This window comes from Streptomyces albicerus, assembly GCF_008905045.1.
Taxonomy (GTDB): domain Bacteria; phylum Actinomycetota; class Actinomycetes; order Streptomycetales; family Streptomycetaceae; genus Streptomyces; species Streptomyces albicerus.
The window spans coordinates 16,790-74,460 of sequence record NZ_VWMY01000037.1; the positions used below are offsets into that span (position 1 = coordinate 16,790).

Annotated in this window: 43 protein-coding genes and 2 pseudogenes (1 of these 45 cut by a window edge); 22 read left to right on the forward strand and 23 right to left on the reverse strand. The window is 71.2% G+C overall.

Annotated elements, in window-relative coordinates; genetic code table 11:
• Positions 1-39: 39 nt before the first annotated feature.
• Positions 40-1,467, forward strand: a complete 1,428-nt coding sequence (locus GAS53_RS31030) for a bifunctional transcriptional activator/DNA repair enzyme AdaA (RefSeq protein WP_151481129.1) — start codon at positions 40-42, stop codon at positions 1,465-1,467.
• A 2-nt stretch (positions 1,468-1,469) separates the two neighbouring features.
• Positions 1,470-1,952 (forward strand): methylated-DNA--[protein]-cysteine S-methyltransferase, encoded by a 483-nt coding sequence (locus GAS53_RS31035; protein WP_151481055.1) that lies wholly within the window; start codon positions 1,470-1,472, stop codon positions 1,950-1,952.
• Here GAS53_RS31035 and GAS53_RS31040 read toward each other — a convergent pair.
• A complete protein-coding gene (locus GAS53_RS31040) occupies positions 1,891-4,470 on the reverse strand; it encodes a hypothetical protein (RefSeq protein WP_151481056.1) in 2,580 nt (859 codons plus the stop codon). The genes GAS53_RS31035 and GAS53_RS31040 overlap by 62 nt on opposite strands.
• An 81-nt stretch (positions 4,471-4,551) precedes the next feature.
• Positions 4,552-4,920, reverse strand: coding sequence for a PPOX class F420-dependent oxidoreductase (locus tag GAS53_RS31045; protein WP_151481057.1), 369 nt, complete (start codon positions 4,918-4,920; stop codon positions 4,552-4,554).
• A 100-nt stretch (positions 4,921-5,020) separates the two neighbouring features.
• Here GAS53_RS31045 and GAS53_RS31050 point away from each other — a divergent pair, with 100 nt between their 5' ends.
• Entirely contained in the window at positions 5,021-6,274 is a 1,254-nt protein-coding gene (locus GAS53_RS31050) for an SGNH/GDSL hydrolase family protein (RefSeq protein ID WP_151481058.1), read from the forward strand.
• A gap of 1 nt (position 6,275) precedes the next feature.
• On the opposite strand, the gene GAS53_RS31055 is transcribed toward GAS53_RS31050, so the two are convergent.
• The 3 genes from GAS53_RS31055 to GAS53_RS31065 all read right to left on the reverse strand — a co-directional run bounded on the left by GAS53_RS31055 (position 6,276) and on the right by GAS53_RS31065 (position 10,403).
• A complete protein-coding gene (locus GAS53_RS31055; protein WP_151481059.1) occupies positions 6,276-8,618 on the reverse strand; it encodes a glycosyl hydrolase family 95 catalytic domain-containing protein in 2,343 nt (780 codons plus the stop codon).
• A gap of 221 nt (positions 8,619-8,839) precedes the next feature.
• Positions 8,840-9,325, reverse strand: coding sequence for a DUF456 domain-containing protein (locus GAS53_RS31060; RefSeq protein WP_151481060.1), 486 nt, complete (start codon positions 9,323-9,325; stop codon positions 8,840-8,842).
• Positions 9,326-9,395: 70 nt separating this feature from the next.
• Positions 9,396-10,403 carry a helix-turn-helix transcriptional regulator gene (locus GAS53_RS31065; RefSeq protein ID WP_151481061.1) on the reverse strand — a complete coding sequence of 336 codons (1,008 nt, stop codon included), beginning with the start codon at positions 10,401-10,403 and terminating at the stop codon, positions 9,396-9,398.
• A gap of 1,664 nt (positions 10,404-12,067) precedes the next feature.
• On the opposite strand from GAS53_RS31065, the gene GAS53_RS31080 reads away from it, so the two are divergent.
• Both GAS53_RS31080 and GAS53_RS31085 read left to right on the forward strand, forming a co-directional pair.
• Positions 12,068-13,639, forward strand: coding sequence for a protein phosphatase 2C domain-containing protein (locus GAS53_RS31080; RefSeq protein WP_225859188.1), 1,572 nt, complete (start codon positions 12,068-12,070; stop codon positions 13,637-13,639).
• An 85-nt stretch (positions 13,640-13,724) separates the two neighbouring features.
• Complete coding sequence (locus tag GAS53_RS31085) at positions 13,725-15,467, forward strand: pyruvate dehydrogenase (RefSeq protein WP_151481063.1); 1,743 nt, start codon at positions 13,725-13,727, stop codon at positions 15,465-15,467.
• 20 nt (positions 15,468-15,487) lie between these two features.
• On the opposite strand, the gene GAS53_RS31090 is transcribed toward GAS53_RS31085, so the two are convergent.
• Entirely contained in the window at positions 15,488-16,912 is a 1,425-nt protein-coding gene (locus GAS53_RS31090; protein WP_225859189.1) for a helix-turn-helix domain-containing protein, read from the reverse strand.
• 349 nt (positions 16,913-17,261) lie between these two features.
• Here GAS53_RS31090 and GAS53_RS31095 point away from each other — a divergent pair, with 349 nt between their 5' ends.
• Both GAS53_RS31095 and GAS53_RS31100 read left to right on the forward strand, forming a co-directional pair.
• Positions 17,262-17,927, forward strand: coding sequence for a hypothetical protein (locus tag GAS53_RS31095; RefSeq protein WP_151481065.1), 666 nt, complete (start codon positions 17,262-17,264; stop codon positions 17,925-17,927).
• Between the two features lie 448 nt (positions 17,928-18,375).
• Positions 18,376-18,798, forward strand: coding sequence for an ATP-binding protein (locus GAS53_RS31100; RefSeq protein WP_151481131.1), 423 nt, complete (start codon positions 18,376-18,378; stop codon positions 18,796-18,798).
• 59 nt (positions 18,799-18,857) lie between these two features.
• Here the strand turns inward: GAS53_RS31100 and GAS53_RS31105 are convergent, their stop codons facing one another.
• Positions 18,858-19,889 carry a DUF2637 domain-containing protein gene (locus tag GAS53_RS31105; protein ID WP_151481066.1) on the reverse strand — a complete coding sequence of 344 codons (1,032 nt, stop codon included), beginning with the start codon at positions 19,887-19,889 and terminating at the stop codon, positions 18,858-18,860.
• Between the two features lie 305 nt (positions 19,890-20,194).
• The gene (locus GAS53_RS31110; protein WP_404829310.1) at positions 20,195-21,001 is read right to left on the reverse strand and encodes a (2Fe-2S)-binding protein; all 807 of its coding nucleotides are present in this window, start codon (positions 20,999-21,001) and stop codon (positions 20,195-20,197) included.
• 567 nt (positions 21,002-21,568) lie between these two features.
• On the opposite strand from GAS53_RS31110, the gene GAS53_RS31115 reads away from it, so the two are divergent.
• Positions 21,569-22,402 (forward strand): GntR family transcriptional regulator, encoded by an 834-nt coding sequence (locus GAS53_RS31115; protein ID WP_225859198.1) that lies wholly within the window; start codon positions 21,569-21,571, stop codon positions 22,400-22,402.
• A gap of 219 nt (positions 22,403-22,621) precedes the next feature.
• On the forward strand, positions 22,622-22,831 hold the full coding sequence (locus GAS53_RS31120; RefSeq protein WP_151481068.1) for a hypothetical protein: 210 nt from the start codon (positions 22,622-22,624) through the stop codon (positions 22,829-22,831).
• A 15-nt stretch (positions 22,832-22,846) separates the two neighbouring features.
• Here the strand turns inward: GAS53_RS31120 and GAS53_RS31125 are convergent, their stop codons facing one another.
• Both GAS53_RS31125 and GAS53_RS31130 read right to left on the reverse strand, forming a co-directional pair.
• Entirely contained in the window at positions 22,847-23,620 is a 774-nt protein-coding gene (locus tag GAS53_RS31125; protein ID WP_151481069.1) for a hypothetical protein, read from the reverse strand.
• 152 nt (positions 23,621-23,772) lie between these two features.
• Positions 23,773-25,446: a PucR family transcriptional regulator gene (locus GAS53_RS31130; protein ID WP_151481070.1), complete on the reverse strand. Its 1,674-nt coding sequence runs from the start codon at positions 25,444-25,446 to the stop codon at positions 23,773-23,775.
• Between the two features lie 419 nt (positions 25,447-25,865).
• Between GAS53_RS31130 and GAS53_RS31135 the strand changes: the two genes are divergently transcribed.
• The 5 genes from GAS53_RS31135 to GAS53_RS31155 all read left to right on the forward strand — a co-directional run bounded on the left by GAS53_RS31135 (position 25,866) and on the right by GAS53_RS31155 (position 32,719).
• A complete protein-coding gene (locus GAS53_RS31135; protein WP_151481071.1) occupies positions 25,866-26,756 on the forward strand; it encodes an FAD binding domain-containing protein in 891 nt (296 codons plus the stop codon).
• Complete coding sequence (locus GAS53_RS31140) at positions 26,756-27,340, forward strand: (2Fe-2S)-binding protein (RefSeq protein WP_151481072.1); 585 nt, start codon at positions 26,756-26,758, stop codon at positions 27,338-27,340. The genes GAS53_RS31135 and GAS53_RS31140 overlap by 1 nt, the downstream gene beginning before the upstream one ends.
• 2 nt (positions 27,341-27,342) lie before the next feature.
• Entirely contained in the window at positions 27,343-29,742 is a 2,400-nt protein-coding gene (locus tag GAS53_RS31145) for a xanthine dehydrogenase family protein molybdopterin-binding subunit (protein WP_151481073.1), read from the forward strand.
• Between the two features lie 231 nt (positions 29,743-29,973).
• On the forward strand, positions 29,974-31,431 hold the full coding sequence (locus GAS53_RS31150; RefSeq protein ID WP_151481074.1) for an NCS2 family permease: 1,458 nt from the start codon (positions 29,974-29,976) through the stop codon (positions 31,429-31,431).
• A 130-nt stretch (positions 31,432-31,561) separates the two neighbouring features.
• Entirely contained in the window at positions 31,562-32,719 is a 1,158-nt protein-coding gene (locus GAS53_RS31155; protein ID WP_151481075.1) for an XdhC family protein, read from the forward strand.
• A gap of 95 nt (positions 32,720-32,814) precedes the next feature.
• Here GAS53_RS31155 and GAS53_RS31160 read toward each other — a convergent pair whose 3' ends face one another.
• The 3 genes from GAS53_RS31160 to GAS53_RS31170 form a co-directional block, all read right to left on the reverse strand.
• The gene (locus GAS53_RS31160) at positions 32,815-33,474 is read right to left on the reverse strand and encodes an ATP-dependent endonuclease (protein ID WP_151481076.1); all 660 of its coding nucleotides are present in this window, start codon (positions 33,472-33,474) and stop codon (positions 32,815-32,817) included.
• Positions 33,475-33,681: 207 nt separating this feature from the next.
• Entirely contained in the window at positions 33,682-34,134 is a 453-nt protein-coding gene (locus tag GAS53_RS56645) for an SRPBCC family protein (protein ID WP_151481077.1), read from the reverse strand.
• A 226-nt stretch (positions 34,135-34,360) separates the two neighbouring features.
• A complete protein-coding gene (locus tag GAS53_RS31170) occupies positions 34,361-35,719 on the reverse strand; it encodes a Gfo/Idh/MocA family protein (protein ID WP_225859190.1) in 1,359 nt (452 codons plus the stop codon).
• 214 nt (positions 35,720-35,933) lie between these two features.
• Here GAS53_RS31170 and GAS53_RS31175 point away from each other — a divergent pair, with 214 nt between their 5' ends.
• From GAS53_RS31175 to GAS53_RS31200, 6 genes are all read left to right on the forward strand, one after another.
• Positions 35,934-37,274 (forward strand): ABC transporter substrate-binding protein, encoded by a 1,341-nt coding sequence (locus GAS53_RS31175; RefSeq protein ID WP_151481079.1) that lies wholly within the window; start codon positions 35,934-35,936, stop codon positions 37,272-37,274.
• Positions 37,271-38,206, forward strand: a complete 936-nt coding sequence (locus GAS53_RS31180; RefSeq protein WP_151481080.1) for a carbohydrate ABC transporter permease — start codon at positions 37,271-37,273, stop codon at positions 38,204-38,206. The genes GAS53_RS31175 and GAS53_RS31180 overlap by 4 nt, the downstream gene beginning before the upstream one ends.
• Positions 38,203-39,075: a carbohydrate ABC transporter permease gene (locus GAS53_RS31185; RefSeq protein WP_151481081.1), complete on the forward strand. Its 873-nt coding sequence runs from the start codon at positions 38,203-38,205 to the stop codon at positions 39,073-39,075. Before GAS53_RS31180 ends, GAS53_RS31185 begins: the two co-directional genes overlap by 4 nt.
• Positions 39,072-39,683 carry a hypothetical protein gene (locus GAS53_RS31190; RefSeq protein WP_151481082.1) on the forward strand — a complete coding sequence of 204 codons (612 nt, stop codon included), beginning with the start codon at positions 39,072-39,074 and terminating at the stop codon, positions 39,681-39,683. Before GAS53_RS31185 ends, GAS53_RS31190 begins: the two co-directional genes overlap by 4 nt.
• Positions 39,680-41,533, forward strand: a complete 1,854-nt coding sequence (locus tag GAS53_RS31195) for a hypothetical protein (RefSeq protein WP_192583351.1) — start codon at positions 39,680-39,682, stop codon at positions 41,531-41,533. Before GAS53_RS31190 ends, GAS53_RS31195 begins: the two co-directional genes overlap by 4 nt.
• 129 nt (positions 41,534-41,662) lie before the next feature.
• Entirely contained in the window at positions 41,663-43,030 is a 1,368-nt protein-coding gene (locus GAS53_RS31200) for a dihydrolipoyl dehydrogenase family protein (RefSeq protein WP_151481083.1), read from the forward strand.
• Between the two features lie 269 nt (positions 43,031-43,299).
• On the opposite strand, the gene GAS53_RS31205 is transcribed toward GAS53_RS31200, so the two are convergent.
• Together GAS53_RS31205 and GAS53_RS31210 are read right to left on the reverse strand one after the other, a co-directional pair.
• Positions 43,300-44,016, reverse strand: a complete 717-nt coding sequence (locus GAS53_RS31205; protein ID WP_151481084.1) for an alpha/beta fold hydrolase — start codon at positions 44,014-44,016, stop codon at positions 43,300-43,302.
• A gap of 41 nt (positions 44,017-44,057) precedes the next feature.
• Complete coding sequence (locus tag GAS53_RS31210) at positions 44,058-45,029, reverse strand: alpha/beta hydrolase (RefSeq protein ID WP_151481085.1); 972 nt, start codon at positions 45,027-45,029, stop codon at positions 44,058-44,060.
• Positions 45,030-45,347: 318 nt separating this feature from the next.
• On the opposite strand from GAS53_RS31210, the pseudogene GAS53_RS56650 reads away from it, so the two are divergent.
• A pseudogene (locus GAS53_RS56650) lies at positions 45,348-45,629 on the forward strand (amidohydrolase); the annotation flags it as partial.
• A 119-nt stretch (positions 45,630-45,748) separates the two neighbouring features.
• Here the strand turns inward: GAS53_RS56650 and GAS53_RS31220 are convergent.
• The 7 genes and pseudogenes from GAS53_RS31220 to GAS53_RS31250 all read right to left on the reverse strand — a co-directional run.
• Positions 45,749-46,660 (reverse strand): helix-turn-helix domain-containing protein, encoded by a 912-nt coding sequence (locus GAS53_RS31220; RefSeq protein WP_151481086.1) that lies wholly within the window; start codon positions 46,658-46,660, stop codon positions 45,749-45,751.
• Between the two features lie 113 nt (positions 46,661-46,773).
• Entirely contained in the window at positions 46,774-48,675 is a 1,902-nt protein-coding gene (locus tag GAS53_RS31225) for an AfsR/SARP family transcriptional regulator (RefSeq protein WP_151481087.1), read from the reverse strand.
• Between the two features lie 76 nt (positions 48,676-48,751).
• Complete coding sequence (locus GAS53_RS31230; protein WP_225859191.1) at positions 48,752-49,663, reverse strand: helix-turn-helix domain-containing protein; 912 nt, start codon at positions 49,661-49,663, stop codon at positions 48,752-48,754.
• Positions 49,660-50,502, reverse strand: coding sequence for an alpha/beta fold hydrolase (locus GAS53_RS31235; RefSeq protein ID WP_151481088.1), 843 nt, complete (start codon positions 50,500-50,502; stop codon positions 49,660-49,662). The genes GAS53_RS31230 and GAS53_RS31235 overlap by 4 nt, the downstream gene beginning before the upstream one ends.
• Positions 50,503-50,673: 171 nt before the next feature.
• Positions 50,674-51,930, reverse strand: coding sequence for a PucR family transcriptional regulator (locus GAS53_RS31240; protein WP_151481089.1), 1,257 nt, complete (start codon positions 51,928-51,930; stop codon positions 50,674-50,676).
• 146 nt (positions 51,931-52,076) lie between these two features.
• Positions 52,077-54,953 (reverse strand): AfsR/SARP family transcriptional regulator, encoded by a 2,877-nt coding sequence (locus GAS53_RS31245; protein WP_151481090.1) that lies wholly within the window; start codon positions 54,951-54,953, stop codon positions 52,077-52,079.
• 128 nt (positions 54,954-55,081) lie between these two features.
• A pseudogene (locus tag GAS53_RS31250) lies at positions 55,082-55,462 on the reverse strand (helix-turn-helix transcriptional regulator); the annotation flags it as partial.
• 35 nt (positions 55,463-55,497) lie between these two features.
• Here GAS53_RS31250 and GAS53_RS31255 point away from each other — a divergent pair.
• Entirely contained in the window at positions 55,498-56,205 is a 708-nt protein-coding gene (locus GAS53_RS31255) for an AfsR/SARP family transcriptional regulator (protein ID WP_192583352.1), read from the forward strand.
• A 90-nt stretch (positions 56,206-56,295) separates the two neighbouring features.
• On the opposite strand, the gene GAS53_RS31260 is transcribed toward GAS53_RS31255, so the two are convergent.
• On the reverse strand, positions 56,296-57,671 hold the 3' portion of the coding sequence (locus tag GAS53_RS31260) for a protein kinase domain-containing protein (protein ID WP_151481093.1). It continues 787 nt past the right edge of the window; the window shows 1,376 of its 2,163 coding nt (coding positions 788-2,163); its start codon lies beyond the right edge, outside the window — the gene reads right to left on this strand; it ends in the stop codon at positions 56,296-56,298.

The window sequence follows — 57,671 nt, forward strand, 5'->3', positions numbered from 1 at the left end:
CCAGCCCAGCGGCCGGCGCCGACGCAGACTGGGAGTGTGATTGACGAAGAGACCAGGTATGGAGCCGTGCGAAGCAGGGACGCCCGGTTCGACGGGGAGTTCTTCTTCGCTGTGGAGACGACGGGAATCTACTGCCGCCCGAGCTGCCCGGCGGTGACGCCGAAGCGGGAGAACGTGCGGTACTACGCGACGGCGGCGGCCGCGCAGAGTTCCGGGTTCCGGGCCTGCCGTCGCTGCCGCCCGGACGCCGTACCGGGATCCGCCGAGTGGAACGTACGCGCGGACGTCGTCGGACGCGCGATGCGGATGATCGGCGACGGCGTCGTCGACCGCGAGGGCGTCGCCGGGCTCGCCGGGCGGCTCGGCTACAGCGCCCGGCAGGTGCAGCGGCAGCTCACCGCGGAGGTGGGCGCGGGCCCGGTGGCCCTGGCCCGGGCCCAGCGGGCCCACACCGCGAGGGTGCTGCTGCAGACCACGGCGCTTCCGATCACGGAGATCGCCTTCGCGGCCGGCTTCGCGAGTGTGCGCCAGTTCAACGACACGATCCGGACGGTGTACGCGTCGACGCCGACCGAACTGCGCGCCGCCGCCCCCCGCCGGAGTGCCAGCCACCGGCGGAGCGCCACCCCGCCCCGTACGGCCACCCCCTCCGCGGGGATCCCGCTCCGCCTCGCCCACCGCGGCCCGTACCAGGCCACCGCCGTCTTCGACCTGCTGGCGGCCGAAGCCGTCCCGGGCATCGAGGAGGTGACCGGCACCCCGGGCACCCGTACCTACCGCCGGACCCTGCGCCTGCCGTACGGCACCGGCATAGTCGCCGTCGGCGAGCGTCTCTCGGGGGCCTCGGCCCACACCAGCGGCTGGCTCGACGCGAGGCTGCACCTCACCGACCTGCGCGACCTCACCACCGCCGTCCAGCGCCTGCGGCGGCTCTTCGACCTCGACGCCGATCCGTACGCCGTGGACGAGTGGCTGGGCGCCGACACACGGCTGGCTCCCCTGGTGGCGGCAAGGCCGGGACTGCGTTCGCCCGGCGCCGCCGACCCGGAAGAGCTGGCGGTACGCGCACTCGTCGGACGGGACGAGGCCGAACGGCTCGTGCGGTCGTACGGGAAGCTGCTGGACGCGCCGTGCGGGACGCTCACCCACGTGTTCCCCGAGCCGGCCGTTCTCGCGGAGACCGGCGGCACACTGGGCGTCCTCGCCACCGCTCTCGCCGACGGCACCCTGCGTCTCGACCCGGGAGCCGATCGCGACGAGGCCCAGAAGGCTCTGCTCGCTCTGCCCGGTATGGATCCACGTGTCGTGGCCGCCATCCGTACCCGCGTTCTCGGCGACCCCGACGTGGCACCACCGGACGAGGACATCCCCGACGCCTGGCGCCCCTGGCGCTCCTACGCCCTGCAGCACCTGAAGGCGGCCGCCCGGACGGGCCCCGTGACCACGAGCGAGCCGAAAGAGCACTGATCATGACGACCACGTACTTCACGACCCTCGACAGCCCGGTCGGCCAACTCCTGTTCACCGCCGACGAGTTCGGAGCACTGACCTCCCTCTCCGTTCCCGGTCAGAAGGGCGGACGCACCGTTCAGCCCGACTGGCGGCGCGCGCCGGAGCTCTTCCGGGACGCCGAGCAGCAGCTCGCCGCCTACTTCGCCGGTGAACTCAAGGAGTTCCAACTGCAGTTGAGGGCGAGCGGCACCGCGTTCAGGGAGAAGGTCTGGGACGCCCTCGACTCCGTTCCCTACGGGGCGACGACCACGTACGGGGAGATCGCCGCCCGGATCGGCGCGTCGCGCGCCGCCGTACGGGCGGTAGGCGGCGCGATCGGAGCCAATCCGCTGCTGATCGTCAGGCCGTGCCACCGCGTGATCGGCGCCGACGGCTCCCTCACCGGTTACGCGGGCGGACTGGAGCGGAAGCTTCAACTCCTCGCTCTGGAAGGCCGATAGCGTCCGCCAGCTCCTGCACCACGACGTCGTACGCGGGGTCGGCGTAGTACGAGCTGTGGGCGAGCAGGGGAGACGCCGGATGACCGTCGCGGGCGTTGACGTTGTGCGGGTCGCGGAGTTGGTACTCGGGGCCCATCCTGCGCAGCCAGACCCCGTCGGTCGCGCCGCCATTCGTGCCGCCGGTCGCACTGCTGGTCGCACTGCCGGTCGTGCCGCCGGCCGGAACGGAGCCGGCCGACGTGCCGTCGATGGCCGTCCAAGCGGTGTCGATGGGGGCGGGGTCCAGCCGGTCCGAGGCCGGACGGGCCAGGACCGGCCCGCCGAGGTAGTCGCTCCAGCGGTGCAAGTTCCGCCAGCGGCCCGGAAGTTGGGCGTACAGGGCGTTGAGGGCCTCGTAACCCACGTACGTAGGGAAGAGGCGCGCGTACGCCCACATCAGCTGCGAACCGTGGGTGACGAGGGCGAGCCGCTCGCGGGCGCCCGAGGCCACGGTGAGGGCCGCGGCCACGCAGACCAGGCTGCCCTGGCTGTGGCCCGACAGGACGACCTTTCCGCCGTCGACGGTCTTGTCCTCGACGCGCTGGGCGAGCGCAAGGACCGCGCGGCCGCCGTACGGGGGCGGGACGATCGGGTGGGTCAGGCGGGGCCAGAAGGCGAGCAGATCCCAGAGCACGCCCACGCTGCGGCGCCAGGCGGGGCTGCGGAACGCGCGTACGCCGAGGAAGGCGAGGCCGGCGGCGATCCCCGTGAGGACCCAGGTGCCGAGCACCTCGTCGCAGAAGGAGAAGAAGGTCTCGCGGCCACCGTCGCCGTACACGTTCCGGCGGAGCCAGCCGGGGCCGGGGTCCTTGCCCGGGAGGACGGCGAAGCCGGCGAGGAGGCCCTGCACGAGCGAGGCGACCGCGCCCACGCCGCCCAACCACGCCAGCCAGCGAGGCAGTTGGTACTTGAGCCTGCCGCGTCGCCAGGCCGCGCCGATGGCCTTGACCGTGCGTGGACGCACGTCCTCCCCGGGGTAGTCGTCCTTGATTCTGGCGTGGAGATCCATGCCCCCGGGCAGCCGGGGCCAGAGGTAGCGGCAGATGAGGAAGACGGCGGCCACCAGGATCAGCGGGACCACCAGCAGTCCCCACAGCAGGGCCGTCACATGGAACAGCTCCGGCAGCTCCAGTGGCTGCCTGGTCTTCGCGACCTCGTCCGGATGCCCGAGGAGCCGCGCTGTCTGGAGGGCGAGCCCGGAGGTGAAGCCCGTCGCCAGGAGCACCGCGAAGCCCGTGAGGACCGTGCACGCCATGCCGGACCACATGCGCCGGTAAGGGGTGGGTACCGGAGCGGAGAACCGGCGGGACAGCGCGAAGTTGGCCCCGGCGAGGACGAGCAGCAGCAGCGCCGCGGACGCGTAGTGAGCCTGGAACGCCCAGTCGAAGCCGGTCAGGCGGGCCGGGCGAGAGCCCGACGTCCGCACGGAACTGCCTCCCCAGCAGGCTGCGATCACCGCGACACCGGCCAGGACTGCCCAGGAGGCCTTGTTGAGCCATCGGTAGGCGGCGGGAACGGCACTCGGATCGACGGCGGCATCCGCGTCCTCGGTGCCCAGCGCACGGCCGGCCGCCGTGACCACGACGCACCAGACGGCGATCGCGGCGGCGGCCCAGAAGAGCGTCCACAGCACGGTGTGGGACCAGCCGCCTGCCGGGACGAAGCCGCGCACCTTGTGCGTCGACAGGTGGGAGACGACCATCGCGACGACCGCGAGCGCGGTGGTCAGATGGAGCAGGCGCAGCAATGCCGTACGTGGTGCGGGGGACCAGAACTCCCGCTGGTCCAGGGCGCCTACGGGATCGGGCTCGGCTTCGGCCTTGGCTGCGGCCTCGACCTTGGTCGGTGAAGCCAGGCGGGCAGGGTGGAGGTACACCTTGGTGCTGAGGGAGCCGAGCAGCCAGACCAGGGCCGCGGGCACCGCCGCACCGAAGGCCAGTCGCCAGGACCAGCCGAAGTCGCGACTGCCGATGAGGGGGACTTGCCTCGCACACGCCCGGTTGCCGCCGCACTGCCACGCCACGAGGTCGATCGAGACGAAGGCGACGGTGGTCACCAGGAGCACCGTCAGGACCAGGCCGAGCAGACGGAGCGAGCCGTCGGCGACCTGCCGCGCCCGCTTGCCCCTGCCTTCCGTCCCGAGCTCCCGTCCAGCCCCGGACTCTCCTCCAGCCCCGGACTCCCCTCCAGCCCGGGACTTCCTCCCCGTCCGGGACTCCATCGGCAGCGTGTACCGCGCCAGGTTGATCACTCCGAACGGAGCCATCAGCAGCCACAGCGCCTTGGAGATCGAACCGGAGGTCATCGTCCCCCAGTGGAACGCCTCGCACCGCGTCCCGGACGCCGGAGGCGCCGGTGAGTGGCGGAAGAACCGTGCCGTGTCGTCGCCGTCGACCTGCCGGATGCTCTCGATCTCCAGAAGGCTCTGCGGAGGCGTCCCGCTGACCCCGTGGACACGAATCTCCACCGTCTCTGCCATGACCACAGCATTTCCGCGCCGGCGGGCGGGGTCCATCGCGCAGAAGGGTGAGGTTTCGGGCCGGGGGAGCGGGCTTTCGGGTTACTCCTCCAGGCCCCAGCTGTGGATCCGTCGTGGATGGACGCGGATCAGCTCCTCGCTGAAGTGCGGGCCCAACTCGTGCGGGCCGGTGAGGAGTTCGGCCTCACCCCGGATGTCGACGCCGCGGACCTTCCAGGGGCGGAGGCTGACGATGTCGTCGACGACGAGGGCGACCTTCGGGTTCTTCTGCAGGTTTCGCCATTTCTTGGTGGTCCCCATGGCGTAGCCGCCGATCAGGATCGTCCCGTCGTCCTGCGGATAGAAGCCCACGGGGTTGGCCTGCGGCTGCCCGTGCTGGTCGACGGTGGCCAGGCGGCCCAGCCGCTGGGACTTCAGGTACGTCCGTTCGGCTTCACTGAATACGGTCATGTCCGCAGCCAAACACGGTATTCGCCTCATGCGCATCGGATCCTTGCCCTAGGTCCGGAGACCTGCACCGGTCAGGCTCCGTCGGAGAAGGCAGGAACGCATGGTCGGACGGACGCTGATTGCCGTGGCCGGAGCGCTGGCGCTCGCGCTGACGGGTGCGACGGTCGCCCATGCGAGCCCTGGTCGAGACGCGGCCGTCCACGCGATTCCGGAGCCCGTCCCCCGAGCCGCCCCCGCCCACTGGACCGGCACCTGGGAAGCCGCCGCCTCCGGTACCACTGCCGCCCTGCCCGGCGCCTCGATCCGTAACGTCGTCCACACGAGCGTGGGTGGCACGGCCGTCCGCGTACGGATCTCCAACCGTCTCGGCACCCTGCCGCTCGCCCTCGGCGGAGCCACCCTCGCCAGACAGGAACCGAATGCCCCGAAGAGCCCGGCCGCCCTCCCGGGCACGATGCGCACGCTCACCTTCGGCGGCCGGAAGAAGATCACCGTGCCGACGGGTACGGACGTCATCAGCGATCCCGTCACGCTGCGCGTCCCCGCCGCCGCCAATCTCCTCGTCACCCTCCACACCCCCGGCGACCCGGGCCCGGCGACCTACCACCGCTCGGCACTGCAGACCAACTTCCTTGCGCTGAAAGGCAATCGCGTCGCGGACGTGAGCGGCGCGGCGTACACGGCCACCACCGGCTCCTGGTACTACGTGACCGGTGTCGACGTACGCCGTGCGGACGCGGCGTGGAGCGTGGTGGCGCTCGGCGACTCCCTCACCGACGGCTCCGGTTCGACACCGAGCGCCAACCGCCGCTGGCCGGACCGGCTCGCCGAGCGACTCCGCGCCCTGCCGCCGGGCCGCCAACAGGGCGTTCTGAACGCGGGAGTTGCCGGGAACCGCCTGCTGCTCGACGGCCGGGGGCCGAGCGCGCTGGCCCGGTTCGACGCCGATGTCCTCTCCCGCACCGGGGTGCGCACGCTGATCGTGATGGAGGGCATCAACGACATCAAGACCGTGCCGAACCAGACCGATCCGGCCGCCCTCGGAGCCGCGTACCGCGAGATCGTGTGGCGCGCCCACGCCCGCGGCATCCGTGTCGTCGGGGCCACACTCACTCCGTTCGGCGGCCACGGCGCCTACACGGAGGACCGCGAGCGCGTACGCCAGGCGGTCAACCAACTCATCCGCACGAGCGGCCTGTTCGACGGGGTCGCGGACTTCGACGCCGTCGTCCGCGACTCGTCCCGGCCGCACCGCATGCTGGCCGCCTACGACCCCGGCGACCACCTCCACTTCAACGACGCGGGCATGCGGGCCCTGGCCGACAGCATCGACCTCGCGGCCCTGACCGGATGACTCACGGTGTGGGCAGTCCCCAACGCGGGGCTTCCTCGTTCGGTTCGACGGGCGTGATCCGCAGGTCCGGCCGGTCACCCTTGGCGGTGATGAGCGCCGACTCGCCCTTGCGCAGGGCGACTTGGATCGCTCCGTCGCCCGCGTCCTCGTACCGCAGCGGCCGCCCGCGCCCGTCCCGTACGTCGATCGCTCCCGCTATGCCATGCCGTACGACACAGGGGGCGCCCGCCTCGCTGACCAGCCGCACCCAGCGGGTCACCCCGCCCTTCCGTACCGCGCTGAGCAGAAACGCGCCCTGCGTACGGAAGTCGTGCACCGTCAGGTCCGCCCAGGCGGCGGGCAGCGCGGGGAAGACGCGGATGACACCGCCCCAGGACTGGCAGACCATGTCGTGGAGCGACTGGGCGGCGGAGAGCGGGGTCTCGATGACGGGGCCCGACTCCTTGTACATCGTGTTGGGCTGGATGAAGCGGGACATGAGCTGGCCGAGGTAGGTGAGTGCGTCCTCGCCCTTGCCGAGCAGCGCAGACATCGAGGCCGCGCCCGTGAACGTATAGCCCTGGAGGGCACCCTCGAAGCCGACCCAGTGGGCCAACGACCTCTCGATCAGGGCCCGTTCGTCCGCGGTGCGGCCCGTCAGCTCGTACAGCGGATAGACGGCCAGGAGATGTGAGTAGTGGCGGTGGGACTTGGCGAAGGGGATGTCCGCGCCGATCATGAAGCCGTTCGCGTCCGTCGGGTACGCGGCCCGCCGGTCCAGGACCTCGCGCCAGCGCGGCGCCGACTCGTCGTCGATGCCCAGGAGTTCGGCGGACACCAGCAGGGTGCGGCAGCCCCAGGTCAGCAGCATCAGGTCGTAGTTGCAGTCCCGTGAGTTGCCGCCGTACTCGGGTGAGAAGGTCGCCGGAAGATGCAGCTTGCCGTCCGCGCCCGGCTCCAGGAAGTGCAGGTAGTAGTTGATCGCCTTGCGGAGGAGCGGGAAGAGGACGTCCCGGAGGATCGACTCGTCCATGGTGTGGCGGTAGCTGAGCCAGACGTTGTGCAGGGCCCAGGTGAGGTTGCCGACCTCGGGAGTCGGCGGGTCCTGGCCGGGGATGCCGACGCCGTATCCCTCGGCGTTGCTCGTCGCGCCGCCGTTGACCAGATATGCGTCCGTCGTGCGCGGGACGCCCAGCGAGTCGGCGCGGTACGCCGGTGCCATCTCGGCCGTGAGGTGGTCACGGAATTCGCTCAACGCCCTTGTGACGGCGTCCAGTTCGAGGTGGTTGGAGCCGTGGATCAGCCAGTACTCCAACTGCACGTTCAGGTTCCACCAGGTCGCCGGCCACGGCGTGGACTCCAGCCAGGGTCCGCTCGTCGCCATCACGGGAGCGTCGCGACGGGCCGCGGACGCCGTCTTGTAGAGCTGGATCCAGTAGAAGCGCTGAACGCGCGCGTCGGGGAGGGACAGGAAACTCTTGCGGTAGAAGGCGTGCCACCAGACGCGATGCGTCAACGCCAGTCCGTCGTACGGCAGTTGAGAGGTGCCGCGGATGACGGCGAGCGCCCGGCCCAGTGCCGTCGACTTCGGGTACGAGTGCGCGACATGGACGTACAGGGTCCGCCGGGAACCCCGTGCCCGCTCCCGCCACGCGGTGACGTGCTGGCCGCCGGACAGCAGCGGTTGCACGGCCGCGGAGATGCCGTCGTGCTGCTCGATCTCGGCGGGCGGGTTGCCCGCGTATCCCTCCGGCAGCGGGCGGAACGCGGCGCGCGGGCTGATCGCCTCCGCCGGATGGAACACCCACCGGAAGTCGCGCTCGCCCTCGCTCGGTGTCACCTCGACGGCGAGCACGGAGTGGGAGGTGTGCACCAGGGCGCGGATCGTGAGGGTGCCGCGGTCCGTGGTGAGCGTGCCGGTCAGCTCGGCGTCGCGCAGGCCGAGCCGCCAGTCCGGACCGGTGATCGTGCCCACCGGCTCCAGCGTGAAGTGGCCGATCGGCAGCCGCGCGAGACCGAAGAGCGAGCCGAACCGCGGGCGGTGATCCTGCACCTCGGAGTGCTGGACGTTGAAGCGAACGGCCGCGGTCTCCCTGCCCGGTTCGGCGTAGATGCCGGAGCCGAGGAAGCCGTTGCCCAGGTACGGGCCCTCGTACCAGGTCTTCGGCATCCGCTGCCAGACGAGGTCGGCGTCGTCGAGAACGGTGCGCCAGGGATCGGAATCGCCGACGGCGTCGATCCCGGCTCCGGTCCCCATCCCGGCTCCGGCCTCGGCTCTCGCCTGGGCGGGCAGCGCGCCCGCGAGCAGCGTCCCGCCGAGGGCGGATCCAGTGGCGAGCACGGTACGTCTGGACGGGCTGGGCATGCTGCCTCCTGGCGGCTCGTTCTGCTGCGTGCACATGGAGATTCATCGGAGCTATCCCAGGGCGCAACGTAGAGAAGGTGCGGGAGGTCGTCAATATGAAGGGAGAGATCCGATGTGTGAAGGGCTCCAGTCCCAGTTCACGGCCAACCGGATCAGGGCCATCTGGATCAGGGCCATCTGGATCAGGGCCATCCGGATCACGGACCCCGTGGCGGACCGGATCAAGCCCCCCAGATCACGGCACCGAGCCACGCCCCCGTGATCAGCAGGCATGTGAACAGCTCCACCAGCACGCTGGTCCCACCCCCTCGCATCGCCGAGCGGACCGACGCCTTCGCCGCCCGGTGACTGCCGAGCCGCAGCCGTTCGGCGAGGTAGGCGCCGCCGAGGAAGCCGGGAATCGCGCCGAGCACCGGCAGGAGGACGAAGCCGAGCAGCGCGCCGACGCCCGCGTACACCGCCATGCGGGGGGTGGCGCCGCTCGTACGCAGCCGGCGTGGCGGCAGGTGCCAGCGGATCACCTGGGAGAGGAACAGGACGGCGGTGGCGCCCACGAGCACGTACCACGAGAGCTCCTGGGGATCCTCGAACGCCCACCACAGGACCGCGGCCCACACGAGCCACGACCCGGGTGCGCCGGGCACCAGCACTCCGCTCAGACCGAGCAGTATCACCAGGCCGACCAGCAGGAGTTCCCACGCTCCCATCTGTCCAGAGTGCCGGAGTACGGGCGGAACCGCAGGTCAGAGTCTGTCGGCAGGTGGGCGAATCCGCAGGTCAGCCCTGCCGTTCCCGGGCCACCCAGCCCTTCTCGTACACGTGCCAGCCCAGCTGCAGCCGGGTCGTCACGCCCGTCAGTTCCATCAGCCGCTTCACTCGGCGCTGCACGGTCCGCAGACCGAGGTCGAGCTGTTTGGCCACGCTCGCGTCGGTGAGCCCCGCGAGGAGCAGGGAGAGGATCTCCAGGTCGGTGCCGTCCGGTCCGTCCGGGTCCTCCTCGGTGACCGTGCCGGTCGCGCCGAGACGCAGCGGCAGGGCGTCCCGCCACACCGCCTCGAACAGGCCCGACAGCGACTCGAGCAGCCCGCTCGCGTGGACGACGAGCGCGGCGGGCTCCAGGGTCTGCGAGGTCAGCGGCACCATGGCGAGGGTCCGGTCGGCGATCACCAGCTTGGTCGGCACCGTGTCCACGACCCGTACCTGCTCGTCGCGGCCGAGTGCGGCGGACAGTTCGGTGAGGCCGCCCGGCAGGTGCAGTACCGACCGCTCGACGACCACGCGGTAGCGGACGCCGCGGTCGGCGGCCTGCTCCTCCGCGTCGTTGTCCGTCCCCGAGACGACGACGGGATTCCCTGTGACGAGCGCGCACACCTCCTCGCTCGCGCCGAGCTGGAGCTGAAGAAAGCGCTGCGCGACGGCGGCCGCGCCGGTCACCACCTCGACCAGGTCGTGCGCGGCGGGCTCGGCGGCCTGCGCGCGGTACTCCTCGGCGAGCAGCGCGGCCGCCAGTTCCGCCTGGTCCAGCTCGTGGCGCCGCTGGGTGAGCAGGGCGCCGAGCGCGACACCGGGTGGCGCCGCGACCCAGCGTCCCGGCCGGGCCGACGACTGGGCCGCGAGACCGTGCCGCTCCAGCCTGCGCAGCGCGCGCTCGGTGTCGTACTCGCCGAGCGTGAGCCGGCGCGCGAGATCGGGCACGTCGGCGGCGCCCACGCACACCAGTGCGCGGTACGCCGATTCGTGCGTCTCGTCCAGCCCTATCGCTGCCAGCCCTGTCGCTCCCAGCATGCGGCGACGCCCCTCCCCGAAGACCGGCCGTGGCGGAAAACGGCCACGGCGTAAATCCGCCTCGGCACATCATCGCCGTACCGTCCGCCTCTCTGCCAAGGTGGCGCCACCGCGGCACGATGCGCGGCCCGTAATGCCTGCCTTGGGCCTTATTGGCCTGCGCGAACAGAGGGGGCGATCTTGAGGAGGGGGACACTTCGACACGGTCCTGGGGGCGGCCGCGCCACCGTCGTGGCCGTCGCGACGGCCGACCCCGTTCGGGGTGGCCACCGACGAGGACCGGCCACGAAGCCACGGCTCGCCCTCAGGGAAACAGGTCACACTCAGGGCCGAACTGAGCGACTCCCATGGGAATTAGGGGGCACTCGGTCATCGAGACGGTGACTCGGGCTTCGCGAGACGGTGATTCTTCGGGCTTCGCGAGACGGTGACTCGGGTCTGTCGAGACGGTGACCGGGGCCTGCGGCGTGCGTGCGCCAGGCCCTGGTCACACCGGCGCCGCCGGGCGGTTCTCCCGTGGGGGGTGGGACCGCCCGGCGGTTTCGCATCGCCGTTCTACGCCCAACCCACTGGCCGGTTTTTCCGGATGCACCGTTTTCATCCGGCCGCCGCGGTGGACAATTGGGGGCATGAGCCAGCAGGGGGAGAAGCCCACCGGTCATGAGGACGACTGGTGGGGGCAGCTGTACGACGACTCCACAGGAGACACGGGGCCCGCGCCCGCGCCAGACTCCCTCGACGACCGCTTCGCCTCGGCGGCGGACACCCTGGGATCACCCGACGACATGCCTCCGGCCCCGCCCGCCGCGGGGCCCGGCATCCCACCTCCCCGCACCCGAACTCCTGCAGATCGGCGCCGCCTTGGGGGTGGGGTGGAATCCGGGCCCCCGGGGAGCGGCACATCCGTCGGCGCCGGGCCCGACACGGAAAGGCCTGCGGCCGAGGGGACAAGCGCCAAGGGCTCTGAGGCCGGATGGCCGGCCGCCGGGGTGCAGGCAGACACGCCAGGCGTGCCCGGATCCGGAGGGCCTGTGCCCGGCGGGTCGGCGGTGGGCGGACTTGGTGCCGGGGGGCCTGTGGCGGGGAGCGAGTACAGCGGGGCGCAGGCAGAGGCGCTTGGTGCGCCTGGATCCGGTGTGCCTGGATCCGGTGCGCCTGGATCCGAAGGGCCTGCGCCTGCGCGGGAACCGAGCGGACCGGAGGCGGTAGCGCCGCGCGGGCCTGCAGCCGACGGGGCAGCGGTCAGTGGTGCCGGGATCGGCGGAGCCGACGCCAGTTGGCCTGCGGTTGGCTGGGAGCCCCGCGGGCGGTCGGCAGACGTGCCGGGTGCGCCTGGGACCGGAAGGCCCGCGGCCGGCGGACCGGCTGACGGCGGGCTCGAGGACACGGGGTCCGCGGCCGGATGGGCAGCCCACGGGCCCTGGGCCGGTGCCCCGCGTGAGCCCGCCCCCGGTGAACCCGGCGCTGACGGAGGCGAACTCCGGACCGGTGGGCCGGAGGCCGACGCGCTCAGGCGCAGCGGGCTTCAGCGGCAGCGGGCTCCCTGGGAGGCCCCGCCCGCCGAACCTCCGGGGCCGACTTCCTTCCCGCCAGGCCCCAAGCCGCCGGGGTTCCACGCTGCGGGGCCCCGCAGCGGTACGTCGACAGAGGTGCCCGGGGCGGGGATGCCCGCCGATTCGTCGCCGCCGCCCGCAGGCCCCGCCGACCCGTCGCCGCCGCCCCCAGGACCCGCCGACCTGTTGCCGCCCGCAAGCCCCTCCGATCCGGCTCCACCTTCCGGAGCCGCCGCACCTCCGTGGCCCCAGCCACCGAGCGGCCCGCCCGGGGACTCGTCAGACGCCGACAGCCGGTCTGCGGGGCGAACCGATACCCCGACCGGGCGCCTGTTCGCCGGGCGGCCGGCGGACCGGCGCGACAACTCCTCCGGCGGACCGGCGGACGCTCTCGCCGACAAGCGGTCCGACGTTCCGGCCGATCGCCCGCCTGGCGTTGGAGGCGACAGCCGGGCCGCGGGGCAGGCCGAGGCCCCCGCCGACAGCCCGTTCCCGGGGCAGGCCGGTGCTCCCGCGGACGGCTCCTCCGCCGGGCAGGCCGATGCCTCGGTCCGTAGCTCGTCCAACCCCTCCAACCCGTCCACCTCGCCCAACTCGTCCACCCCGTCCGCCGGAACGCCCGCGGACGCCCCGTACACCCCACCCGCCAACCTCATCGACGCCCCGTCGGACACCCCCTCCGACCAACCCCCCGTACAAGCCCTGAACACCCCCACCCCGGTCGGCTACGTGGGCTCCGGCCCGCCCACCTACGACGCCGAACCCACCGCCCTGCCCCCCGCCGACCCGGACGACCTCGACGACCTCGTGGCGGACACGGTGCTGGACGGGGCGTCGTACGGGATGTGCACGTTGCGGGCCGTGTCCGTGCGAGGGGACTCGGCGCGGTTCAGGGGGGAGCCGCGGCGCGACTCCCTGCTCACCGCGCGCTTCGGTGTCGGCGACGGCGCGCTCGTGCTCGTCGCCATGGCGACCGGAGCCCGCGCGACGCCCGGCGCGCACCGGGCCGCCGCGGAGGTGTGTCAGTGGATCGGGCGGGCCGTGGGCCGCAGCCATGTCCGTCTGGCCGAGGACATCAGGGCCGCCCGGCGCGGCGACCTGAAGTCGGGACTGCACCGGCTCACCGACCGCAGCCTCGGCAAACTGCGGGCCAGCGCCGCCGAACAGGGCATCGCCCCCGAGGAGTACACCGCAGGACTGCGCTGCCTCCTCCTCCCCGCCGACCCCGAATGCCGTACGCGCGTCTTCTTCGGCGTCGGAGCGGGCGGCCTCTTCCGGCTGCGCGACGGCGAATGGCAGGACATCGAGCCGCACGTCGCCGACACCACCGGCGAGGCCGTCGTCGGCTTCGGATCGCTGCCCCACGAGACCCCCGAGGGCGACCGGCTCACCATGGACCTCGGCATCACCACACCCCCGAGCCCGTACGAACCCGCCCCCGAGCCGCCGCCCCGCGACCCCTTCCGCTTCCGTGCCTCCGTCGCCCGCCCGGGCGACACCCTGCTCCTGTGCACCAGCGGCCTCGCCGAACCCCTGCGCGGCGAACCCCGCCTGGTCGAACACCTCACCTCCCGCTGGTCCGGCGGCGATCCGCCCGGCCTCGCCGAGTTCCTCGCCGACACCCTGGTCCGGGTCAAGGGGTACGCCGACGACCGCACGGCCGCGGCCGTTTGGGAGGCGTAACCGCGCTCGCTGTGAATTCATGGGACCTGAAAGCAATCCCGTGACAGCGAACGACAGCGGAACACAGCTAAGGGGCGCGTGACTCATGGCCAAGCAGAACGTCGCCGAGCAGTTCGTCGACATCCTCGTCCGTGCCGGCGTGAAACGCCTGTACGGAGTCGTCGGCGACAGCCTCAACCCGGTCGTCGACGCCATCCGACGCAACTCCGCCATCGACTGGATCCACGTCCGGCACGAGGAGACGGCTGCCTTCGCGGCAGGCGCCGAGGCCCAGATCACCGGCAAGCTCGCCGCCTGCGCCGGTTCCTGCGGCCCGGGCAATCTCCACCTCATCAACGGCCTTTACGACGCCCACCGTTCCATGGCGCCGGTCCTCGCCCTCGCCTCGCACATCCCCTCCAGCGAGATCGGCCTCGGGTACTTCCAGGAGACCCACCCCGACCAGCTGTTCCGCGAGTGCAGCCATTACAGCGAGATGATCTCCAACCCGAAGCAGATGCCCCGGCTGCTCCAGACCGCCATCCAGCACGCGGTCGGGCAGAGCGGTGTGAGTGTCGTGTCGCTGCCGGGCGACATCGCGGACCGGCCGGCCCCGGAGAAGGCCGCCGAGAGCGCCCTCGTCACCTCCCGCCCCAGCGTGCGTCCCGGCGACGCCGAGATCGACAGACTCGCCGCGATGATCGACGAGGCCGACAAGATCACCCTCTTCTGCGGCAGCGGCACGGCGGGAGCGCACGCCGAGGTCATGCAGTTCGCCGAGAAGATCAAGTCCCCGGTGGGGCACGCCCTGCGCGGGAAGGAATGGATCCAGTACGACAACCCGTACGACGTCGGCATGAGCGGACTCCTCGGGTACGGCGCCGCCTACGAAGCCACCCACGAGTGCGACCTGCTGATCCTGCTGGGCACCGACTTCCCGTACAACGCCTTCCTGCCCGACGACGTGAAGATCGCCCAGATCGACGTACGGCCCGAACACCTCGGCCGCCGCTCGAAGTTGGACCTCGCGGTGTGGGGCGACGTGAAGGAGACCCTGCGCTGTCTCACCCCGAGGGTGAGCCCCAAGACCAACCGCCGCTTCCTCGACAGGATGCTGAAGAAGCACGCCGACGCGCTCGAAGGCGTCGTCAAGGCGTATACGCGGAAGGTCGAGAAGCACGTCCCGATCCACCCGGAGTATGTCGCCTCCGTCCTTGACGAACTCGCCGACGAGGACGCCGTGTTCACCGTCGACACCGGTATGTGCAACGTCTGGGCGGCCCGCTACATCTCGCCCAACGGCCGCCGCCGCATCATCGGCTCCTTCTCGCACGGCTCGATGGCGAACGCGCTGCCGCAGGCCATCGGCGCCCAGTTCATCGACCGTGAGCGGCAGGTCGTCTCGATGTCCGGCGACGGCGGATTCTCCATGCTGATGGGCGACTTCCTCACCCTCGTCCAGTACGACCTGCCGGTGAAGGTCGTCCTCTTCAACAACTCCTCCCTGGGCATGGTCGAGTTGGAGATGCTGGTCGCCGGACTCCCCTCGTACGGGACCACCAACAAGAACCCCGACTTCGCCGCCGTCGCCCAGGCGTGCGGTGCCTACGGCGTACGTGTCGAGAAACCCAAGCAGCTCGCGGGCGCCCTGAAGGACGCCTTCAAGCACAAGGGCCCCGCGCTCGTCGACGTCGTCACCGACCCGAACGCCCTCTCCATCCCGCCGAAGATCAGCGCGGAGATGGTCACGGGCTTCGCGCTGTCGGCGTCGAAGATCGTGCTCGACGGGGGAGTCGGCCGCATGGTGCAGATGGCCCGCGCGAATCTCCGCAATATGCCCCGGCCTTAGGCCTGTCCGCCCGGCATGCCTTAGATGTACGGCCCCCACTGGCGCGCGGAGGTGTCGTACCCGTAGCGCGGAAGGCCCTTGATGCTGGTCGTGCGGAACGGGCGACCGTGGTCGTCGATGCGGACCGTGCCGGTGCGGCCCTGGGAGGACCAGTCCAGCTCCAGGTACCAGCCGCAGTCGCAGGTCTCGGTCCGGGCGGTGACCAGCAGCACCTCGGGGTCCTCGGCGGACACGCGGTAGGGCATCTGCACGGCCGGGATGGGGCCCTCGCTGTCACCGCCGGGCAGCGAGCGGGCGATGGGCCGGTCGGCATCCAGGTTGACGGAGAAGAAGCGGGGGGTGAGCGCTCCGCCGCAGCCCTGGTCCATGGAGTAGGCGTTGCCCTGGACCGGGGTTGCGCGCGCGACGACGCGGACCCGGAGCGCCTCCAGGACGACGGCCGTGGAGTTCCGCCCCTGCACCGAGATCTGCACATTGGTCTCGCGGCCGTGCAGGGCGCCCTGCGTCGCCGCCCATGGTCCGGCATCCTGCGCGGCCGGGGGCGGCGGGACCTGCGCCGGCGGCTTGTCGATGACGTAGTCGTGGCCGCAACCCTGCGCCCAGACCTGTGAGTTCGCGGTCCAGGTGAGCGGTACGGCGGAGGATGCGGTGCCTTTCTCTTTCCCCTTCTCCGACGGTTCGCTGTTCCTGCCGGGGGATTCGGAGGCCTTCCGAGAGCTGTCGGCCGAGGGTGACGGCGACGGTGACAGCCGGGTGGTCTCGGGGGATGGGCTCGCGGACTGGCGGTCACGTGAGCCGGGTGCCGTCGTCGGGGTCGGGGTCGGGCCGACGGCTCGGGACGGGGCGTCGGAGGACCGGTCGGACGACAGGGCCGCCAGGCTGCCCAGCGTGGCGAGCAGCGCGGACGCCACGGCGGCGGTAACGGTGATCCGCCGCCGGTACCAGGCCCGCCGGGGGCGCGGACCGGAGACGGGGGCCTTCGGCCTACGCGCCATGGGTTCGCCCGGCGTGCTCGGGACGGAGCCGCTGGGTGTGCCTGAGGGTCCGGTGCCGGGTGCGCTCGGGGAGGAGTCGCCTCCTGCACTCGGGAAGGAATCGCCTCCCGCGCTCGGGGAGGAGTCGCCTCCCGCACTCGAAGGGCTCGACTCCGGCTCGCCCGTCCCCTCGGGCGAACCGGCGGAACGCGGCCGCTGCCGGGCCGCCACCGCCCCGATCCAGAGGCGGTGCAGTTCGAGCCGTTCGGCCGGCGTCGCCTCGCACAGCGCGGCGAACCGTTCCACGGGCGCGAAGTCGAGCGGTACGGCGTCACCGGCGCAGTAGCGGTGCAGCGTCGAGGTGTTCATGTTCACCCGGCGCGCCAGGGCACCGTAACTGCGGTCCGTACGCGCCTTCAGACGCCTCAGCAGTGCCGCGAACTCCTCGACGTCGTCGTCCCGAGTCGACACCGTTCCCCCGTACTCGTCGTGGCCCCCGGTCGAAGGGGCGCGTGCCGTCCCGGGAGGGCATCCCAGGCAGTCCATATACCTGCACGTCAGATGGCCTGGGATGGTTCCACCGTGGCGGATCCGGCGCTGCCTGTTGCGCAGAAACCGAGTGACGGCTGATGCTCTTGGTGTCGCACCGACCGCCGCCGGACCGACCAGCCGGCGGCAGCCCACGACGGGTCTCGCGGCGATACCGGACACCGACGCACGCGGCTGACCTCTGCCTGCGTCGCGTTTTCCGTCCCACGTCACTCACGCCCACGTCACTCACGAACGCAGATCCGCCATGCACTCAGACACAGGGGGACCCATGCCCAAGCACACCCGAGCCGCCGTGCTCACCGCACTCGCCGCCGCGAGTGTCGCCCTCGGGGCGGTGCTCGCCGGCCCGGCCGGCGCCGCCGCGAAGGACACGAGCGCCTCGACGCACGCATCAACGAGCACCTCCGCGAAGGCGAAGGCGTGGCCGAAGTTCCTGTCGGCCAGGGAACTGCCGCCGCACCCCACGTCTTCCTGGCGGGCGGGCAAGGTCACGGACGGCGTGCCCGACGAGATGCGGTTCTGCATCCAGAAGGCTCTGCCGGGATACGACTCCCGGTACCGCGACTTCCGCACCGACCTCGAGACCAACGCCCAGCAGCTCACCTTCGTCGTCGGCAGCAACGCCAAGGCCAAGGCCCTGGCCGCGCGGCTGAACAAGGAGATCAGGTCGTGCGCGGCCCGGATCGAGCGGGCCGACCCGGATATCGACGCCAGGTCGAAGGACTACGGGAAGCTGGCGGTCGAGGAGGGCGCCCACGTCCACGGCCTGCAGACCAACGCCTCCTGGGGCGCCATGGACGTCCACCTCCTCTCGGTCGGCCGGGACGGCCGGGCCGTCACCGTCGTGATCTGGGGACAGATGGGTGACCTCGCCCACGCGCCGGTGAAGGCGTTCAAGAAGACGACGACCACGGCGGTCGACAAGCTCTACTGACCCGATCGAAAAGAGCCCGATCGAAAAGAGCCCGACCGAAAAGAGCCCGACCGAAAAGAGCCGGAGCCGCCCTCCCGTCACGGGGGTCGAGAGGGCGGCTCCTCGCACATCGCCGCCCCAAGCCTCCGACAACACCTCCACGTCGAGTACCAGTCGAGTACCAACTGCCGTACGTCCTCGTCGAGTACGGCCAGTTCGTCTGCCGCCTCTCAAGCAACAGACGCACCGGTCGGCCTCCCCTCGCCCGCACCCATGGGCGTACGACAGGTGGTTGACGATTCGACATGACTGTCACGTTCAGGGCGGGGCATGCATTCCGTGAACGTGTTCGAGCAGGAGGGGAACCGACAGCGGCGTGCGGGCGGGGGTCATGAAGAGGCATGCACGAGGAGGCGGTCCCGTGGTATCCGGGGCCTTCTCGGCGAAGACGGTGAAGATGACCAAGACGATGGAGGACTCGGCGAACGGGGCGACCGACCAGCACGGTTTCGCGCAGCTCAGGCGAAGGCTCGGGCGCTGCGATCTGCGGGCGGTGCCCGAGGTCCGCAGAGCGCTTCGGGACCTGCTCGCCCACTGGGGGAGGCCCGGCAGATCCGAGATAGCGGAACTACTGACCAGCGAACTCGTCACCAACGCGCTCATCCACACCGACCACGACGCGCTGCTGACAGCCACCGTCGGCCCACGCGGCCTGCGGGTGGAGGTACGGGACTTCGTGGGACGCAGGCCCAGACTGCGCGTACCGAACGCCGACGACGGTACGCACGGCAGAGGCCTGGTCCTGGTGCAGTCCCTGGCGGACGCGTGGGGCGTACGAGTGCATGGGGTGGGGAAGGTGGTCTGGTTCGAACTCGACGGGGGCACGGCATGAGATGCCGTGCCCCCGTCCGGAGTTGAGGCCGCCAAGGGCCTGGGTCCTGCTGGCTGTGCTCAGCCGAACTGCTGCTCCAGGTCCTTCAGCTTGCGCTCAAGGGAGTCGAGTCGCGGCAGGGCCATTGTGTCGTCCTCCGCGGTGAGGTCGACCGTGACCGACTCACTGCCGCGCCGGACGGGCTGGAGCGATGGCCGGGCGCGTACGGGCAGTTCCGGCGTCGATATGGCAGGCTCCGCGGCGACCTGGGCGGCCGCGGTGGCCGACTGGAGTTCCACCTGTCGGCCGCCGCGTCCGGCTAGCCCGCGGTGGCCGCGGGTGATCGCCTTGATACGGGCGCGGTCCAGCTTCTCCTGGTCGCGCCGACGCTGCCGGTTCTGCTCCTTCTCCCGCTTGTCCTCACGCACTTCCTCGACCGCCTCGTCCAGGCTGCGCACACCCTCCAGGAGCATCAGCGACCAGGCGCCGTAGGTCTCACGAGGGGCCCGCAGCCACCGTACGATCCGGATCTGCGGCAGCGGCCGGGGCACCAGGCCCTGCTCGCGCAGGGCGGCACGGCGGGTCTGCTTCAGCGCGCGGTCGAAGAGGACGGCGGCCGACAGGGACATGCCGGCGAAGAAGTGCGGGGCGCCCGCGTGGCCGAGACCCCTGGGGGCGTGCACCCAGTTGAACCAGGCGGCCGCGGCGGCGAACGTCCACACAAGTATCCGGGAGCCGAGCGCCGCGTCACCGTGGCTGGCCTCGCGCACCGCGAGCACGGAGCAGAACATGGCCGCGCCGTCCAGGCCGAACGGAACCAGGTACTGCCAGCCGCCGGAGAGATTCAGGTTCTGCTCGCCGAAGCCGACCAGGCCGTGGAAGGAGAGCGCGGCGGCGACCGCGGCGCAGCAGAAGAGCAGTACGTAGGAGGCGGTGCCGTAGACGGCCTCCTTGCGTCTGCGGCGCTCCTCGCTGCGCTCCCACGAATCGTCGGTGCTCGTCTTCTCCCCGGCGCGCTTGCCGCGCGCGAGCACCGCAACCGCCGCCAGCAAGCCCAGGAGCAGCACGGCGCCCGGAAGCAGCCAGTTCAGCGATATGTCGGTCAGTCTCATCTGGGGTCCCTTGCATTGGGATAGGGCGTAACGCCCGCCATAGTGGCCCAATCCCGCGTGTCCTCAGGGGGTTTCGGGGCAAGAGGCCGCCAACGGAGTGCAAGGGGGTGCGCGAGGGCGACATTCTGCTCGAACTGCCGCTTGAGGAGCGGGAGTTGAGTTCGAGTTAGATTACCCGTACGGGTGGTTCCACGGTAAGTTCTTGCGCCAAGTGAGGATTCTGTGAAGCGACTGTAACCAAGGCGCCCGGTTCCGGGGGTCAAGACACCTGGTTCCACGCGGAGTTGATCATAGGTGACGCGGACTCAGCCTGCCGCCGCCGCTTCGGCCGCTTCGGCCGTCAGCTTCGCGATGCGGACCGCCTCGGAGTTGCGCGGGCAGTTGGCGCAGGTGTCCTCGGCGTCGAGGGTGTAGTAGAAGCAGCAGCTGGCCCGGTCCCGGGTGGGCAGGCACTCGCCGTTCGGACCGGTCACCTCGCGGAAGGCTGCCGAGCCGACGTACGGCCGGGTCGTGCCGGGAAACAGCCGCTCCAGTTCGTCCGTCGCGCGCTGCCGCTCGCCGAGGAGTCCGGCGACGTACCAGAGGCTCTCGACCACCTCGTCCGTCGCCATGCCCCACAGGGCGCGGCCCCGGCGCCGCGTCCGGGGGCCGAATCCGCCGAGGACCGGCTCCAGGTGCTCGGCCACGGCGGCCCGTACCTCCGCGCGCAGGGCCTCGTCGTCCGCGACGACGCGGGCGCCGGGCAGCGCGGCCGCCGGGTCGTCCGGCAGGCAGGCGAATTCGGTGACGCGCACGGCGATGCGACCGGGCATGCGCTGGAAGGTGACGTGTTCCACAGGGAAGCGGGGTACGCGGCGCAGCAGGAACCACGGCACCGTGAACAGCAGACAGGCCGGCCAGGCGTAACGGTGCAGGCCGAAGGTGGCGACGACGTCCGGGCGGGCCCGCTGTCCGTGGTCCGCGAGTGCCTGTTCGTCGTCCCAGGCGAGGAACGCGTCGAGCTCCGCCCCGCCCGCCGCGAGCCCCGCGACAGGGACCCGCCCGCCGTCCATGGGGGCCGGCTCCCCAGGGGCGAGTTCCGTGACGCCCAGGCCCGGGAGCACCTCGGTCATGCGCGCATACGCCTCGGTGAGGGGCGAGCGAAGCGAGATGAGGGTCCCCCCGGACGGAGCCTGGGGGAGGGCCGGGCGGGAGTCGGCGCCGGGCCAGGTCTCGGCCGGGGCGGGAGCGGACATGCAAGGACCCCGTTTCACGATCATTTGCAGGTAAGGCTTACCTTACCCGATACGATCGAGGTTTACCCTGTTCTGTCGGGGTCGCTCCGGACCCCACCCGAAATACCACCACCACCGCCAACACCGGAGGAGGCTCCCGTGGAGAAGGCCGGTTCGCGCGAGGCGTACGGCTCTGCCGGGGACCCTTCGAAGGCCGAGGCCGAGGCCGCTCCCGACGGGGGAGCGGTGCGGGTGCCTCCCCGGGCGCGGGCGGCGGACGCGGACCGCGAGCGCGGGGCGGGCCGCGCGGGCGCGCCGCGAGAGGACTCCGTTTCCGCTGCCCCCTCCGAGGGCTCGGTCCGCGGGGAGCACACGCACAGTGAGACACCGATTCCGCAGCCGCGGGTGACGCGCGAAGGCGCACGGGAGGCGCGGGCTTCAGGTGCGGCGGGTGCGGCGGGTGCTGTGCGGCACGAGGGGCGTTCGGGCGCGGGCGGGACCTCGGCGCGCGAAGGTCTTCCGGGTGCGACCACTGGCGCTGTGCGCGAAGGTCTTCCGGGTCAGGCCGGTACCGCCGCGCGCCACACCTCGCCGGGTCGCCCCGGCGGCTTCGGCGCCCCCGGCGAACCGGGCGCCCCCGCCGCCCGCCATTCCTCCACCTCTCCATCACCCCGCCCGGTCGTTCAGCGAGCCTCCGTCCGCGGCCAGATCCTCGATGCTCTCCGGGCCGCCCTCGTCGCCGGTGAACTCGCCCCCGGCGAGGTCTACTCCGCCCCCGCGCTGGGGGAACGCTTCGGCGTCTCCGCGACGCCCGTCCGCGAGGCCATGCAGCAGCTCGCCGTCGAGGGCGCCGTGGAGGTCGTCCCGAACCGGGGCTTCCGCGTCGTGCGGCGCGGCGCCCGCGAACTGGCCGAGCTCGCCGAGATCCGGGCCCTCGTGGAGGTGCCGGTGATGCTGCGGCTGGCCCGTACGCTGTCCGCCTCCTGCTGGGCGGAGCTGCGCCCGCTCGCCGAGGCGACGGTGGCTGCCGCGTCCACCGGTGACCGGGCGCGTTACGCCGAGTCCGACCGTGCCTTCCACGCGGCGGTCCTCGCCCTCTCCGGCAACCGCCAGCTCGTACAGCTCGCGGACGATCTCCACCGCCGCGCCCAGTGGCCCCTCGCCGGCGCCCCCGGCTGCCGCACCCGCGCCGAACTGCTGGCCGACGCCGCCCAGCACACGGCGCTGCTCGACGCGCTGACCGCCCAGGACCTCGCGGTCGTCCAGTCCCTGGCGCGGGAGCACTTCGCGGGCGTGTAGCCGGTATGTGCCGTTCGCCTCGGGCCTGTCACGGTTGCGTCCGGCCGTGTCCACGGCCACCGCTCCCGGGAACCCGGCCCGCGGCGGTACGTGTGTCACCCCTCACGAGGTGACCGAACGCGGTGACCGAACCCACCGGGGGTACCGACGATGTTTCCCGACCCTGGCATGCAGGCGGCACAGCAGCACCACTCCGACGCGGCACGTCGATTCCGTGAGATGAACGACCACATGGACGCCCAGCGCCGCCACCGCAACCGCGTGCGCGGCCGCTCCGGCTCCGGCCTCGGCGGACTGCTGAAGCTGATCCTCGTCGTGGCCGTCGTCGTGTTCCTCGCCCAGAACCCCGAACTCCGCGCCGAGTCCTGGACGTTGGTCCAGGACCTTTGGGCGAACGTCCAGAACAGCCAAGCGGACTCGGGGAAGTGAGCCCCCCGAGACCGCTCAAGCCGTGGCCGCGGGCGGCGCCAACTGATCCGCCAGCCACGTGGGTACGCCCCCCAGCAGCCGGAACAGCCGGCCCGCCTCGGCCCGCAGCCTGGAGGCCTCCGGTTCGGTCTCCGCGTCGGCCAGGGAGGCCAGCGCCGGGGCCGTGCCGACCAGGTAGCCCAACTCCTCGCGGATGCGCAGGGATTCGGTGAAGCCGTGCCGGGCCTCCGCCAACTCGCCGTCGCGCAGGGCGAGTCCGGCGAGATGGCGCCAGGTGAAGGAGAGCAGCAGGGAGTCGTCCTGGGCGACGGCGCCCGCGTGGGCGCGGCGGTAGGCGGCACGGGCGGACTGCGGGGAACGCGCCAGGTTCTCCGCGAGCAGGCCGCGCCGGAAGTCGAGCAGGGCCCGGCCCGGAGCACCCGGCGCGATCAGCGCAGCCGCCCGGCCGAGCGCGGCCCGCGCCTCGTCCGCCCGGTCGCGCACGGCGAGCAGCGTGGACGCGTACGCGAGCTGCCCCCGCTCGCACGCCGCGGCGCCCCGCTCGTCGTCGCTCTGGGCCAGCGCCTCCGCCGTACGCAGCGCGTCCTCGGCCTCGGCCCACCCCTGCTCGGTGTAGAGACACCGCTCGACGAGGAGCGAGGCCCGCTGGAGGGCGGCCCCCGCCGTACGCGGTTCGAGGAGCGCGGCCGCGTCGGCCCAGCAGGCGCGCGAGCGCAGCCGCCATACCGCGGTCTGGAGTGGATCGTCCCCTGCAGCCGTTCCGTAACCAGACATGGCGGTTTGCGCCACGTTGCCCTCCCCGAGCACGCCATTGAGCTGTTGAGTGGTGGCCGCATCTCAGCACGAATGGGCGCGCCCGGCCAAGGGGGTGGGTGAAGGATTTCACAAAGTCGTGGGACAGAGATGGCACTTGGTGCCCTCAGATCCACAACGCTGTGACCTCAGCTCATCCGCAACGCGAGGAAGAAGTCCAGCTTGTCCTCGAGCCGGGAAAGATCGCGACCCGTCAACTGCTCGATGCGCCCCACCCGGTAGCGCAGCGTGTTGACGTGCAGGTGCAGACGGGCGGCACACCGGGTCCAGGAGCCGTCACAGTCGAGAAAGGCCTCGAGGGTGGGGATCAGTTCGGCGCGGTGGCGTCTGTCGTAGTCGCGCAGCGGGTCGAGAAGGCGCGCCGTGAAGGCGCGGCGTACGTCGTCCGGCACGAAAGGCAGCAGCAGGACGTGGGACGCCAGCTCCTGGTGTCCGGCCGCGCACACCCGTCCGGGCCGCGCCGCCGCGACCCGGCGCGCGTGCCGGGCCTCCTCCAGGGCGCCGCGCAGCCCGTCCGCCGAGTGCACGGCGGCGCTGACGCCGAGCGTGAGCCGCCCGTCGTCGTCGAGCCCCGCCGACAGCGGGTCGCGTACGGCCTCGAGCAGCGTGTCGGCGAGCAGTCCGGCCTCGGAGCCGTCGTGCTCCGAGGAAACCGCCGGAAGCGGTACGAGCGCGATGGCCTCGTCGCCCGTATGGGCGACCGCGATCCGGTCGGACGGCTCGGGTCCCGACGTCAGCGGGTCGACGAGGATCTCCTCGAGCAGCGCCTGCGCCACCGGCCCGCCCTCGATCTCTCCGCCGTCCCACTCGACGCGGGCGACCACGACCTGCCAGTGCGGGGCGGCGCCGAGACCGGGCAGCAGCACGGGCGCCGCGACCCGCAGCCGCGCCGCGATCTCGGCGGGCGCGGCACCGGTCTGCACCAGCTCCAGCACCTCCTGCGCGAGCCGCCGGCGCACGGTGCGTGCCGCGTCCCGCCGGTCCCGTTCGACCGCGATCAGCTGTGTCACGCCCTCCAGCAGGTCGAGCCGCTCCTCCGGCCAGTCCCCGGCGTCCGCCTCGACCGCTAGCAGCCAGTCGGACAGGACCGTCTCGCGTACGTCGCGCGCGCCCGCCGTACCGCGGCCGCTGCTGCGGATCGGGAAGAGCGAGTACGTCGTGCCGCCCACGGTCACGCGGTACGGCCCGCGCCGCCCGGTGCGGACGGCCGCCAGGTGCTCGCCCGCGAGCGTGGCGCAGACGTCGGCGGGCAGTCCCGGTTCCGTGAGGTTCGAGCCCGCGATGAGGCGTCCGGCGGGGGAGAGGACCCAGGCCTGCAGGTCCAGGTCGGAGCCGAGCAGGTCCAGGACCACGTCCGGGCCGCCGCCCGCCGGGCCGGAGGTCATCATCCGGCGGTGCCGGTCCACCACGGCGGCCAGGTCCCCGGCCCGCTCGCCCGACACCTGCCGTACGACATGCTCGGTGATCGTCGCGAAGGCCACCGACTCGTTGACGGCGAACAGCGGCAGCCGGTGCCGGGCGCAGGCCGCCACCAGATCGTCCGGGATGGCGCCCAGCTCGGCCTCGCCGGCGGCCAGCGCGGTGACTCCGGCGCCCGTGAGGATCCGTACGAAGGGCTCGGAGTCGGCTGCGTCACGGCGCCAGGCGAGGCCCGTGAGCACCAGCTCGCCGCCGGAGAGATAGCGGCTCGGGTCCCGTAGGTCCGTGGTCATCACACCGCGCACGGTGCGGTCCAGCTCGTCCTCGCCGCCGAGCAGCCGCAGGCCCAGCGCGTCGGTGTCCAGCAGTGCGCGCAGCCGCATTCTCGTCGCCGCCGTTCTGTCTCGAAATCTACGATGGATCTGGATGGATCTGAGGGCGGGACCCGGCACGCGGGTCCCCGGGCTCCGCAGCGCGGGCCCCAGGGCGTCCGGCGGACGGTGGTCCCGGCTCCCATGGCCCGTGTCCTGGGCTTTCGCGAACGGTGGTCGCTGTTTCCCGAGGCTGTGGATGGTGTTTCCAGAGGAAAGCGGGGAGGTTACTGAAGACCTCCGTTCATATGAATCTACAAGATGAGCGCCCTGGCCAGCCAACTCCTTCATGGTTTCGGTGACTGACCCCCGTGCGGGGCGGCGCTGTGTACTGAGTCCAATCCACGTGAACAACTCATGAACGAGCCGGGCCCGCCGCACACGATCTGGCTTGAACAGAACCATCCACGAGACGAAGAAGAGAGCCGGTCATGGACTTCCTTCGCCCCGCCAGCTGGGAGGAGGCGCTCGCCGCCAAGGCCGAGCACCCCACCGCTGTGCCGATTGCGGGTGGCACCGATGTGATGGTCGAGATCAACTTCGACCACCGGCGGCCCGAGTACCTGCTGGACCTGAACCGCATCGGCGAGCTGAGCGAGTGGGAGGTCGGCGAGGAGTCAGTCCGCCTGGGAGCCTCGGTCCCGTACACCCGGATCATGGAGCGGCTGCGCGGCGAACTGCCCGGCCTGGCCCTCGCCTCCCACACCGTGGCCTCCCCGCAGATCCGCAACCGCGGCGGCGTCGGCGGCAACCTCGGCACCGCTTCCCCGGCCGGCGACGCCCACCCCGCGCTCCTCGCGGCGGGCGCGGAGGTCGAGGCGGAGTCCGTACGAGGCTCCCGGCTCATCCCGATCGACGAGTTCTACACCGGCGTGAAGCGCAACGCGCTCGCCGCCGACGAGCTCATCAGGGCCGTCCACATCAAGAAGGCCGACGGCCCGCAGCAGTTCTCGAAGGTCGGCACCCGCAACGCCATGGTGATCGCGGTCTGTGCCTTCGGTCTGGCGCTGCACCCGTCGTCGCGCACGGTCCGCACCGGCATCGGCTCGGCCGCGCCCACGCCCGTGAGGGCCAAGGCCGCCGAGGAGTTCCTGAACGCGGCGCTCGAAGAGGGCGGCTTCTGGGACAACGGCAAGATCATCACTCCGTCGGTCGCCAAGCAGTTCGCGGAGCTGTGCTCCGCCGCCTGCAACCCGATCGACGACGTCCGGGGCACGGCGAGCTACCGCCGCCACGCGGTCGGCATCATGGCCCGCCGCACGCTGACCTGGACCTGGGAGTCGTACCGCGGCACCGCCGCCAGCACGGAGGGAGTCGCGTAATGCGCGTCAATTTCACGGTCAACGGACGTCCGCAGGAAGCCGACGACGTGTGGGAGGGCGAGTCCCTGCTGTACGTGCTGAGGGAGCGCCTGGGCCTGCCGGGTTCGAAGAACGCCTGCGAACAGGGCGAGTGCGGGTCCTGCACGGTCCGCCTGGACGGCGTACCGGTGTGTTCGTGTCTGGTCGCGGCCGGGCAGGTCGAAGGGTGCGAGGTCGTCACGGTCGAGGGCCTCGCGGACTACGCCAAACAGCGTGCGGAGCAGGGGGGTTGCGCGACCGGGGCGTGCGGTACGCCCCTGGACGCGGCCAAGCAGTGGGAGGCCAGGCCCTCCGACTCCCAGACGGGCGAAGGCACCGAACTCTCCCCGATCCAGCAGGCGTTCATCGACGCCGGCGCCGTCCAGTGCGGCTTCTGCACCCCGGGCCTGCTGGTCGCCGCCGACGAGATGCTGGAGCGCAACCCGACCCCGACCGACGCGGACATCCGCGAGGCGCTGTCGGGCAACCTCTGCCGCTGCACCGGCTACGAGAAGATCATGGACGCGGTGCGTCTGGCGGCCGCCCGGCAGGGAGAGGCGGTCTGACGATGCCCACCAACGGCGCGCCCATCGGTACTCCCACCAAGGTCACCCAGGGTTCCCAGACCAAGGGCGGCATCGGCGAGTCCACGCTCCGCCCGGACGGCACGCTCAAGGTCACCGGCGAGTTCGCGTACTCCTCCGACATGTGGCACGAGGACATGCTCTGGGGCCAGATCCTGCGCTCCCCGGTGGCCCACGCGGAGATCGTGTCGATCGACACCTCCGAAGCCCTCGCACAGGCCGGTGTCTACGCCGTCATGACGTACGACGACCTGCCGACGGACGCGAGGAACTACGGCCTGGAGATCCAGGACACCCCGGTCCTCGCCCATGGCCGCGTACGCCACCACGGTGAGCCCGTCGCGATCGTGGCCGCCGACCACCCGGAGACCGCGCGCCGCGCCGCCGCCAAGATCAAGGTGGAGTACCGCGAACTCCCGGTCGTGACCGACGAGGCGAGCGCCACCGCCCCCGACGCCCCGCTGATCCACGAGGGGCGCACCGACCACCACATCGGCCACGTCCCGCACCCGAACATCCTGCACCGCCAGCCGATCGTCCGCGGTGACGTCGCGGCCGCCCGGGAGCGCGCCGACTTCGTCGTCGAGGGCGAGTACACCTTCGGCATGCAGGACCAGGCGTTCCTCGGCCCGGAGTCCGGTCTCGCCGTGCCCGCCGAGGACGGCGGTGTCGACCTCTACATCGCCACCCAGTGGCTGCACTCCGACCTGCGGCAGATCGCCCCGGTCCTCGGGCTGCCCGAGGACAAGGTCCGGATGACGCTGTCCGGCGTCGGCGGCGCGTTCGGCGGCCGCGAGGACCTGTCGATGCAGATCCACGCCTGCCTGCTGGCGCTGCGCACCGGCAAGCCGGTCAAGATCGTCTACAACCGGTTCGAGTCCTTCTTCGGGCACGTCCACCGCCACCCGGCGAAGCTCCACTACGAGCACGGGGCGACCAAGGACGGCAAGCTCACGCACATGAAGTGCCGGATCGTTCTTGACGGCGGCGCGTACGCGTCGGCCTCCCCGGCGGTCGTCGGCAACGCGGCGTCCCTGTCGGTCGGCCCGTACGTGGTCGACGACGTCGACATCGAGGCGCTCGCGCTCTACTCCAACAACCCGCCCTGCGGCGCCATGCGCGGCTTCGGCGCCGTCCAGGCGTGCTTCGCGTACGAGGCGCAGATGGACAAGCTCGCCGACAAGGTGGGCATGGACCGGGTCGAGTTCCGCCGGCTCAACGCGATGTCGCAGGGCACGATCATGCCGACCGGGCAGCCGGTCGACTCGCCGGCCCCGGTCGCCGAACTCCTGCGCCGCGTCAAGGCGATGCCGATGCCGCCGGAGCAGCAGTGGCTCGCGGCCGGTGAGCAGGCGGATGTCCGCCAGCTGCCGGGCGGCCTGTCCAACACCACCCACGGCGAGGGCGTCGTCCGCGGTGTCGGCTACGCGGTCGGCATCAAGAACGTCGGCTTCTCCGAGGGCTTCGACGACTACTCGACCGCCAAGGTCCGTATGGAGGTTGTCGGCGGCGAGCCCGTCGCGACCGTCCACACCGCGATGGCGGAGGTCGGCCAGGGCGGTGTCACCGTCCACGCGCAGATCGCCCGCACCGAGCTGGGCGTCGCCCAGGTGACGATCCACCCGGCGGACACACAGGTGGGCTCGGCCGGTTCGACTTCCGCATCCCGTCAGACGTACGTCACCGGTGGCGCCGTCAAGAACGCCTGCGAGCTGGTCCGCGAGAAGGTCCTGGAGATCGGCCGCCGCAAGTTCGGCACGTACCACCCGGCCTGGGCCACCGCCGAGCTGCTCCTGGAGGGCGGCAAGGTCGTCACCGACGGCGGCGAGGTCCTCGCCGACCTGGCGGACGTACTCGACGGCGAGGCGGTCGAGGTCGAGGAGGAGTGGCGGCACCGGCCGACCGAGGCCTTCGACCTCCGTACCGGCCAGGGCTTCGGCCACGTCCAGTACTCCTTCGCCGCGCACCGCGCCGTCGTCGAGGTGGACACCGAGCTCGGCCTGGTGAAGGTCATCGAGCTGGCCTGCGCCCAGGACGTCGGCAAAGCACTCAACCCGCTGTCCGTGATCGGCCAGATCCAGGGCGGTACGACCCAGGGCCTGGGCGTCGCGGTCATGGAGGAGATCGTCGTCGACCCGAAGACGGCGAAGGTCAGGAACCCCTCCTTCACCGACTACCTCATCCCCACGATCCTCGACACGCCGACCATCCCCGTCGACGTGCTCGAACTCGCCGACGACCACGCGCCCTACGGGCTCCGCGGCGTCGGCGAGGCCCCGACCCTGTCCTCGACTCCGGCCGTCCTCGCGGCGATCCGGAACGCGACGGGCTTGGAGCTCAACCGCACGCCGGTACGCCCGGAGCACCTCACCGGAACGGCGTAGGCGACCCGCCGTTGCTGTGGGCAGCGTTCCGCAAGGCGGAACGGCTGGGCACAGCAACGGCACCCCCGGCTCCGGGCGGCCGTACAACCAACGGCAACCCCTGGTACCGGTTCAAGTGCAGTACCGCTTTTCGTTCGTCTCGGGCCGTCCCCCGGGTCGTGCACCTTCCCAAAACCCGCGCCGCCACGGCGGTTTCCGCGGGAGCCCCTATGAACCTTGGGAGACGGCACCATGACCCAGCAGTCACTGGAGCCCAGGACCACAGCCGAAGACGCGGGTGAGGGAACCCGCGTCCCGGCCGGCAGGTCCTGGCTCGACCGGTACTTTCACATATCCAAGCGAGGAAGCACGGTCGCGCGTGAGATGCGCGGCGGCGTCACGACCTTCATGGCGATGGCGTACATCCTGCTGCTCAACCCGCTAGTCCTCTCCGGCAAGGACGCCGCCGGGAACACGCTCGGCCAGCAGGCTCTGATCACCGCGACGGCGTTCGCGGCGGCCTTCACCACGCTCCTGATGGGCTTCTTCGGCAAGGTGCCGCTCGCCCTCGCCGCCGGACTCTCCGTCTCCGGCGTGCTCTCCTCGCAGGTCGCGCCCCAGATGACCTGGCCGCAGGCCATGGGCATGTGTGTGATGTACGGCGTCGTGATCATGCTCCTGGTGGTCACCGGGCTGCGCGAGATGATCATGAACGCGATCCCGCTGGCGCTGAAGCACGCGATCACGATGGGCATCGGTCTGTTCGTCGCCCTGATCGGCCTGGTGAAGGCGGGCTTCGTCCACCAGGGCAAGGCGACCCCGGTCTCCCTCGGCCCGAACGGCGAACTCGCCGGCTGGCCGGTCCTGCTCTTCGCCGCGACCCTCCTCCTGATCTTCATGCTCCAGGCCCGGGGCATCCCCGGCGCGATCCTCGTCGGCATCGTCAGCGGCACGGTCCTCGCCGTGATCCTCAACGCCCTCGACGTCATCGACCCCAAGCAGTGGGCCAGCGGCGCCCCCGAGCTGCACGGCAGCGCGGTGTCGATGCCTGACTTCTCGATCTTCGGCGACGTCGAGTTCGGCGGCTGGGGCCAGGTCGGCGCGATGACGGTCGGCATGATCGTCTTCACCCTCGTCCTCGCGGGCTTCTTCGACGCGATGGCCACCATCATCGGCGTCGGCACCGAGGCCAAGCTGGCCGACGAGAAGGGCCGGATGCCGGGCCTGTCCAAGGCACTGTTCATCGACGGCGCGGGCGGCGCGATCGGCGGCGTCTCGGGCGCCTCCGGTCAGACGGTGTTCGTGGAGTCGGCGACCGGGGTGGGCGAAGGCGCCCGCACGGGCCTGTCCTCCGTCATCACCGGTCTGTTCTTCGCGGCCTGCCTCTTCTTCACCCCGCTGACGGCGATCGTCCCCGGCGAGGTCGCGGCCGCGGCCCTGGTCGTCATCGGCGCCATGATGATGACGAACGCCCGGCACGTGGACTGGGCCGACCGCGCCACCGCGGTCCCGGTCTTCCTGACCGTCGTGATCATGCCGTTCACGTACTCCATCACCGCGGGCGTCGCGGCCGGAGTCATCAGCTACGTCGCCATCAAGATCGGCCAGGGCAAGGCCCGGGAGATCGGGGCGTTCATGTGGGGCCTGACGGCGATCTTCCTCGTCTTCTTCGCCCTCAACCCGATCGAGAGCTGGATGGGCGTCCACTAGACGCTCCCGCTGGAGGTGCGGTGCCTCGTCTGCGGGTCCGTCGTCGCTGGTCGCGCAGTTCCCCGCGCCCCTTACGGGGCGCTGCACCGCACCAAGGCCCTCCCACAACCGCGATCAAGGAGACCGAGAGATGCTGGACATCGCCGAGGAGCTGCACCGCTGGGTGGAGCAGGGACGCGACTTCGCCGTGGCCACCGTGGTGGCGGTCGGCGGCAGCGCACCCCGCCGGCCGGGTGCCGCCCTCGCGGTGGACGCCGACGGCACGGCGATCGGCTCGGTCTCCGGCGGCTGTGTGGAGGGCGCGGTGTACGAACTGTGCCAACAGGCGTTGGAGGACGGGGAGCCGGTCCTCGAACGCTTCGGCTACAGCGACGAGGACGCCTTCGCGGTGGGCCTGACGTGCGGCGGGATCATCGACATCCTGGTGACCCCGGTACGCGCCTCGGACGCCTCCCGGAAGGTGTTCGCGTCGGCGCTGTCCGCCGCCGCCCGCGGAGAGGCGGCGGCGGTGGCGCGCATCGTCTCCGGCCCGGCCGGACTACTGGGCCGCGCCCTCCTCGTACTCCCCGACGGCTCGTACGAGGGCGGCTTCGGCGCCCACCCCGAACTGGACCGCACGGTGGTCGACGAGGCGCGCGCCTTCCTCGACACCGGCCGGACCGGCACCCTGGAGATCGGAGAGCAGGGCTCTCGCTGCGGAGCACCGCTCACACTCCTGGTCGAGTCCTCGGTCCCACCGCCCCGCATGATCGTCTTCGGCGCGATCGACTTCGCCTCCGCCCTGGTCCGCATCGGCAAGTTCCTCGGCTACCACGTGACGGTGTGCGACGCGCGCCCCGTCTTCGCGACGCGGGCCCGCTTCCCAGAGGCGGACGAGATCACCGTCGAGTGGCCGCACAAGTACCTGGAGCGCACGGAGGTCGACGCCCGCACGGTCCTCTGCGTCCTGACCCACGACGCCAAGTTCGACGTACCCCTCCTCCAGCTCGCCCTTCGCCTGCCGGTCGCATACGTCGGCGCGATGGGCTCCCGCCGCACTCACCTCGACCGCAACGACCGCCTCCGCGAAGTCGGCGTCACCGAACTGGAGTTGGCCCGCCTGCGCTCACCGATCGGCCTCGACCTCGGAGCCCGTACGCCCGAGGAGACCGCCCTCTCCATAGCCTCGGAGATCGTCGCGAACCGACGGGGAGGCAGCGGGACATCACTGACCGGCGCCCACACACCGATCCACCACGACATGTCCTCAACGCCGGAGCCGACGGGACGGATCGGTTCGGTAGCCTGACCTGCCCCAAAGGGCCGGGCACGAGCTCACGGGCAGACGCGGAACCCGAAGAACCCCCGACCTCCCGCACGTCAGACACTGAGACGCTCAGACAGTCAGACATGGGCTAGAAGCCGCTCCAAGGGCCGCGGTGTCCGTTCCAGATCCAGACTCTCGACAAGCTCGTGCGCGTACTGGGCCTTGCGGCCCTTATGCGTCCCCATGAAGCGATGGAGCTGCTGCTCGACGGTCCGCTCGCGCTGGGCAGGCTGATTCTGGAAGATACGAAACGACCGCAACTCACCCTGCACGTCGACGACTTGCTGTACGGCATCGGCGCCCAGCGAACGGATCAACTCGTCCTCCAGATCCGCGTCGCACACATAGAACCCGAGCGGTTCCAGCCCGTCGCGCGTGAGATCGGAGGCGAGCCCGGCCCGCTCCAGCGCACGCCGGAAGAAGCGCTCCTCTCCCGCGTCGCACAGACCGGCCAGCCGCACATCGAGTCCCCCGGGACCGCACAGATCCACGAACCGTCCGATACTCGTCGCACCCCCGAGCGGCACGACCGAAACACCCTCCGCGTCAAGATCCCGGCCAAGCCTGGCGGCCAGCGATTCAAGCGCGACCTGATCACTCCCGCCCTCCACAAGCACGACCGTACGCAGCCCGACGCCACCCGCCAGCTCCCGCGCGGACTCGGCAGCCGCCGGCGCCTCCACCCCACCGGCCGCCCACTCCACGACGGCCCGCCGGAATCTCCCCATGTCGTTCATGCATGCCAGTCTCGCAACTCCGGCCGGAGTCACTCCACGTCATTTCGGATGCCTTTGACATCGTGACCCCATGAGTCTCATGGGCGAGCCGGTGGAACGCGTGGACGAGCAGGACCGACTGGCTCCCCGAGGCCGACTTCCGACAGGCGCTGTGGCGCTGGCCGTTCGTCCCCGACAGCCGGGAGGCCTTCACCACGTACGACGCCCTCAGGGCCACCGCAGCAACTTGTCCACAGCCCGCCCGAACACCCACCGAGCCGCCCACCTCAACACGGGATCGAGAACCCGGGGCAGCCCCCGCACTCCCAACTCCTCCCGCCACACCACCCACGAACCACCACCCACGACCGGACGCACCTCCACCTCGGCCCACCCGGTAACAAACGCCCCCCGTTTGACGAGCCGACACAATCCGAATCCGCCACCGGAGCCCTCCCCCTCAGGCGGCCGCCAGACGACGACCTCCATGGGGTCATCGAACGCCGCACCGCCGACACCGGACCGCGCCACGAAGACAGTCCCCACCCCACCCGGCGCCACCGTGACGACAGAGACCCGAGTCAACGGCACCACACGACCATGCCGCTCCCACGCGGTAAGCCGCTGCCAAGCCTCACCAGCACTCACCGAGCTGTCCCGCCGAACGACAAAGAGAACCACACCAAGATCGTATGCACACAACAGTCAAAACGCTCCCGCACCCGCCAACGCACCCGGGGGCGAGGCCGTGCCGGTATGTCACGTTCGCAACGTAGAGCTCCCGCTGGAAACCTCCACCCGTTGCAACCAAGGGCAGTACGCCCAGTGGTTGCGAACGGACATACCGGCACGGCCCCGCCCCCACCCCACCGGGCCGGAAGCGCCCCACCGGTGACGCGCTCCGAACTCAGACGTCCAGCAAATCCCGCACCTGAACAGGCAATCCGGTCTCGAACGACTCATTGGCCGCAAGCCCGGTAACCAACGACCGAGCCCCATCGACGGCGTCCGCGGCCCGCCCCAACGGATCAGCACTCACACCCGAATCCGAACCCGCACCCGAACCCGAACCGGCACCCGAACCCGCACCTACACCCACCCACGGCCCGAACAGATCCGCCAACATCCGCACGTCCCCACCCCCATGCCCACCCTCCCCACTGGCGACCTTCACCTCACGAGGCCGCTCCCAGAACCGCCGCAGCAGCAACTCCGTACGCCCGGCCTCGTCACCGACGGCGGAACCGTGCATGACCGGACCGCTCCCCTCGACCTCGACATCGGACCGCACCCAGGTCGACTCCTCGACGAGGAGCTCGAGCCGCCCCTCGCTGCCGTTGAAGGCGACGCGATAGCCCTCCCAAGGGGAATAGGCGGTGAGGTGGTAGGTCAGGGAGGCCCCGGACGTGTACCGCACAAGCACCGCCATGTCGTCCTCGATGGTCACCCCGGGCCCGAACACGTTCTGATCGCGGTGATAGCCGTCCTCCCGCTCGGCGTCGAGATACAACGCGCTGAGCACATCCGAATCCGCGAGACGTACGGCAAAGGGGTCGCCCTCAGCGGCAGCGGCACCGTGGGCCCGGGCATAGGGCCGGGCAAGCCCCCGCCGCCGCCCCGCCTCGTCACCGTAGAAGAAGAGACCACCCTGCGCGAATACGGTCTCCGGCCCCGTCCCCAGCCACCAGTTCACCAGATCGAAGTGATGAGTCGACTTATGGACCATCAGGCCGCCGGAGTTGGCCTTGTCCCGGTGCCACCGCCGGAAGTAGTCCGCGCCGTGCCGCAGATCGAGCAGCCACTCGAAGTGCACCGAGCCGACCTCGCCGATCTCCCCGGCCGCGATGAGTTCCCGTACGGCCGAATGCACTGGGTTGTAGCGGTAGTTGAAGGCGACCCGCACGTCCCGCCCGGTCCGCCGCCGGGCCTCCAGGATGCGACGCGCCCGCTCGGCATCGGTGGTCATCGGCTTCTCGGTGACGACGTCGCAGCCCGCCTCCAGGGCGCGCACGATGTAGTCGTCGTGTGTCCGGTCGACACTGCACACCACCACGAGGTCAACCCGCTCCCGGTGCAGCATCACCTCGAAGTCCTCGGCGGCGTAAGCGGGTACGGGCTCCCGCCCGGGATGATCGGCCGCGATCCAGCCGTTGTGGACCGCCATGCGATGGGCGTTGACATCGCAGAACCCCACCAGGTCGATCCGATCCGCGTACGGACCGGCGAGCGCCTCGGTGAACAGCCGGGCGCGGGCACCAAGCCCCACCACGGCACACCGACGACGCCCTTCCGCGGCGGACGAGACGGACGCGGTGGACGAGACGGACGCGCCAGATGCGGCGGACGCGCCAGACGCCGCAAACGCGCCAGACGCTGCGGATGAGACGGATGCGGCTCGGGGGTCTTGTTCTGACATCAGGACCTTCCCTAAGGTCGTGCGGGGGGTGGAAGCGCTTTCTAGCGAAAGAGGTGACCCACTCATGCCCGGAAACAGGACAAGGAAGTCCTGGAGGTCCTGGCCGTCCCGCAGGGCCAGGACTCCCTGGCCGTCCCGCACGACGGCCGCGACCCTCGCGCTCTGCGCGGCCGCGGCTCTCACCGGCTGCTCCGACTCGGGAGAGTCCAGCAGCGCGGGCGGCAAGGCCGTGCTGCGCTACACCTGGTGGGGCAATCCGGACAGGGCGGCCAGAACCCAGGCGGCCGTCGACCTCTTCGAGAAGAAGCACCCGGACATCGACGTGCAGACGTCCTTCTCCGGCTACGACGCCTACAAGCAGAAGCTGGCCACCCAGGCGGCCGGCGGCGACGCCCCCGACGTGATGCAGCTCGACTACCGGATGATCGACCAGTACGCGTCCGGCGGTGTGCTGCTGGACCTCGCGAAGCAGCGGTCCGCGCTGAGCACCGCGGATATCGACAAGGGCCTCCTTGCCACGGGTGTCGTGGACGACAGGCAGTACGCGGTCCCCCAGGCGCGCGGCACCGAGACCATCGTGTACGACACGAAACAGTGGAAGGCCGCCGGAGTCGAGCTGCCCCGCGAGGGCTGGACCTGGAACGACTGGGCCGACGCCATGCGCGCCCTCGCCGAGAAAACGGGCAAGCCCGGCGGCACCGATCCGGGATGGAGCGAGGACGCCTTCGAGGTCTGGCTGCGCGGCCAGGGCAAGTCCCTCTACACCAAGGACGGGAAACTCGGCTTCACCGCAGACGACCTGACGCGCTACTGGACCTTCACGGACCGACTGCGCAGGGAGGGAGCCGTCTCACCGGCCGAGGAGACCACCCAGCTCGACGGCACCGTCGAGAACACCCCGCTCGGACGCGGCGGCAGGGCCCTCTCCGACAACAACTGGGACGCGCCGTCCAGCGGCTTCCTGGCCCTCGTCCCGACCGGAGTCACCCTCGCCCCCATGCCGTCCGGCGAGGACGGCACGCCCGGCCAGTACTTCAAGCCGTCGATGTTCATGGGCATCGCGGACAGCTCCGGCCATCCCGAAGAGTCGGCCCGGTTCATCGACTTCATGCTGAACGACATGGACGCCGCGAAGATCCTCGGCGCGACCCGCGGCATCCCCGTCAACGAATCGATCCGCGAGAAGATCGCGCCCGAGCTCAAGGACTTCGACAAGACGGTCGCCGACTACCAGGCGTCCGTGGACGGCACCCTCAACTCCCCGCCGCAGGCGCCGCCTTCGGGCGACAGCGCCCTGCAGACCACCTTCCAGCGCGACTACGACCAGGTGTCGTTCGAGCGGATGTCGCCCCGTGAGGCGGCCGAGGACTACGTCACCGAGGCGAAGGCGGAGCTGAGGTCATGACCACCACCGAGATACCGGCCCCCGCCCGTACCGCGAAGACCACCCCGGCCAAGCGGCCCAAGCGCCAACGCGAGGGCGCAGCCTGGGTGTTCCTCTCCCCGTGGGTCCTCGGCGCGGCCGTACTGACCCTGCTCCCGATGGCCGTCTCGCTCTATCTCTCCTTCACCGACTACGACTTGTTCAACCCGCCCCAGTGGGTGGGCCTGCGCAACTACACGCAGATGTTCACCGAGGACCCGCGCTACTGGCGCTCGGTCGTCGCGACCCTCACGTACGTCGTCATCGCCGTGCCCCTCCAACTCGGCCTCGCCCTGGTCGTCGCGCTCGCGCTGAAGTCCATGCGGCGCGGGCGGGCCTTCTACCGCTCGGCCTTCTACGCGCCCTCCCTGCTCGGCGCCTCGATGTCCATCGCCCTGGTGTGGCGGGCGGTCTTCAACGACGGCGGCACGGTCGACAACCTGCTGGGCACGGGCGGCTGGGTCAACAAGCCCGGCTGGGCGCTGTTCGCCGTCGCGCTGCTGACGGTGTGGCAGTTCGGCGCGCCCATGGTCATCTTCCTCGCCGGGCTCCAGCAGATCCCCTCCGAGCTGTACGAGGCGGCGGCTGTCGACGGGGCGAGCCGATGGCGGCAGTTCCTGTCCATCACCGTGCCCATGCTCTCCCCGGTGATCTTCTTCAACCTGGTGCTCCAGACCATCCAGGCCTTCCAGGTCTTCACCCCCGCGTTCGCGGTCAGCGCGGGCAAGGGCGGCCCCGCCGACTCGACGCTCTTCTACACCCTCTACCTCTACGACCGCGGCTTCGTCGCCTCCCACATGGGCTACGCGTCCGCGATGGCCTGGACCCTGCTCCTCGTCATCGGCGCCGTCACCGCCGTGCTGTTCAGGACCTCGCGCTCCTGGGTCTTCTACGCGTCCGAGGGGGACCGATGACCACCTCAACCGCTGCAACTCCCGCTGTACGCAAGCCGGTTGCCTGGCGCCGTGTCGCCCTGCACGTCGGCTGTCTCGCCGCACTCCTCGTGATGCTGTATCCGCTGGCGTGGCTGCTCGCGACCTCGCTCAAGCCCGCCGACGAGGTGATCGCCAGCCTCGACCTGCTGCCCAGCAGCCTGGAGTGGTCCAACTACAAGACCGCACTCGACGGCGTGAACGACGTCTCCGTGTGGCGGCTGCTCGGCAACTCGCTGTTCATCGCGGGCGGCGCGGTCGTCGGCAACGTACTCAGCTGCTCCCTGGCCGCGTACGCCTTCGCCCGGCTGCGCTTCCGCTTCCGCGGTCCGCTCTTCGCCTTCATGATCGCGACGATCATGCTGCCGCACCACGCCGTGCTGATCCCGCAGTACATCATCTTCAACCAGCTCGGCATGGTGAACACCTACTGGCCGCTGATCCTGCCCAAGTTCCTTGCCACAGAGGCGTTTTTCGTCTTCCTCATCGTGCAGTTCATGCGCGGGCTGCCGCGTGAGCTGGAGGAGGCGGCGCGGATCGACGGCTGCGGGCCGTTCCGCAGCTTCTTCCTGGTCATCCTGCCGCTCACCCGGCCCGCGCTGATCACCACGGCGATCTTCACCTTCATCTGGACCTGGAACGACTTCTTCACCCAGCTGATCTACCTCTTCTCGCCGGAGAAGTTCACGCTCACGCTGGCGTTGAGGTCGTTCGTGGACGCGTCGAGCACGTCGGCCTTCGGCCCGATGTTCGCGATGTCGGTGATCGCCCTGCTGCCGATCGTGCTGTTCTTCCTCGCCTTCCAGAGGTTCCTGGTCGAGGGCATGGCGAACTCCGGGATCAAGGGATGAGCGCCGGACCGGCCCGCGAGACGGGCGAGATCTTCGGACCGCGGATGACGCTGTTCGCGGACGTGCTGAGCGTGGGGGTGTGCACGGCGCTCGCGGCGCTGCCGGTCGTCACACTGCCGGCGGCGCTGTCCACGGCGTGCGCGGTCCTGCGCGGGGCGCGCGAGGACCAACCGGCCACGGCAGGACGGTACTTGGCGTTGCTGCGGCGACGCCTGCGCGTCGGCGACCTCGCGGCCGGAGCGCTGACCCTGGCGGGCGTGCTGCTGCTCTGGGCCGACCTGGCCCTGGCCCGCGCCGGACTGCCCGGCGCCCCGCTCTTCGCGGTTGTCGCGGCGGCCATCGGAGCGTGCGCGGCTGTCGTCGGCCTGCGCGCCTGCGGCCGGCCCGAGTCGCTCACCGACTGGCGTGCGGCGGTGGTCGGCGCCGCCCGGGACTCCGTACGGGACGTGGGCGGCAGCGGTCTCGTCCTGCTGGCGGTGGCCGCTGCCGCGCTGTGCGCGTGGATGCTGCTGCCACTGGCGTTCCTGGCGCCGGGGCCGCTGGCGTTGGCGCTGACGGCGGTCGACGTACGGGTGTCTGCCCGCCCCCTTCGACAGGAGTCGGCATGATGGGCCGGAGGATCTTCCTCGCCTCCACCGCCGCCGCGGCGGCAGCCGTCGGGCAGGGAACCGCCCTTGCGGACACGCAGGACGAAGCCGGCACGCACGACGCTGCTGACACGCACGATGAAACGGAAGGTGAAGTGGCCCCGCTCGACACCGACTTCGTCGACTTCCTCACCCGCGCCGCCGATGCCCGGGCCGATTCGGTCCTCGACGGATACGGCACGTACCTCAAGGAACTGCGCGACCAGGGCAAGGCGCGCTCCTCGGCCCGGGCGCTGCGCACGCTCACCTCGGTGTACGTGCACGGCGACTCCAGGCGCCACCACGACGCCGCCCTGCTCGGACCGCTCGGCGAACTCGCGGAAGCGCTCGCCGAGGAGCAGTTCGACGACGGGCTCTGGGACCAGGGCGCCGCCCACTCCCCGCCGGACACCGCTTTCTCGATCGTCGACCTGAATCTCACCCACAGCCTGCTGACCGGGGACGATCACGAGGCCACGCGGCCCCTGCGCGCCACCCTCGAACGCATTCTGCGCAAGGCGGGCCCCGGCCTCGCGACCGGCGGTCTGCACACCGCCAACCACCGTTGGCTCGTGTGCTCGGCCCTGGCCCGCATCCATGCCCGGTGGCCCGACCCCTCCTACCCCGAGCGCATCGACGCCTGGCTCGCCGAGGGCATCGACCAGTTGCCGGGCGGCGAGTACAGCGAACGCAGCCCCACCTACTCGGCGGTGGTGACCAATCCGGCCCTCCTGACCCTCGCGCGCCACTACGGACGCCGGGACCTCTACGGGGTCGTACGCAGGAACCTCGCCGCCACCCTGTACGTCATCGAGCCCAACGGCGAGGTGGAGTCGGTCCATTCGCGCCGCCAGGACCAGACAGTCCTGCGGTACCTTCCCGAATTCTGGCTCCAGTACAGGGAGTTGGCGATCCGCGACGGAGACGGCCGGTTCGCCGCGGTGGCCGCGCTCCTGCGTGAACGGGGCACCGACCAGACCTTCGGCGAGACCCCGCCGGGCGACCGGCTCGCCGAGGTGCTCGACAGACCCGAGCTGGCGCGTGAGCTGCCCCAACCCGCCGAGCTGCAGGCGGACTTCGAGCACCACGACACGGCCTGTGGCCTCGTGCGCGTACGCCGTGACGACCGCACCGCGAGCATCTTCGGCGGCACCGACTTCCCGGACGTGCGCGCCATCTCATCAGGCTTGTCCACGAACCCCACGTTCTTCAAGATGCGCAAGGGAGACGCGATCCTCGACTCCCTGCGGCTGGCCCCGCAGTTCTTCTCGCTCGGCCACTTCCGGGCGGAGCACCTGGAGCGCACGGTCGACGGCTGGCGCCTCACCGCCGAGGTCCATGCCGCCTACCACCAACCGCTGCCGCCGCAGCACCGTCGCCGCGACGGTCTGTACCCGCTCACCGACGACGGCCGCTTCTGGTCGGCGATGGACTTCCCGCACCGCCCGAAGGAGTACCGCACACTCCGTACCGAAGTGCTGGTCCAGGAGACGGCGGGCGGCTCCTGGACCCTGGACGTCCAACTCACAGGCTCCGAGGTCCCGTTCGCCCTGGAGCTGTGCTTCCGCCCCGGCGGCACGCTGACCGGCGCCGGCCTGGAACCCGTCACCGGCACCCCGGACACGTACCACCTCGTGAGCGGCGAGGCCTCGTACACCGTCGGAGACGACCGCATCACCTTCGGCCCCGGCAACGGCAAGGGCGGCAGACAGCCGCCGGTGGTGGACGCGGGGGAGCGCTACTCGTGGATGAGCGGTTCACTGACGCCGGCCGGCATCCGGGTACTCATCACGGGACGATCGCCGCTGGACCATCGCCTCACCTTGCGCTGATACCAGGGGTGCCGTGCCAGGCGTTCGCTCTCGGGCAAGTGCCCGTGCGCTGGCGGGCATGGGCCGAAGTCCGGCCGCTCTAGCCTCGCCGGGACAACCCCCAGGGGAGCGGGCCGAATGAGGAGCGACATGAGCACGAACGAGCAGGCGGATGTGGTCGTCGTCGGGCTGGGACCGGGCGGTGAGTACGTCGCGGGCACACTGGCCGAGGCCGGACTGGACGTGGTGGGGGTCGAGGCGGAACTCGTCGGGGGCGAGTGTCCGTACTGGGGATGCGTGCCCAGCAAGATGATGATCAGGGCCGGCAATCTGCTGGCCGAGGGGCGCCGGATCCCCGCCCTCGCCGGTGAGGCGGTCGTGACTCCGGACTGGAGCAGGGTGGCCGGGCGCATCCGCGACGAGGCCACCGACGACTGGAACGACCAGGTGGCCGCCGACCGGCTCACGGCCAAGGGCGGTCGGCTCGTCCGGGGGAGGGGACACCTGGCCGGGCCGCGCCGGGTGACGGTCGGTGACCGCACTTTCGAGGCGCGGCGCGGTGTCGTGCTGGCCACCGGCACCCGCCCCCGGATCCCACCGGTGCCGGGCCTCGAAGGAACGCCGTACTGGACCAACCGGGACGCGATGGCGGCGAAGGAACTCCCGGCGTCGATGGTCGTGCTCGGCGGAGGTGCCATCGGCGTCGAACTCGCCCAGGTATTCGCCCGCTTCAAGTGCGCGGTCACGGTGATCGAGGGACAGGACCGGCTGCTGTCCCAAGAGGAGCCGGAAGCTGGGGAGTTGGCGGCCGAGGCGCTGCGCGCGGACGGTGTCACCGTCCTCACCGGTGCCCGGGCGCGGCAGGTCGGCCATGACGGCGCCGGGTTCACCGTATGGCTGGAGGGCGAGGGGGAGCCGCTGCGTGCCGAGCGGCTTCTGGTCGCCACCGGGCGGTATGCCGACCTGGCCGCGCTGGGGCTCGACACGGTGGGACTCGATCCGACGGGGGCGGCCGTGCCCACGGACGGGCAGCTGCGCGCCGGCGAGGGGCTGTGGGCGGTCGGTGACATCACCGGCCGGGGCGCCTTCACTCATGTGTCGATGTACCAGGCGGAGATCGCCGTCCGGGACATCCTCGGGCAGCCCGGGCCCGACGCCGACTACCGGGCGCTGCCCCGCGTCACCTTCACCGACCCGGAGATCGGGTCCGTCGGCCTGACTGAGCGTCAGGCGCGGGAGCAGGGGCGGTGGGTGCGTACGAGTGTGGTGTCCATCGCCTCCTCCACACGCGGCTGGATCCACGGGCCGGGCGGCGAAGGGTTCATCAAGCTTGTCGAGGACGCCGACCGGGGCGTGCTGATCGGCGCGACCTCGGCGGGTCCGGCGGGCGGGGAGGTGCTCTACGGGCTGAACGTGGCCGTCCACGCCGAGGTACCCGTCGACCGGCTCCAGCACATGATCTACACCTATCCCACCTTCCATCGGACGATCGAGGCGGCCCTGGGAGCCCTCCGCTGAGTCGTACACCGACCCGCCCGGGCGGATCCGCCGGCGCGGATCCGCCCGCTCGGCGCCGGCGCACCATGGCGCTTGCCGCCGGTGTGCTCCTGGCGGTCTGGTCGCGGTGGTCACGACCCGGCGCCGGTGAAGGGGCCTGTACGAGACGGCCGAGCCGCGCGGACGACCCGTACGGGGGAGCTCGTCCGAGCGGCTGGCTGTGCCCAACTGACGCCTGACGCCTGACGCCTGACGCCTGACGCCTGCCGTCTGACGCCTGTCGCCCGGCGTCAGCTCGTCGCGCGTACCGCGGCGAGGATCAGGTCGGCGACCTCCTTGGGCTGGGACACGGCGACGGCGTGCGAGGCGCCGTCGATCTCGACGATGGTCGCCCCGGCCCTCTTCGCGCCAAAACGCTCGACCTCGGGGTTGATCGCCTGGTCCGCGCCCGCCACCAGCGCCCAGGAGGGCTTGGTCTTCCACGCGGCGGCCGAGGCCGCCTCCGTGAACGCCGAGGCGGCCAGCGGACGCTGCGCCGCCGCCAGGACCTTGGTGACCGGGGCCGGGACGTCGGCGGCGAAGATGTCCGGGAACGCCTCGGCCTTGATGGTGACCTCGACCGCGGGCTCCGCCCCTTCGACGGGGTACGTCCACTCCTTGAGGTTGCTCACGAGCGGGGAGAGCGGGAAACGGCCCTGCAACTCGCCGAGGCTCTCGCCCTCTTCGGGGGCGTAGGCGGCGATGTAGACCAGCCCGACGACGTTCTCCGCGGTGCCGGCCACGGTGATGAGCGCACCGCCGTAGGAGTGGCCGACCAGCACGACCGGGCCGTCGATCTGCGATGCCACGGAGGCGATGTACGCGGCGTCGGACGCCACGCCGCGCAGCGGGTTCGGCGGCGCCAGCACGGGGACGCCGTGGTTCTGCAGCTCCGCGACGACCCCGGACCAGCTGGCGGCGTCCGCGAAGGCACCGTGCACGAGAACGGCGGTGGGGGTGGTGGACATGTTCTTCTCCTTGATGTGGATGGGCGTGCGTTTCGTCGCGGTCAGCGGCCGTGGAGCGCGGTGCGCAGGGTGCCGACGGCCATCGTGATCGCGGCCTCGGCGGCGTGCGTCTCGCGCAGGGCGTTGAGCATCACGAAGTCGTGGATGATCGCCTGGAAGCGCACGGCGGTCACCGGGACACCGGCCTCACGCAGTTTGTTGGCGTATGCCTCGCCCTCGTCGCGCAGCACGTCGGCCTCGCCGGTGATGACCAGGGCCGGCGGCAGACCGGCGAGCTGCTCGGTCGTCGCCCGCAGCGGGGAAGCGGTGATCTGGGCGCGCTCCGCCTCGTCGGTCGTGTACTGGTCCCAGAACCACTGCATGCCGTCGCGCCGCAGGAAGTAGCCGGTCGCGAACTGGTGGTAGGAACCGGTGTCGAAGTTCGCGTCGGTGACCGGGTAGAACAGCACCTGCTGGACGAGGGGCAGGTCGCCGCGCTGCTTGGCCATCAGCGTCAGCGCGGCCGCCATGTTGCCGCCGACGGAGTCACCGGCCACGGCCAGCCGGGAACCGTCCAGATTCTTGGACGCGCCCTGCTCGACGATCCAGCGGGCGACCGCGTAGTTCTGCTCGATGGCGACCGGGTAACGGACCTCGGGGGAGAGGTCGTACTCGGGGAAGACCACGGCGGCGTTCGCGCCGACGGCGAGTTCGCGGACCAGGCGGTCGTGCGTGTGGGCGTTGCCGAAGACCCAGCCCGCGCCGTGGATGTAGAGGATCACCGGTAGCGTCCCCTGGGCACCGGCGGGCTTGACGATCCGGGCCCGGACGCTGCCCGTAGGACCGCCGGAGACGGTGATCCACTCCTCGTCGATCCGCGGCTTCTCGATCTCGCCGGACTGCACCTCGTCAACGGCCTTGCGGCCTTCGGCGGGCGGCAGGTCGAAGAGATAGGGAGGGTTGGCGGTGGCTTCGGTGAAAGCGGCTGCCGCCGGCTCCAGCACTGGCTGGACCGGCTCGAAGGTGTCGGACATGCAATTCTCCTGAAGTGTCGTGCGTGAACTGCGGGTCGGTCGATCAGCACGCTAATACCGGAAAACCGACGGGAATTGCCCACGAGCGCACCGGAGCTGACCTCAGCGTGCACGAAAAGGGGCGCGGCAAGAAGCAGTGCGCTGTCGGTACGCATTCGGTGCGCTGAGAGGACACACGGGCGTATCCGCCAGGAATAGCGTGACGCTCCCGTCGAAAGCCGTTTCGCCTTCAGGAGGTTGGCCCACGTTGTCCACGATGCCGGTCGGCGGGCTGATTCCCGGCGCCACCGACGACGCGGCGGACCTGGTCGTTCGCAACGCAACTTCCCCGACAACTACAGCACCGTCGTTGAACTGGCCGAGGCAGGTCAACTGTCGCTGCGCATCGCGTATCACCTTTTCCCGCAGACGGCCGGTCAGGAAATCGACGACCTGGCCAGCTGGATCGAAATGGCCCGCCCCGCGGACGGGGACGAATGGCTGCGCCTCAACGGCGCGGGCGAGAATCTCACCTGGGCGGCAGCGGATTTCGAGAAATTCGCCCAGCCACGCCCACAGCTCGCCTCCGACTACGAGGCCGATTTCGAGAAGGCCGTGCGCCGACCATCGCCACGGCACTTCAGGCCGTGCTCGTCGCCGCGGCCGTCATCGCGGTCGCGCATCGCCTCCCGGGCTCCGACGCCGTCTGGACCAGGCCGCGGCCCCAACGCGGTACCGCTCTACCGGCGGCGAAACCGCGTACCCCGGCCCGCCGTGTCCCGCCACTCGCTCGGGGACATGCCGTACGCGGCCCGGAACACCCGGCTGAAGTGCGTGGCACTGAGGAAACCCCAGCGGCCCGCGACCGCGGCGATGGTCTGCCGGCCGTGAACGCCGCGCATCAGATCGCGACGGCACTCCTCGAGACGGCGGCGCTGGATCCACCGGCCGACCGTCGTGCCCTCGTCCTGGAACAGCTTGTGCAGGTACCGCACCGAGATGTGATGGGCCCCGGCGATCAGTTCGGGGGACAGGTCCCCGTCGGCCAGATGCAGGTCGATGAACCGCAGGATCCGCGACAGCAGCGGGGACTGGGCATCGGGTATGCCCGTCGCGTCCTTGCCCAGCTGTTCCGTGGCGAGGGTGGCCAGGAGGTTCACGGCGTTCCAGGCGAGCATCTCGCCGACCGCGGGCTGGGACGAGGAGACCGTGTCGGCGAGTTCGGACAGGAACGGCGACAGCAGCGCACCCAGCCGGGAGGACCGGCCGACCGGCGCCGCCATGACCTGCTCCACGTCACGCTCCTCGAGCCCCAGCGCCTCGCGCGGCACGAGGAAGAGCTTCAGCCGGACGTGCTCGGGGAAGTCCAGCAGCGGCGGACGGTCCGCGGCGTAGAAGCAGATGTCTCCGGGTTCCAGGCGGATCTCCCGGCTCCGCTGTGCGTCGAAGGCGCCGGAGGCGCTTCCCCGTACGCCCACGAAGAGGTACTCGCCGTTGACCCGGGCGGTCAGCCGGTGAGCGGTCTGCTGCGGCCGCCCCTCTCCGGGCAGCCGTGCCGGCGCCCGGCCCGTGACGACGATGTCCAGGCCCATGGGCATCCGGCACACCGTCTCGCCACTGTCAGCCCCGATGGTGCTGATGTCGGACATCATCTGTCGCCTCCGTGCCCGGCCGAACAAACCGCTATTCACTGCTCACGGAGCCTAGAAAGGCGGATGTGTAAAAAAAGTGACACCGGAGTGACATGGGCGACCGACCATGCCGTCTATGTGTGGTCGGTGTGCAGGAAGTGGTTCAGCAGGCGCTCCCGCGCGGCCTGCCGTTCCGCCAGGGAGTCGTGTGTCTCGCTGAGTTCGGCGGCGAACACGCGCAGCAGGTCGTGTTGGACGTAGCTGCCGGGTGCGTGTTCGGTGACGAGGTGGGCCTCGGCGAGTTCATCGAGGATCAGACGTGCCGTGCGGGCGGGGAGGCCGGTGAGAGCGGCGGCGTCGTCCGCCGCGAGGTCCGGCCCGGGGTGCAGCGACAGAAGGCGGAACAACCGGGCGCTCTCAGGCGCCAGACACCGGTAGGAGCAGGCGAAGGCGGTGCGGGCGTCGGCCGCGCCTCCCGTGCCGGCGAAAGCGTCCAGACTCCCCCGGGAGTGACGCAGTTCGGCGGCGATGGCCGCCAGCGGAAAGTCCGGGCGGCTGATGGCCCGGGCGGCCACGATGGCCAGCGCCAGCGGCAGTCGGCCGCAGCGCGCGATGAGCTCGTCGGCCGCCGCGGGCTCGGCGGCCAGCCGCTCATGGCCGGCGCGCAGGGCCAGTACGGTCCGCGCGTCCGCGGCGGACGGCAGATCCAGGCGCAGGGGGTGGGCACCCGAGGCGATCAGGCTGGGCAGGGCGTTGCGACTGGTGATCAGCGTCAGACAGCCGGGCGACGCGGGGAGCAGCGGCCTGACCTGCTCGGTGCCCGAGGCGTCGTCGAGCAGTACGAGAAGCCTTCGGCCGGACAGCAGACTCCGATACAGACCTGCGAGGGCGTCCACGCCGTTCGGCAGGTGACGGGGAGGCACGCCGAGAGCGGTGAGCATTCCACGCAGTGCCTCCGCGGGATCCAGGGGCGTCCTGGCGGGGGCGAAACCCCGCAGCTCCACGTAGAGCTGACCATCCGGGAACCGATCGGCGATTCCGTGCGCCCAGTGGACCGCGAGCGTGGTCTTCCCGATGCCCGCCATCCCGCTGATCAGGACCGTCGCGGGTGCTCCTGCGGAGTCCGACGCCGCCTCGGTGATCTCCAGCAGGCTGCCGAGTTCGGCCCGTCTGCCGGAGAAGACCAACAGATCGGGCGGCAACTGGGCGGGGCGGACCACCGGCTCCGGCGCTTCGGGCCGCGTCGCCGGCAGCCCGCGACCGGACGGGGGACCGGTCGGCCGCAGCTCCTGACGGAGCACCCGGGTGTGGGCCGCGGCCAGCTCGGCGCCGGGCGCGACCCCCAACTCCTCGGCCAGCAGCCGTCGTACGTCCTCGTACGCCGCCAACGCCTCCGCCTGCCGTCCGGAGGCGGCCAGCGCCATGACGAGCCTGGCGTGCAACGACTCGTTCAGGGGGTCGAGTTCGACGGCCTGGCGCAGGCGCGGCAGGAGGTCCTCCGTCCTGCCGCACAGCAGCGCCGTGTCGGCCGCCATCACCGTCGTGTGCACGAGCTCGCGCTCCACCGCGGCGAACACGGTGTGCTCCCGGACGGACGAGGGGATCCCCATCGCGACCGGACCCCGCCACTCGCTCAGCGCCTCGACGAAGTGCCGCAGCGCCACCTCGGGTCTTCCGGTGGCGACAGCCCGCTTGCCGCGCTTGGTGAGGTCGCGGAACCGCAGCAGGTCGACCTCGTCCTCGCCCGCCTCCAGCAGATAACCACCGTCACGGCGGAGCAGCCGACGACCGGGTGCCCGGGGCGGCAGGTCGGGTTCGAGCAGCCGACGCAGCGCGCCGACGTAACGGCGCACCACGTTCATCGCGCTGGCCGGCGGTCGCTCGGGCCAGAGCACGTCGACGATCTCGCTCGCCGGAACGGGCCGGCCCGCCCGCACCAGGAGCAGACCCAACAGGGCACGCTGCTGGGGGAACCCGAGTTCGAGCTCCCTCTCCCCCCGGCACACCCGAAGGGGACCCAGTACCTCGAACCGCATCAACTCTGCGAACTCCGTCTTGCTCCGTGGACAGACGGCGGGCGCGGACCCCTCGGCCGCCCGAACCCCCCTTGCGTCAGCCTAGAAGCACGGCCGGCCGAACGCCGTCCGGGCTCCGACGCACGCCGGGAGGCCCGGCGGGAACAGGCGCGGCCGCGTCCGACGGTGCCAGAGCCTGCCACTCGCTGGGCGACATGCCGTAGGCATCCCGGAAGGCCCGGCTGAAGTGCGAGGCGCTGGTGAATCCCCAGCGATGCGCGACGGCGGCCACGGTGAGCCTGCGACGCGGTGCCCTGCCCAGCTCGCGGCGACAGGCGTCGAGCCGGCGCGAACGTACCCACTGACTCACTGTCGTGCCCTCGCTCTGGAAGAGCTTGTGCAGGTAGCGGACGGATATGTGATGGGCGAGCGCGATCGATTCCGGCGACAGATCCGGATCCGTCAGATGCAGTTCGACGAAGGTCCGGATGCGTGACAGCGTCTGCCCACCGGCGTCCGTCGAGTGCGCCGCCTCCTCTCCGACGAACTCCGTGACGAGTACGGCGAGAAGATCCACGGCGTTGCGGGCGAGCCGGTCGCCGACGCGCGTCCGGCGGAACTCCGCCTCGGAGGCGAGTACGGACAGGAAGTGCGACACCAACGCCCGCACACCTTCCCCACAGCCCAGGGGCACGCCCATGATCCGGCGCAGGTCGGAGTCGGCGATCCCCAGGCAGCGGCGCGGTATACGGAAGACCGTCATCCGGGAGTGCTCGCCGAATCGCGGTGATCCGGGCCGGCCCGGATCACAGAAGACGATGTCGCCGGGTTCCAGAAAGACCTCGTTGCCGCCGTGCAGGACCGCGGTCGAGCCGTGGAGTTGCAGCGCGACGTACAGGGCGTCGTCGTCAACGCCCGGCTCCGACAGCCAGGGAAGGACGGAGCGAGGGCCGTCGGCGGAGCGCAGCACGGAAATCCCCAGCTGTCCGAGGTCGTTGTCACAGGTCACCTCGCACCTCCTGGGGCCAGGAACTTCTCGACCACGGCGTTGAACGCGGGCGGATTCTCGAGGAAGGGAAAGTGCGACGAGGCCACGTCGGCCGGGAAGACGTGGAGTTGTGCGTCCGGGATCTCGCGGGCGACGAAACGCTGCGAGTCGGGGCTCACATGGCTTCCGTCGCATCCGATCACCAGGGTCGGCACGTCCACCCTGGGCAGCATGTCGCGCCAGTCCTGCGCACAGTGGTCGAACAGCAGGGGGACGCCGGCGTAGGACGGTGTCGACCTGATCTCGGCGGCGACGAAGGCGAGCACTTCGGGGTCGGTGTCACCGGAGAACATGCCGCGCACGAAGTCGTGGCGCACCCGCTCACCGTCCGGGCCCGCCAGTGCGGCGCCGAGTTCGAGAAGCCCCGCGACGTCGAAGATGGCGCCGGATTCCCGCTGTTCGGCGGGCGTCATCCAGGGAACGGCCGCGACGGCCGCGGGCTGGTCGACGGCGATGAAGCGCCGTATCCGGCCGGTGCCGAACTGGTCCATGAAGCTCCACCACACCGACACGCCCATCGACCACCCGAGGGCGTCGAAACGGTCCAGCTCCAGGTGGTCGACGACGTCGAGCACGTCGCGTGCCAGACGGGCGACGCGGTAACCGTGACGGGGCTTGCCGGACACTCCGTGGCCGCGCAGATCCAAGGTGATGACACGACGGGGGGACAGGCCGCTCACCTGGTGCCGGAACATCTCCTGCGTCTGTCCCCAGCCGTGGAGCATCACCAGCGGAGAGCCGTCGCCCCCGCTGTCGTGGTACACGAGCTTCGTACCGTCGTCGGTCGTCAGTTCTCCCATGGCGAACCCCCTGGTCGGTCGGTATCCGTCGCACGCGCCGGGCGTCAACTGGCGTCTGGGCGACCGAATATCAACAAGAACGGACGTCTGGTCGCCCGCGTCCCGACATTGTCGATCGCCGACGTGCGGCGTCACCACCGCGAGACGTAGGGATCTGCCGGACGGGCGTCCTCAGTCTGTAGAAAGCTCAGCGGGATGCTCAGGGGCGAGGAGTTCCTCGATCCGCAGGCCCATGTGGAGAAGCAGCCGATGGGCGCCGATGTCCAGGTCGAGCCCGGTGATCTCCTGGATCTGTCCCAGCCGGTAGTACAGCGAGGTCCGGTGGATCTGCAGCGCTTCCGCGGTCCTGGGGATCGATCCGGCGTGTTCCAGGAAGCAGCGCAGTGTCTCCCGGTGACGGGAGCCGCCATTGCTGTCCATCAGCGTGCGCAGCGGCTCCGGAACCAGGGACGCGTTCAGCGACTCTTCCGGGAGCTGGAGCAGGATGGCGAACTCGCCCAGTTCCTCCCAGTGTCCGACGCCCTTCAGCGAGGGCAGCCGACGAGCGGCCCGAGCGGCCACGAGCGCCTGCCCGTACGAGACCCAGGCGTCGGCGGGACCGGCCTGGCGCCCGCCGACACCGACCACGAAAGCCGCCGGCGGGCCGAGGAACGCGCCGAGCGCCTCGAGGACGTGGGTGGACTGCCGGTCGAGCTCTTCCCGGCCCGGCGGCCGGTCGAGGAGCTGGAGAAGGATCGCGCGGCCCTGATCGACGGCCAGGACGCCGCGAGCCGACCGCGTGTGCCTGAACGCTTCCAGTGCGCCCCGGAGCGCCATCTCGACCTGCGCGGACGGCTCCTGGGACCCGGACACCTCGACGACGCTGACGACGGCATGGGGTGCGTCTCGAAGCGGCCCGCTGCCGAGCAGGCGCTGCCGGGCCGCACCGCGCCCTGCCGGGCTCCCGCTCAACAGGTCGAGCAGCGCCTCGTTCGTGCCCGTCTCCTCGGCGTCGTCCGCGAGGCGTTCCGTGTACATCTGGGCGGCCATGGCGCGGGCCGCCACCATGATGGTGTCGACCTCCTCCGGTGTCAGTGACTGCTGTGCGTCGATGACCATCAGCAGGCCGAGCAGGTGGCCGCGCTCGCGGAGCGGAACGCAGTAGCGGGGAAGCAGCCCGATGTCGTCACGGCCTCTCACATGGCCCGGCCTGGACCACTGGGCCACGCCCTGGGCGAGGACGAAGCGGATGACCTCGCTGTCCGCGCGGCCCTGCAGCAGGCTGCGGACGCGCACGGGGTCCGCGTCACCGAAGTGCCGACTCGAACAGATCAGCCGGACCAGAGGGTCGTTGACCACCACGGACCGGCCGAGGTCCTCCGCGAGCTCGTCGACCATCGCCTGCAGTGTGTCGCTGCCGACGCGAGGGCGTGGGAACCGTCCGGTCATTGAGCGTCCTTTCTCGGAGGATCCTTTCTACATATCGAGAAACATGGCGGGCAAGTTTTCGACAATGCGATGAACCGAGAGCGCACTATTCTTTTCCAGTAGTGCACAGAGCGTGCCGGGCGAATAAATTCGGCGGCGATTTCGCCTTACTTTTCCGTCCCGGTGGGCATGGCGTACCCCCGCAGTCGGGCCCGGACCTGATCCGCGTCGGCGTGGCCGAGTGACGTAAGGCTGGTGAGGGCCTGCTGCCAGGCGGCGTGCGCGTCGTCGTGGTCGCCCATCGCGAGATGGGTGTCGCCGATGTCGACGAGGGTGGAGGCTTCCAGATAGGGCACACCCAACTCCCGATAGAGGGCGAGCGCGTTGCGGTAGCCGAGGAGGGCGTGCGGGTGGCGGCCCAGGTGGTGATGGGCGTAGGCGATGCTGTGCCAGGTGGACGCCTGGCCGTAGCGGTCGTCCAGATCCTGCAGCATGGTCAGGGCCCGGAAACAATGGCTCAGGGTCTGTGCGTAGTGCCCGAGCTGTGCGTGGTACCAGCCGACCGAGTTGAGGACACTGGCCCGCGCGGCACGGTGACCGCTGTCCTGGAACAGTTCCAGGGCCAGCTGGTTGTGGCGGAGGGCGCCGGGGAGGTCGCCCTGCTGGTCGCATTCCCAGCCGAGGCTGCGGTGGGTGTTGGCCCGCCCGATGTCGTCTCCCAGCTCGGTGAAGAGTTCCAGCGCACGGTGCAGGCGGGGGCGGGAGCGGTCGTGAAGGCCCAGGCGGCCCTCGGCCCGGGCCAGTGCGCGCAGGCCACGGGCCTCCCAGGCGCGGCCGGCCTGCCGCAGTGCCGATTCGAGGGCGGTGCGCTGGGAGTCCGCCCAGTCGTGCCAGTGGCCCCGCCGGTCGAAGAACGGCTCCAGGGACCAGGCGAGCAGGCAGGCGAGCCGGTCGCGACGGGAGCGCGCGGCCGCGTCGATGACGGCGAGCAGCACCGGGTACTCGGCGGTGAGCCAGGCCAGCGCCCGCTCGTCGTCGGCGAGCGGTTCGGCGGTGACTCCCGCCGGGGGCTGCCCCGGTGGGAGGGGGTCCGCGTGCGGCGCGAGAAGCAGGCCGGCCGAGTGGGCGGTGTGCAGGTAGTACGCGTACAGCCGGTCGACGGCCGCCGCCCGCTCGGCCTCGGGGTGCCGGGCGCGGACGAGTTCGGCGGCGTGCGCGCGCAGCAGGTCGTGAAAGGCGTACCGGCCGGGGGCGTGCTCGCCCACCAGGTGCACGTCGGCGAGTTCGGTGAGCAGCTGTCGCGCTTCCCGTACCGGAAGTCCCGCCAGGGCGGCCGCTGCCGGTACGGAGAAGTCCGGGCCCGGGTGCAGGGCGAGCAGCCGGAAGAGGCGGGCCGCCGCGGACGAGACGGCGCCGGAGGACCAGGAGAAGACCGCGCCGACGTTCGCGGACGCGTCGGTCCGGCTGAAGGCGTCGAGGCTGCCGTGCGCCGCACGCAGTTCGGCCGCGATGGCCGACAGCGGGAAGCGGGGGTGGGCGGCGGCGCGGGCCGCGACGCAGGCCAGGGCTAGCGGCAGCCCCGCGCACAGAGCGGTGATCTCGGCCACCGCCCGGGATTCGCCCGCGAGCCGCTCCGCGCCCAGCCGACGGGCGAGGAACGCCCGCGTCTGCTCCGCGTCGAGCGGGCGCAGGGTCAGCGCATGGGCTCCGTGCGCCGACACCAGCCCGGACAGCTGACTGCGGCTGGTGACGATGGTCAGGCAGCCGGGCGTGCCCGGCAGCAACGGTCGTACCTGAGCGCTGTCGCGCGCGTTGTCCAGCAGGACGAGGAACCGCCTCCCGGCCAACAGGCTGCGGTACAGCGCGGCTTGGGCGTCCAACCCGTGCGGAACGCGTTCGGGCGGCACGCCCAGCGCGTCGAGGAAGAGACGAACGGCCTCGCCCGCGCCCATGACCGTCCCGGACGGGGCGAAGCCGCGGAGATTGACGTAGAGCTGTCCGTCGGGGAAGCGGTCCGCGACCCGATGGGCCCAGTGCACGGCGAGTGTGGTCTTGCCGATGCCCGCCATGCCGCCGATGGCGCTGATGACCACCGTCTCGGCGGGGTGCCCCGCGGTGTCCGTGAGCAACGCCAGGACCTCGTCAAGCTCGGTACGCCGACCGGTGAACGTCGGCAGATCGTGCGGCAGTTGCGCGGGCGCCGGTACATGCGCGGGCGCCGGTACGGATGCCGTCGGCGAGGCGGAGGTGTCCGAGGCGGGCCCGGCGGCGGCCGAGTGGACTTCCCGCAGTGCCGCACCATGGGCGTCGCGCAGTTCCGCCCCGGGGTCGATGCCCAGCTCGTCGGCGAGCCGGGAGCACGCCGCGCGGTACGTGCTCAGTGCCTCGGGCCGACGCCCGGTGGCCGCCAGGACGAGGATCAGCCTGGCCAGCAGGGGTTCGTCCAGCGGGTTGTCGACGGCGGCCTGCCGGAGTTCGGGCAGCACCGCGCCCGGCACTCCGGCACGTAGCGCGGCGTCGGCGGCCTCCTGCAGGGCGGCGAGGCGTTCGCGGTCGACCGAACCGAATCCCGCACGCTCGCGGACCTCCGGGGGAATCCCGGAGGCAACCGGCCCCCGCCACAAGGACATTGCCTCGGTGAGGAGTTCCACGGCCCGTGCGGGCGACTCGTCCGCGACGGCCCGCCGGGCCTCGTCACGCAGCCGACGGAAACGCAGAAGATCCAGGGAGTCTTCGTCGGCCGTCCACCGGTAGCCGCCCGCCTCCCGTATCAACCAGCGGCCGGCGGTTCGGGCGGGCAGTTCCGGCTCCAACAGGCGGCGCAGCGACCCGACATGACGGCGAATCACATTGACCGCGCTGTTGGGCGGCCGGCGGCCCCACAGCACGCCGACGATCTCACTCACGGCGACCGGTTGCCCCGCCCGCACCAGCAGCAGTGCCAGCAGGGCCCTTTCCTGAGGGCTCCCGAGCGACAGCTCCGCCCCCGCCCGCCGCACCCGGACCGGCCCCAGGACCGCGAATTCCACCGGTTCCAGCGGCACTTCGTCCCCCTCGCATCTCCCACTCCCACCATGACCTTACGTGTCCTGCGGCGTTACCCACCGTTACATCGAGGGGCGGCGCCCAGGGCGGTGCGGGAGGTCATGAGGCGTACGAGCGTCCGACGCGGTCAGATCTCCGGTCGCGCCTCGCGCGTGCGGTACTCGCTCGGGCTGATGCCGTGTTCCCTCTTGAACGCGGCGCTGAGCGCGAAGGGGTTGGCGAAGCCGACGCGGTCCGCCACCGCGGCGAGCGTGGCGTCGGGTTCGCGGAGCAGGTCGGCGGCCAGGGCCAGGCGCCGTTCCCGAAGGTAGGTCATGGGCGGCCGGCCGACGAGGACGGTGAACCGGCGGGCCAGGTTGGCCCGGGACACGCCGGTCTTCGCTGCCAGGGCCGGCAGCGTCCATGGGTGGGCGGGGTCGGCGTGCAGCAGGCGCAGGGCGGGGCCGACGACGGGGTCGCTGTGGGCCCGGTACGTGGCACACGGTCGGCAGGGCGCTCGCCGCCCAGGGGGCGAACATCCAGGTCACAGAGCGGATTCCGGCCGTGGCGGTCACGGAGTTCGGACGTCACGCCCTGGCCGTCGACGGCGTCGAGGCCCGCCTGCGCATCAGCAAGAGCCTGGAGCTGCTCTCCTACCTGAGCAGCAGATCCGGCCGCGCGGCCGACCGCCGAGAGGTGCTGGCGGCGCTGTTCGCACGTGATGACCGCTCGACTCGCGCGTACCTGCGCCAGGCCGTCCACCAGCTGAACCTCGCGCTGCCGGCCCAACTGGGCCTCGTCGTCGAGCAGAACAGGCTGGCGCTCGCCGAAGAGGTGGTCCGTGGGTGTCAGTCGCTGCGCTTCGAAGCCGACCTCGCCCACACGCACCGACTGGTCGGCCGGGAACGGCTGTCGGCGATCGAGGCGGCCGTCGCCCGCCACGAAGGCGACTACCTCCCGGACCGCACCTCGGAATGGGTGGAGGAACGACGACGGACACTCGCCCAGCAGACCACCGACGCGCTCTCGTCGGCGGCCGAACTCGCCCTGCACCTGCACCAGTACGGCGACGCCGTCCGACTGAGCGACCGGGTGACCGCGAGCGACCCGCTCCGCGAGGTGGCATGGCGGGTACGGATGCGCGCGGCGAACGCACTGGGCGACGACGACGGCGTCCTCACGGCCTTCCTCGGCTGCGAGGCGGCGCTGGCCCGGATCGACGCGACGCCCTCACCCAGCACCCGCAAGCTGCTCAAACAGCTGCAGCGGTGAAGATCGGCCGCCTTCCCGTACAACCCCCATGAGGGCGACGCCTCGGCGCCAGGCGTCGCAAGGGCGGAAGCGTCGGCCCGGCCGCCCGGCTCAGTCGGAAACGTCGGCCACCGAGAAGATCCCCGGTTCGCTGACCCCGTACAGCACCCCGCCCACCAGGAGCGGCGGCATCGAACTCGGCGTCAGCTCCTCGAAGGAGCGGCCCGCCGTGTCGAAGGACGGGGTGGTGCGCCCGATCTCCTTGCCGGTGCGCGGGTCGAGAGCGAGGATGCTGGTGTCCGGCATGTTGACGTACAACCGGCCGTCGTGGATGGCCGGTTCGCTGAAGACACGCAGCTCGCGCGAGCTGGTCCACAGCGGCTTCCCGCGTTTCAGGTCGAGGGCGAGCAGGGTCTCGTTGCCGTAGTCGAAGATGTACATGGTGTCGCCGTGCACCAGCGGCGGCGCTTCCGGCTCGACGCTCCAGGGGAAGTCGATACGGCGGGTCTTCCCACTGCCGAGGTCCTGGATGAAGAAGGCCGCGGAGACGCCGGTGTCGTTCTCCCAGCGTGCGTAGTACGCCGTCCCGTCGTGGACCGTGGCCAGCCACAGATCGCCCTTGGGCGCCGTGACGTCACCCAGCGTCCTGCCCGTGCGTGCGTCGAGGCGAGCGATCCCGCCGGAGCCCCCGCGCAGATCGGCGTAGAGCGTTCCTTCGGGCCCTTCGTAGAAGGGGCTCGGTGAGGCGGCGGCCAGTTCGCGTCGCCACAGCTCCTCACCTGTGCGCGGTTCGTACGCGGCATAGCGTGCGGTGTCGGAAGGCCCGAGCGGGTCGAGTCGTACGAGCAGTACGCCGCTCAGGTACGCGAACTCGCCCACCGGACCGTCCAGATGCCACAGCCGCTCCCCGGTCCTGCCGTCGAAGGCGTCCACTCCCTCGGAGCGGTCGGCGCTGTTGACGTACACCACCCCGTCGTGGACGACGGGCTCGCCCCCGGAGAAGCTGTTGACCTCCTTCTTGCTCATGGGCTTCGACCAGTCCACATGGCCCGTCGCGGGGCTCATTCGCATCAGCGCGATCTGGGGGGAGGAGCAGAAGACGCCGAGCGCGTCCGGTGTGCAGGCCGGGCCGATGGGGATCGGATCGTCCTCGTCCGGCTCCAGCGTCTTGTGCCACGGCTTCCAGCCCGGCGGTGCCGAACCGCGGGGCGCCGCCTGCGGGTCGGCCCGGTCGACCTCGTCGACCGTGCTTGCCGGGGCGATGCCCAGCAGGGCTGCCGAAGCCGTACCCGTGACGGCGATGAACGCGACGGCGGCGAGGGTGATCCACCGCCTCTTCCTGCGCGGTCCCTGTCCGGTTTGTCCGGCCTTTGTGGACTGGGGTGCCGGCGCTCCCGTCAGCACGGTCACCGGGAGCCGGGACGGCTCTTCGCCGGGCCCTCCGTCAGTCAGCGCCTCCGGCAGCCCGGCCAGTGCGTCCAGTACCT

Excerpts from the sequence above, each read along its gene's own strand:
- GAS53_RS31035 (WP_151481055.1), top strand. The coding sequence starts at position 1,470 with ATGACGACCACGTACTTCACGACCCTCGACAGCCCGGTCGGCCAACTC.
- GAS53_RS31040 (WP_151481056.1), bottom strand. The coding sequence starts at position 4,470 with ATGGCAGAGACGGTGGAGATTCGTGTCCACGGGGTCAGCGGGACGCCT.
- GAS53_RS31045 (WP_151481057.1), bottom strand. The coding sequence starts at position 4,920 with ATGACCGTATTCAGTGAAGCCGAACGGACGTACCTGAAGTCCCAGCGG.
- GAS53_RS31050 (WP_151481058.1), top strand. The coding sequence starts at position 5,021 with ATGGTCGGACGGACGCTGATTGCCGTGGCCGGAGCGCTGGCGCTCGCG.
- GAS53_RS31055 (WP_151481059.1), bottom strand. The coding sequence starts at position 8,618 with ATGCCCAGCCCGTCCAGACGTACCGTGCTCGCCACTGGATCCGCCCTC.
- GAS53_RS31060 (WP_151481060.1), bottom strand. The coding sequence starts at position 9,325 with ATGGGAGCGTGGGAACTCCTGCTGGTCGGCCTGGTGATACTGCTCGGT.
- GAS53_RS31065 (WP_151481061.1), bottom strand. The coding sequence starts at position 10,403 with ATGCTGGGAGCGACAGGGCTGGCAGCGATAGGGCTGGACGAGACGCAC.
- GAS53_RS31080 (WP_225859188.1), top strand. The coding sequence starts at position 12,068 with ATGCCCGCCGATTCGTCGCCGCCGCCCGCAGGCCCCGCCGACCCGTCG.
- GAS53_RS31085 (WP_151481063.1), top strand. The coding sequence starts at position 13,725 with ATGGCCAAGCAGAACGTCGCCGAGCAGTTCGTCGACATCCTCGTCCGT.
- GAS53_RS31095 (WP_151481065.1), top strand. The coding sequence starts at position 17,262 with ATGCCCAAGCACACCCGAGCCGCCGTGCTCACCGCACTCGCCGCCGCG.
- GAS53_RS31100 (WP_151481131.1), top strand. The coding sequence starts at position 18,376 with ATGGAGGACTCGGCGAACGGGGCGACCGACCAGCACGGTTTCGCGCAG.
- GAS53_RS31105 (WP_151481066.1), bottom strand. The coding sequence starts at position 19,889 with ATGAGACTGACCGACATATCGCTGAACTGGCTGCTTCCGGGCGCCGTG.
- GAS53_RS31110 (WP_404829310.1), bottom strand. The coding sequence starts at position 21,001 with ATGACCGAGGTGCTCCCGGGCCTGGGCGTCACGGAACTCGCCCCTGGG.
- GAS53_RS31120 (WP_151481068.1), top strand. The coding sequence starts at position 22,622 with ATGAACGACCACATGGACGCCCAGCGCCGCCACCGCAACCGCGTGCGC.
- GAS53_RS31130 (WP_151481070.1), bottom strand. The coding sequence starts at position 25,446 with ATGCGGCTGCGCGCACTGCTGGACACCGACGCGCTGGGCCTGCGGCTG.
- GAS53_RS31135 (WP_151481071.1), top strand. The coding sequence starts at position 25,866 with ATGGACTTCCTTCGCCCCGCCAGCTGGGAGGAGGCGCTCGCCGCCAAG.
- GAS53_RS31140 (WP_151481072.1), top strand. The coding sequence starts at position 26,756 with ATGCGCGTCAATTTCACGGTCAACGGACGTCCGCAGGAAGCCGACGAC.
- GAS53_RS31145 (WP_151481073.1), top strand. The coding sequence starts at position 27,343 with ATGCCCACCAACGGCGCGCCCATCGGTACTCCCACCAAGGTCACCCAG.
- GAS53_RS31150 (WP_151481074.1), top strand. The coding sequence starts at position 29,974 with ATGACCCAGCAGTCACTGGAGCCCAGGACCACAGCCGAAGACGCGGGT.
- GAS53_RS31155 (WP_151481075.1), top strand. The coding sequence starts at position 31,562 with ATGCTGGACATCGCCGAGGAGCTGCACCGCTGGGTGGAGCAGGGACGC.
- GAS53_RS31160 (WP_151481076.1), bottom strand. The coding sequence starts at position 33,474 with ATGAACGACATGGGGAGATTCCGGCGGGCCGTCGTGGAGTGGGCGGCC.
- GAS53_RS31175 (WP_151481079.1), top strand. The coding sequence starts at position 35,934 with ATGCCCGGAAACAGGACAAGGAAGTCCTGGAGGTCCTGGCCGTCCCGC.
- GAS53_RS31180 (WP_151481080.1), top strand. The coding sequence starts at position 37,271 with ATGACCACCACCGAGATACCGGCCCCCGCCCGTACCGCGAAGACCACC.
- GAS53_RS31185 (WP_151481081.1), top strand. The coding sequence starts at position 38,203 with ATGACCACCTCAACCGCTGCAACTCCCGCTGTACGCAAGCCGGTTGCC.
- GAS53_RS31190 (WP_151481082.1), top strand. The coding sequence starts at position 39,072 with ATGAGCGCCGGACCGGCCCGCGAGACGGGCGAGATCTTCGGACCGCGG.
- GAS53_RS31195 (WP_192583351.1), top strand. The coding sequence starts at position 39,680 with ATGATGGGCCGGAGGATCTTCCTCGCCTCCACCGCCGCCGCGGCGGCA.
- GAS53_RS31200 (WP_151481083.1), top strand. The coding sequence starts at position 41,663 with ATGAGCACGAACGAGCAGGCGGATGTGGTCGTCGTCGGGCTGGGACCG.
- GAS53_RS31205 (WP_151481084.1), bottom strand. The coding sequence starts at position 44,016 with ATGTCCACCACCCCCACCGCCGTTCTCGTGCACGGTGCCTTCGCGGAC.
- GAS53_RS31210 (WP_151481085.1), bottom strand. The coding sequence starts at position 45,029 with ATGTCCGACACCTTCGAGCCGGTCCAGCCAGTGCTGGAGCCGGCGGCA.
- GAS53_RS31220 (WP_151481086.1), bottom strand. The coding sequence starts at position 46,660 with ATGATGTCCGACATCAGCACCATCGGGGCTGACAGTGGCGAGACGGTG.
- GAS53_RS31225 (WP_151481087.1), bottom strand. The coding sequence starts at position 48,675 with ATGCGGTTCGAGGTACTGGGTCCCCTTCGGGTGTGCCGGGGGGAGAGG.
- GAS53_RS31235 (WP_151481088.1), bottom strand. The coding sequence starts at position 50,502 with ATGGGAGAACTGACGACCGACGACGGTACGAAGCTCGTGTACCACGAC.
- GAS53_RS31240 (WP_151481089.1), bottom strand. The coding sequence starts at position 51,930 with ATGACCGGACGGTTCCCACGCCCTCGCGTCGGCAGCGACACACTGCAG.